Genomic DNA, 57,042 nt, shown 5'->3' on the forward strand with positions numbered 1-57,042 from the left:
TTGCGACGCATCTGGGCCAAAGACCTTGACGCCCAAACCCTTTACGAGCTGCTCAAGCTACGGGTTGAGGTGTTCGTTGTCGAACAGGCGATCCCGTATCCGGAGCTGGACGGGCGTGACCTGCTCGCCGAAACCCGGCACTTCTGGCTGGAAACGCCCGCCGGCGAGGTGATCTCGACGCTGCGGCTGATGGAGGAGCACGCCGGGGGTGAGAAGGTGTTCCGGATCGGGCGGCTGTGCACCAAGCGCAATGCGCGCGGTCAGGGTCACACCACCCGGCTGCTGCGTGCGGCGCTGGCCGAGGTGGGTGACTACCCGTGCCGGATCAATGCGCAGGCCTATCTGGCGGACATGTACGCCCAGCACGGATTCGTCCGCGACGGCGACGATTTCATCGACGACGGCGTCCCGCACGTGCCCATGCTACGGCCCGGCTCGGGCTTGGCGGTGAAGCCGTGAAGCCCTATCCGTTCAGCGCGATCGTCGGCCACGACCGGCTGCGCCTGGCCCTGCTGCTGTGCGCCGTGCGCCCGGAGATCGGTGGCGCGCTCATCCGCGGCGAGAAGGGCACCGCCAAGTCGACAGCCGTGCGTGGCCTTGCGGCGTTGCTGTCCGAGGCTACCGGCAGCGATGCCGGCCTGGTCGAAATGCCGCTCGGGGCAACCGAAGACCGGGTGATCGGCTCGCTGGACCTGCAGCGGGTGCTGCGCGACGGCGAGCACGCCTTCTCGCCGGGCCTGCTCGCTCGCGCGCACGGCGGCGTGCTCTATGTCGATGAGGTCAACCTGCTGCACGATCACCTGGTCGATGTGCTGCTCGATGCCGCGGCTATGGGGCGGGTGCACATCGAACGCGACGGCATCTCGCATTCGCACGAGTCCCGGTTCGTGTTGATCGGCACCATGAATCCCGAAGAGGGCGAACTGCGTCCACAGCTGCTGGACCGGTTCGGGCTCACCGTGGACGTCCACGCGTCGCGTGACGTCGACGTGCGGGTGCAGGTCATCCGGCAGCGGATGGCGTACGAGGCCGACCCGGACGGTTTCGCCGAGCGTTTTGCCCACGCCGATGCCGAGCTGGCCCGGCGGATCGCTACGGCGCGTGCGCTCATCGATGATGTGGTGTTGCCCGACAACGAATTACGGCGCATCGCGGGGCTGTGCGCGGCGTTCGACGTCGACGGCATGCGCGCCGATCTGGTCGTGGCCCGCACCGCCGTCGCGCACGCGGCTTGGCGCGGCGCGCACACCGTTGAGGAAGAGGACATCCGGGTGGCGGCCGAACTGGCGTTGCCGCATCGGCGCCGCCGCGATCCATTCGACGATCCGGGCATCGACCGCGACCAGCTGAACGAGGCCCTGGCGCGAGCCGGTTCCGATTCGGACCCAGATCCCGATCCACCCGGCGGCGGACAGTCCAATCAGTCGGAACAGGATGCACCCCAACGGAACTCGCCGGACAACGCCAAGCCGCAGCGACCGAAGAGCATGCCCAGCGCGCCGCCGTCGAAAACCTTTCGCACCCGCGCGCTACGGGTTCCGGGTGTTGGGGAGGGGGCCCCCGGACGACGGTCGCGGGCCCGAAACGCCAGCGGAAGCGTCATCGCCGCCGCCGATACGGACGACGCGAGTTGCGCGGGGCACGGATTGCATCTGTTCGCCACCCTGCTTTCGGCCGCCGAGCGCGGCGGTGCCGGACCGCTGCGGCCGCAGCCCGACGATGTGCGCCGCGCCATGCGCGAGGGACGCGAAGGCAACTTAGTGATCTTCGTCGTGGACGCGTCGGGTTCGATGGCCGCGCGCGATCGCATGGCGGCGGTCAACGGCGCCACGCTGTCCCTGCTGCGCGACGCGTATCAGCGTCGCGACAAGGTCGCCGTAATCACCTTCCGCGAACAGCAAGCACGGCTGTTGTTGCCGCCGACCTCGTCGGCGCACATCGCCGGGCGGCGACTGGCCCGGTTCGACACCGGCGGCAAGACCCCACTGGCCGAAGGCCTGCTGGCCGCGCGCGAACTGATCGTCCGGGAGAAGGCGCGTGACCGGGCGCGGCGTTCGCTGGTGGTGGTGCTGACCGACGGCCGGGCCACCGCCGGCCCGGATCCGTTGGGCCGCACCCGAACCGCGGCGGCCCGGTTGGTCGCCGAAGGTACCGCCGCGGTGGTCGTCGACTGTGAAACGTCTTTTGTGCGGCTGGCCCTGGCCGAGCAACTGGCCCGCCAACTCGGCGCGCCGGTCATCCGGCTCGAGCAGTTGCACGCGGATTCCTTGACGCGTGCGGTGCGCGACGCGGCCTGAGCGGAAAGGACAAGCGCTGATGCCACAAGGCGCTCCACTGCAAGTTCCCGATGACGGCCTGACCACGCGGGCGCGCCGTCACACGCCCGTGCTGGCCGTGCACACCGGCACGGGCAAGGGAAAGTCCACGGCGGCGTTCGGAATGGCGTTGCGGGCCTGGAATGCCGGGCTGTCCGTGGCGGTGTTCCAGTTCGTCAAGAGCGCCAAGTGGAAGGTGGGCGAGGAGGCCGTCTTCGCCCGGCTGGGCCAGCTGCACGATCAGCACCAGATCGGCGGTCCCGTCGAATGGCACAAGATGGGTGCGGGCTGGTCCTGGACCCGCAAGGCGGGCAGCGACGTCGATCACGCGGCGGCGGCGGCCGACGGCTGGACGGAGATCGCGCGCCGGCTCGCCGATCAGCGTCACGACTTCTACGTCCTGGACGAGTTCACCTATCCGCTCAAGTGGGGTTGGGTGGACGTCGACGAGGTGGTGGAGCTGCTAGCGTCGCGGCCCGGTCATCAGCACGTGGTCATCACCGGACGCGACGCGCCGCGGCGCCTGATCGACGCGGCCGACCTGGTGACCGAGATGGCCAAGGTCAAGCATCCGATGGACGCCGGGCGTAAGGGACAGAAGGGCATCGAGTGGTGAGTGTTCCCGCTGTCGTCATCGCCGCTCCTGCGTCCGGCACCGGAAAGACCACGGTGGCAACGGGTTTGATCGGTGCCCTGCGGCTTGCGGGCCACACCGTGGCGCCGTTCAAGGTCGGCCCGGACTTCATCGATCCCGGCTACCACGGCCTGGCCGCCGGCCGGCCAGGACGCAACCTCGACCCGGTCCTGGTGGGGGAGGATCTGATTGGCCCGCTGTACGCCCACGGCGCAAGTGGCGCGGACATCGCCGTGGTCGAAGGGGTGATGGGGCTGTTCGACGGACGGATCGAGCCCCCCGCCGCGACTCCCGCGTCGGGATCGACGGCCCACGTCGCCGGCCTGCTGGGCGCGCCTGTCGTCCTGGTCGTGGCCGCGCGCGGGCAGAGCCAGAGCATCGCCGCCCTGCTGCACGGCTTTTCGACGTACGACACCGCGACCCGTGTCGCTGGTGTGATCCTGAATCGAGTCGGATCGGCCCGGCATGAGCAGGTGCTGCGGCAGGCCTGCGAGCAGGCCGGTGTCCCGGTGCTTGGCGCCGTCCCGCGGGTGGCCGAATTAGAGTTGCCGACAAGGTATTTGGGTCTGGTCACTGCGGTGGAGTACGGGCAGCGGGCTCGGTTGGCGGTGGATGCGATGACCGCACTGGTCGCTCGCCACGTCGATTTGTCGGCCATCGCCGCGGTCGCCGGAGGCCGGGTCACCAAGCCGCCGTGGGATCCCGCGGCGGCGGTGGGGGAGACGTCCGAGGCGCACGCGAGCGTCGCGGTGGCGGCCGGGAAGGCATTCAGTTTCGGCTACACCGAACACGCGGAGTTGCTGAGGGCCGCCGGCGCCGAGGTCGTCGAATTCGATCCGCTCGTCGATGTGTTGCCCGACGGCACCGACGCGGTGTTGCTCCCCGGCGGTTTTCCCGAACAGTTCACCGCGGAGCTCTCGGCCAATGACGTCGTGCGCCGGCAGATCAACGAACTGGCCGCCGCCGGGGCGCCGATACACGCCGAGTGCGCCGGGCTGATCTATCTGGTCTCCGAGCTCGACGGCCATCCGATGTGCGGTGTGCTGGCGGGGCAGGCGCAATTCACGTCGCGTCTGGCCCTGGCGTATCGCGATGCCGTGGCCGTCGCGGACTCGTCGTTGTACACCGCCGGCCAGCGTGCGGTGGGACATGAATTCCACCGGACCACAGTCACATTCACCGACGACTATCAACCCGCCTGGATGTACCGCGCCCACGACGCCGGCCGGCAGGGCGGTCGGGTGCGCGACGGCGTCGTGCACGCCGGTGTGCACGCGTCATATCTGCACACCCATCCGGCCGCCGCGCCGGAGGCGGTGGCGCGCTTCGTCGCACACGCCAGCGCCCGGCTCCGCCGCGCTCGCGATCGCCACTAGGCTTGCCGGGTGATCGAGAGCGCCTACCTCGTTGGGCTGCGGCTGACCGGCAAAAAGGTCGTCGTAGTCGGCGGCGGCACCGTTGCCCAGCGCCGGCTGCCCTTGCTTATCGCCAGCGGCGCCGACGTTCACGTCATCTCCCGCAGCGCCACCAGGTCCGTCGAGGCGATGACGGGAATCACCCTGGCACTGCGCGAATACCGCGACGGTGACCTCGACGGAGCCTGGTACGCGATCGCGGCCACCGACGACGCGCAAGTGAACGAAGCGGTGGTCGCCGAGGCCGAAAGCCGCCGCATCTTCTGCGTCCGGGCCGACATCGCCGTCGAGGGGACCGCAGTAACCCCAGCGTCTTTCGACTACGCCGGGCTGTCCGTCGGAGTCCTGGCCGGAGGCGACCACCGCCGGTCGGCTGCGATCCGCTCGGCCATCCGCGAGGCGCTGCAGACCGGGCTCATCACGCCCGACAGCCCGGTGAGTTCGGACGTCGTCAAGGGCGGCGTCGCGCTCGTCGGCGGCGGGCCCGGTGACCCCGAACTGATCACCGTGCGCGGCCGGCGTCTGCTGGCCCAGGCCGACGTCGTGGTCGCCGACCGTCTCGCGCCACCGGAACTCCTCGCCGAGCTGCCCCCACACGTCGAAGTCATCGATGCCGCCAAGATCCCGTACGGGCGGGCCATGGCCCAGGACGCCATCAACGACATCATGATCGAACGGGCCCGCGCCGGCAGCTTCGTGGTGCGCCTCAAAGGCGGCGATCCCTTCGTGTTCGCCCGCGGTTACGAAGAAGTGCTGGCGTGCGTCGAGGCCGGAATTCCGGTGACGGTGGTGCCAGGTGTGACAAGTGCCATAGGAGTGCCCGCTTTGGCGGGCGTTCCCGTCACTCATCGGGCGATAAATCACGAGTTTGTGGTGGTCAGCGGCCATCTGCCGCCCGGCCATCCCGAATCGTTAGTGAATTGGGATGCACTGGGCGCGATGTCAGGCACGATCGTTTTGCTGATGGCGGTCGAACGCATCGAACTTTTCGCCGATGCCCTGCTCAGAGGCGGACGACCTGCGGATACTCCGGTGTTGGTGGTTCAGCATGGAACGACCGCCGCTCAACATACTTTGCGGGCTACCCTGGCCGACACGCCCGAGAAGATCCGCGCCGAGGGTATCCGACCTCCCGCGATCATCGTGATCGGTGCTGTCGCGGCCTTCGGGCTTTAAACGATTCTTAAGATTACTGTAAGGTAACCCTTTATGACGGCTCTCAGCGATGCAGAGCGCGCGGTGCAAAAACTGGCCTCGGCGCGCCCCGATCGTCCGGCCCCGGCGAGCGCTGCGCTCCCGGCGGAGACCGCCCCAAAACGGGTCAGCAAGTACTACCCGGCGTGGCTGCCCTCACGACGTTTCATCGCGGCAGTCATCGCCATCGGTGGTATGCAGCTGCTCGCGACCATGGACAGCACCGTCGCCATCGTCGCGCTCCCCAAGATTCAAAACGACCTCAGCTTGTCCGACGCCGGCCGTAGCTGGGTGATCACCGCCTATGTGCTGACCTTCGGTGGCTTGATGCTGCTGGGCGGTCGTCTCGGCGACACCATTGGGCGCAAGCGCACCTTCATCGTCGGTGTCGCGCTGTTCACCATTTCCTCAGTGCTGTGCGCGGTCGCCTGGGACGAGGCGACCATGGTCATCGCGCGGCTCTCGCAGGGGGTAGGTTCCGCCATCGCCTCGCCGACAGGTCTGGCGCTGGTGGCGACCACCTTCCCCAAAGGCCCGGCGCGTAACTTCGCGACGGCGGTGTTCGCCGCGATGACGGCGGTCGGTTCGGTGATGGGCCTGGTGGTCGGCGGGGCGCTCACCGAGGTGTCGTGGCGGCTGGCGTTCCTGGTGAACGTGCCGATCGGCCTGGTGATGATGTACCTGGCCCGCACCGCGTTGCGCGAGACCAACCGCGAGCGCATGAAGCTCGACGCGACCGGGGCCATGCTGGCCACGTTGACATGCACCGCCGCCGTGTTCGCCTTCTCGATGGGGCCGGAAAAGGGCTGGCTGTCGATCACCACCGTCGGCTCGGGCGTGGTGGCCATGGGTGCCGCACTCGCCTTCATCATCGTGGAGCGCACCGCCGAGAATCCCGTCGTCCCGTTCGACCTGTTCCGCGACCGCAACCGATTGGTCACCTTTGCCGCGGTCTTGCTGGCCGGCGGACTCATGTTCAGCCTGACGGTCTGCATCGGTCTGTACGTGCAGGACATCTTGGGCTATAGCGCGCTGCGCGCAGGTGTTGGCTTCATTCCGTTCGTGATCGGGGTGGGCATCGGCTTGGGCGTCTCCTCGCAGTTGGTGTCACGGTTCTCGCCCCGGGTGTTGACGATCGGCGGCGGCTGTCTGCTGCTGGGCGCGATGCTGTACGGCTCGGCATTCATGCACCGCGGCGTGGGCTACTTCCCCAACCTGGTGATGCCGATCGTCATCGGCGGCATCGGCATTGGCATCGTCGGTGTGCCGCTGACTCTGTCGGCGATCGCCGGCGTGGGTTTCGATCAGATTGGTCCGGTGTCGGCGATCGCGCTGATGCTGCAGAGCCTGGGTGGGCCGCTGGTGCTGGCCGTGATCCAGGCGGTGATCACTTCGCGGACCCTGTATCTGGGCGGCACCACCGGCCCGGTGAAATTCATGAACGACGTGCAGTTGTCCGCGCTGGACCACGGCTACACCTACGGCCTGTTGTGGATAGCCGGCGTGGCCGTCATCGTCGGCGGCGCGGCACTGTTCATCGGCTACACCCCCGACCAGGTTGCCCACGCGCAAGAGGTCAAGGAAGCCATCGACGCCGGGGAGCTGTAGCTCACCCCGCACGGGTGCCCTTCGCAGCACGCTGGGTTCGATGGCGGTGGCCTGCCACGCCCAACTTCGTTGCGCTCGCAGTCACCGCTAGGCTGGCCCGCTGTGATTACCCGGATGTCCCAGTTGTTTTTGCGCACCTTGCGCGACGATCCCGCCGACGCCGAAGTCGCCAGCCACAAGCTTTTGATCCGGGCAGGCTACATCCGGCCCGTCGCGCCCGGACTGTACAGCTGGCTGCCGCTGGGATTGCGGGTGCTGCGCCGGATCGAGCGGATCGTCCGCGAGGAGATGAATGCCATTGGCGGGCAAGAGATCTTGTTCCCCGCCCTGCTGCCGCGCGCACCGTATGAGACGACGAACCGGTGGACCGAATACGGCGACTCGGTGTTCCGGCTGCAGGACCGCCGCGGCAATGACTACCTGCTGGGCCCCACCCACGAAGAGCTGTTCACCCTGACCGTCAAGGGCGAATACAGCTCCTACAAAGACTTTCCGGTCCTGCTGTATCAGATCCAGAACAAATATCGTGACGAGGCGCGGCCGCGGGCCGGCATCCTGCGGGTCCGCGAATTCCTGATGAAGGACTCCTATTCGTTCGACATCGACGACGCCGGACTCAAGGCCGCCTACCACGCGCATCGTGAGGCTTATCAGCGCATCTTCTCGCGCCTGGAGGTGCGCTACGTCATCGTCTCCGCCGTGTCGGGCGCCATGGGCGGCAGCGCCTCGGAGGAGTTCTTGGCCGAAAGCGCGGTCGGTGAGGACACCTTCGTGCGGTGCCTGGAGTCCGGGTATGCGGCCAATGTCGAGGCCGTCGTCACCGCCCGCCCGGAGGCGCGGCCCGCGGAAGTAGTGGCCGGGCTACCCGAGGCGGTGGTCCACGACACCGGCGACACCCCGACCATCGCCACCCTGGTGGACTGGGCCAACCAGGCGGACCTGGGCCGCCCCGTCACCGCGGCCGACACGTTGAAGAACGTCATGCTCAAGGTCCGGCAGCCCGGCGGGGAGTGGGAGCTACTGGCTATCGGGGTCCCGGGGGACCGTGAGGTCGACGACAAAAGGCTGGGCGCGGCGCTGGAACCGGCCGAATACGCGCTGCTCGACGACGCCGACTTCGCCAAGTACCCCTTCCTGGTGAAGGGGTATATCGGACCAAAAGCATTGCAAGGCAACGGTGTTCGCTACCTAGTCGATCCGCGGGTAGTGGACGGCACCAGCTGGATCACCGGGGCCGACGAAACCGGGCGGCACGTCGTCGGACTGGTCGCCGGCCGGGACTTCACCGCCGACGGCACCATCGAGGCCGCCGAGGTGCGCGACGGTGATCCCTCGCCGGATGGCGCGGGCCCGCTGGTCTCGGCGCGCGGTATCGAGATCGCCCACATCTTTCAGCTCGGCCGCAAATACACCGACGCCTTCACCGTCGATGTGCTCGGTGAGGACGGCAAGCCAGTGCGCCTGACCATGGGCTCCTATGGCCTCGGGGTGTCGCGGATGGTGGCCGTCATCGCCGAGCAGCACCACGACGAGCTGGGCCTGCGCTGGCCGTCGGCGGTCGCGCCGTTCGACGTCCATCTGGTGATCGCCAACAAAGACGCGGAGGCCCGCACCGGAGCCACCAACCTGGCCGCCGAGCTGGACCGGTTGGGCATCGAGGTGCTGCTCGATGACCGCCCGGCCTCACCCGGCGTGAAGTTCAAAGACGCCGAACTGCTCGGCGTGCCGTGGATCGTCGTGGTGGGGCGGGGCTGGGCCGACGGCGTGGTGGAGCTGCGCGACCGCTTCGGCGGCCACACCCGCGAACTGGCGACGGGGCCGTCGCTGCCCACCGACATCGCGGCGGCCCTCAAGGGCTAGTCGTTGCCGCCGGGGAAGCTCGTCGTGATGGGCCAGGCGCCCAGCACGCGGCTCCACCGGGCTGCCATGACCGCGCTCTGAACCAGGGCCGTCGAGGCGAACGCGCGATCCGCGCCAGTCTCCGCGTGCTCGGCGACCACACGCCACGCGCCCGCGCCGTCGTTCTCCATCCGTGCGGCCAGCCGCGCGGCATCGGCCGGACCGCCGACCACCATCGGCAGCTGGTAGCCGGCCGCGGCGATCGGAGCGGTCACCTTGCGGGCGTTCAGGATCGCGATGACGTCGTCGCGGCGCTGGCGGTGCTGCGCGAGCGCCTCCACCACCATGTCGTTCACACTGGGCGGCGACAGCGCGGACACGATGCCATAGCCGTAGATCGTCGAATGCTCGATGGCCAGCGCGTCGCATAGCGCCGTGTTGTCGGCGTCCTTACCGGAGGTCATATCGACGGCCCCCCCGGCACCAGCGCAACCGTGTACGACGCCGTGCAAGAAGCGGCGATCGAGGCGAGCAGCCCGGCCCGGTAGCCGGGTTCGGTGCCCACCAATCGACTCGCGCTGTCGGCCGAGGCGCGCAACGCGTTGATCACGTCGGACACCGGCGGCGGGGGCGGTGGCGGGCCGGCCGGTTCGGCCTGGCTCGGGCTGGGGCTTTCGCTTGAGGACGACGTGGCGAGCTTGCCGGTCGCGCGCGAGATCTCCGCCGACAGCGCGCGGGCATGCGCGGCGCGCTGGCTGGCCACCACCCCCAGCGCGGCGGCGACCTGCGGCGGGTTCCCGACGGCCGCGGCGGCGGCACCCGCCAGCGCGCTGTCGTGCCGGGCCTGATCGAGCGGCCCGAGCAGTTGCTCGACGGGCGGGGGCTTGGGCGCGGGCTTGCCACAGGCACTCACCACCGCCCCGAGCGCAGCCAAGGCCGCACCACCGACGAGGACATCTCGCCTGTTGACGAACGGAACTGCGCTAGCCACAAGGACATCCTGCCATCGGGGCGATGGCGGGCAAGATGCCAGGACGCGATCACGCCGTCAACCGCGATTCCTGGCGTATCGTGGATAGCTGGTTCTCGCAGAGGGCAGCCACTGACGGCAACGGTCGGCACGGATGTTCCTCCGCCGGGACACCGGAAGCCGCCTTCGAACCCATCGGGGCGCCGACATCCGCCAGATGACCGGACAACTCAAGATGAGGAGCTCGCCGTGACCACCGGGCTACCGTCGCAGACGCAGGTGATCGAGCTACTCGGTGGAGAGTTTGCGCGCGCCGGCTTCGAGATCGAAGACGTGGTCATCGACGCCCGGACCCGCCCACCGCGAATCATGGTGATCGCCGACGGCGACAACGGCCTCGATCTGGACACGGCGGCCACGCTGTCCCGCTCGGCATCGGCGTTGCTCGACGGCCTGGATACCGCTTGCGACCACTACGTGCTCGAGGTCTCCTCGCCCGGCGTGGACCGCCCGCTGACCAGCGCGAAGCACTTCCGTCGGGCCCGCGGCCGCAAGGTCGACGTCGTCCTGTCGGACGGATCGAAGGTGACCGGCCGGGTCGGTGCGACAACCGACGGCGCGGTCGCGCTGGTCGTCCGCGCCGGCCGGGACTGGGCGGTGCGCGAGATCCCATTCGATGGCATTGCGAAAGCTGTTGTCCAGGTGGAGTTTTCGCCTCCTAACCAAGCGGAGCTGGAACTGGCGGGTATGGGTCAGGCCCGGAGGACGGAGACCGGAGCATGAACATCGACATGGGCGCACTGCACGCGATCGAGGTGGATCGGGGCATCTCGGTCAACGAGCTGCTCGAGACGATCAAGTCGGCGCTGCTCACCGCCTACCGGCACACCGAAGGCCACCAGAACGACGCGCGGATCGAAATCGACCGCAAGACGGGAGTCGTCGGGGTGATCGCCCGGGAGACCGACGAAGACGGCAACGTCATCAGTGAATGGGACGACACCCCTGAGGGTTTCGGGCGCATCGCCGCCACCACCGCCCGCCAGGTCATGCTGCAGCGCTTCCGCGACGCGGAAAACGAGCGGACCTACGGCGAATTCTCCACCCGCGAGGGGGAGATCGTCGCGGGCGTCATCCAGCGTGACAGCCGGGCCAACGCGCGCGGCCTGGTCGTGGTCCGGATGGGCACGGAGACGAAGGCCTCCGAGGGCGTGATCCCGGCGGCCGAGCAGGTTCCCGGCGAAAGCTACGAGCACGGCAACCGCGTGCGGTGCTACGTGATCGGGGTGACCCGCGGGGCCCGGGAGCCGCTGATCACCCTGTCGAGAACCCACCCGAACCTGGTCCGCAAGTTGTTCTCGCTGGAAGTCCCCGAGATTGCCGACGAATCGGTGGAGATCGTCGCCGTGGCCCGGGAGGCCGGCCATCGTTCCAAGATCGCGGTGAAGTCCAACCTTCCCGGGCTGAACGCCAAAGGGGCCTGCATCGGTCCGATGGGGCAGCGGGTCCGCAACGTGATGAGCGAGCTCTCCGGCGAGAAAATCGACATCATCGACTACGACGACGACCCCGCGCGCTTCGTCGCCAATGCGCTGTCGCCGGCGAAGGTGGTGTCGGTCTCGATCATCGACCAGGCGGCCCGCGCCGCCCGTGTGGTGGTACCCGACTTTCAGTTGTCGCTGGCCATCGGCAAGGAGGGCCAGAACGCGCGCCTGGCGGCCCGGCTCACCGGGTGGCGCATCGACATCCGCGGGGACTCGCCCGGCGGTCCCGGGGGGCATTCGGAGAGCCAGTCCGAACACGGTGCCACCCACGGAATGGCTCACGACCGCTAGCGGGCCGGCGGGGCCGCACCTGCGCACCCTCGGGTGGTTCTGACCATCGATTCGGTGACGCTAGACTTAGCCGTGATCCAGCGTGAACTTTCGGCTCCCGAAACCAGAAGGTCGCACTGTCATGCGGGTGGACCCGTACGGACATGTGTCGGGTGCCGGAAGCGAGAGCTGGCCGTCAAGCTGCTTCGAGTGGTGGCTGTGCCGAACGGGAACGGCGACTTCGCCGTGATCGTTGACACGGGCAATAGCCTGCCGGGGCGGGGTGCATGGCTGCATCCCGGGCCGCAGTGCGCACAACAGGCAATCCGGCGGCGGGCTTTCACCAAAGCGCTGCGCATCACCGGTTCACCGGATACATCCGCGGTGGTCGAGCACATAGAGTTCCTCTGTGCGCCCGATCGCCCGGCAACAGAACAGGTAGCAAAGAACATGAGCACACCGTGAAGTCCCGATGACTCGCATTCCTATGCGTTACAGCTAATTCCCGAGGCGCGGCCCCACGACTGTCGCCTCATAGACAGGAGATGTAGTGGCAGGTAAGGCCCGCGTACACGAGTTGGCTAAGGAACTCGGTGTAACCAGCAAGGAAGTTCTCGCCCGGCTGAATGATCAGGGCGAATTCGTTAAATCCGCATCGTCGACGGTGGAAGCCCCGGTGGCTCGCCGGCTGCGCGAGTCCTTCGGAGGCGGCAAGGCCGCCGAGAAGGCCCCCGCGAAAGCCGCGGCCAAGGTGCCCGCCGCCAAGGCCCCCGACAAATCGCTCGACAAGGCCCTCGACACCGCCATCGGCAGCGCGGGCGGCAACGGCGAAGCGACGGCGACGCCCGCCAAGGCCGCCGCCCCACCGGCCTCCGCCGCAGCGCCCGCCGAGGCCCCGGCCCGCCCGGGCCCGGCTCCCACACGGCCGTCCGCGCCGTCTCCGGGACAGCCGAAACCGCCAGCGCCCGGGCAGCCACCCGGCCAGGCGCCGCACCCCGGTATGACGCCGGGCCCACGTCCGGGCCCAATGCCCAAGCCCCGCGCCCCGCGCGTGGGCAACAACCCGTTCTCGTCGGCGCAACCCGTCGACCGGCCCATCCCGCGCCCGCAGGCGCCCCGTCCGGGAGCTCCCCGGCCGGGCGCCCCGCGGCCCGGCGGCGCTTCCCCGGGCAACATGCCGCCCCGACCCGCCGGTGCCGGTGGGCCGGGCCGCCCGGCTCGGCCCGGCGCCCCGCGTCCCGGCGGTGGCCGTCCCGGTGGTCCGGGCGGTCGTGACGGAGGCGGCGGCGGCAACTACCGCGGCGGCGGTGGCGGCGGAGTCGGTGCCCCGCCCGGAGGCGGCGGCGGCGGTTTCCGTGGCCGTCCGGGTGGCGGTGGCGGCGGTGGCCGTCCCGGCCAGCGCGGCGGTGCCGCCGGAGCTTTCGGCCGTCCCGGCGGTGCGCCGCGACGGGGCCGCAAGTCGAAGCGGGCGAAACGCGCCGAATACGAGAATATGCAGGCGCCCGTCGTCGGCGGTGTGCGGTTGCCGCACGGTAACGGCGAGACCATCCGGCTGGCTCGCGGCGCGTCGCTGAGCGACTTCGCCGACAAGATCAACGCCAACCCGGCCTCGCTGGTGCAGGCGCTGTTCAACCTCGGCGAGATGGTCACCGCCACGCAATCGGTCGGCGACGAGACGCTCGAGCTGCTGGGCAGCGAGATGAATTACGTTGTCCAGGTCGTCAGCCCCGAGGACGAGGACCGCGAGCTGCTGGAGTCCTTCGACCTGAGCTACGGCGAGGACGAGGGTGGCGAGGAAGACCTGCAGACCCGGCCGCCGGTGGTGACCGTGATGGGTCACGTCGACCACGGTAAAACCCGACTGCTGGACACCATCCGGAATGCCAGCGTTCGCGAGGCGGAGGCGGGTGGCATCACCCAGCACATCGGTGCTTACCAGGTGTCCGTCGACTTCGACGGCACCGAGCGGCCGATCACGTTCATCGACACCCCGGGTCACGAGGCGTTCACGGCGATGCGTGCCCGTGGTGCCAAGGCCACAGACATCGCGATCCTGGTAGTCGCCGCCGACGACGGCGTCATGCCGCAGACGGTGGAGGCGATCAACCACGCGCAGGCGGCCGATGTGCCGATCGTGGTGGCGGTCAACAAGATCGACAAGGAAGGCGCCGACCCGGCCAAGATCCGCGGCCAGCTCACCGAATATGGTTTGGTGGCAGAGGATTTCGGTGGCGACACGATGTTCGTCGACATCTCGGCCAAGCAGGGCACCAACATCGAGGCGCTGGAAGAGGCGGTGCTGTTGACCGCCGACGCCGCCCTGGACCTGCGGGCCAACCCCGATATGGAAGCCCAGGGTGTGGCGATCGAGGCGCACCTGGACCGCGGTCGCGGACCGGTGGCCACCGTGCTGATCCAGCGCGGCACGCTGCGCGTCGGTGACTCGATCGTCGCCGGCGACGCCTACGGCCGGGTTCGCCGCATGGTCGACGAGCACGGCGAGGACGTCCATGAGGCGCTGCCGTCGCGGCCGGTGCAGGTCATCGGCTTCACGTCGGTGCCCGGCGCCGGTGACAACCTGCTGGTGGTCGACGAGGACCGCATCGCGCGCCAGATCGCCGACAAGCGCAGCGCGCGCAAGCGCAACGCGCTGGCGGCGCGTTCGCGTAAGCGGATCAGCTTGGACGATCTGGATGCCGCGTTGAAGGAGACGTCGCAGCTCAACTTGATCCTCAAGGGCGATAACGCCGGTACGGTCGAGGCGCTGGAAGAGGCGCTGATGGGAATCCAGATCGACGACGAGGTGGAGCTGCGCGTCATCGACCGCGGTGTCGGTGGCATCACCGAGACCAACGTCAACCTGGCGTCCGCCTCCGACGCGGTGATCATCGGCTTCAACGTGCGTGCCGAGGGCAAGGCGACGGAGCTGGCCAACCGCGAAGGCGTGGAGATCCGCTACTACTCGGTGATCTACCAGGCCATCGACGAGATCGAGAAGGCCCTGCGCGGCATGCTCAAGCCGATCTACGAGGAGAGCCAGCTGGGTCGCGCCGAGATCCGGGCGATCTTCCGATCCTCCAAGGTCGGCATCATCGCCGGCTGCATGATCAGCAGCGGCATCGTGCGCCGCAACGCCAAGGCGCGGTTGCTGCGGGACAACATCGTGGTCACCGACAACCTCTCGATCACCTCGCTGCGACGGGAGAAGGACGACGTGACCGAGGTCCGCGAGGGCTTCGAGTGCGGTATGACGCTGGGGTACTCCGACCTCAAAGAAGGCGACATCATCGAGTCCTACGAGTTGGTCCAGAAGGAGCGCACCTGATGGCCGACCCGGCCCGGGCGCGCCGTTTGGCCAAGCGGATCAACACGATCGTCGCCTCGGCGATCGAGTTCGAGATCAAGGATCCCGGGCTGGATGGGGTCACCATCGTCGACGCGAAGGTGACCGCCGATCTGCACGATGCGACGGTGTTCTACACGGTGATGGGACGCACGCTGGACGACGAGCCGGATTACGGGGCCGCCGCGGCTGCCCTGGAACGGGCCAAGGGCGCGCTGCGCACGATGGTCGGGGCCGGCACCGGCGTGCGCTTCACGCCCACGCTGACGTTCACCCGCGACACGACATTGGACAACGTGCAGCGGATGGACGAGTTGCTGGCGCGCGCACGCGCTGCGGATGCTGATCTGGCGCGGGTTCGTTCGGGCGCCAAGCCGGCTGGGGAGGCCGATCCATACCGGGATAGCGGATCGGGCGCGGAGCCCGGCTTCGACGGGAGTATCGGTGACGACGACGAACACGAATACTGAGCTGGGCGGCGCCAGGGTGGGGGCGCGCATCGACGCCGCGGGTGCGGTGGAACTGCTGTCGGACGCCGACACCGTCGCGGTGATCGCACACGTGCATCCCGACGCCGACACCATCGGCGCCGGGCTGGCGCTGGGGCTGGTGCTGGACAAGTGCGGCAAACAGGTCGAGGTCAGTTTCGCCGAGCCAGCGGGGCTGCCCGAGTCGTTGGCGTCGCTGCCCGGCTGCCGGCTGCTGGTCAGTCCGGATGCGATGCGCCGCGACGCCGATTTGGTTGTCACCGTTGACGTTCCGAGCGCAAAGCGGCTGGGCGCGTTGAGCGACTTGGCCGTAGCGGCCGACGAGGTGTTGGTCATCGACCACCACGCCTCCAATGATGTGTTCGGCACCGCCAATTTCATTGACGTGTCGGCTGATTCGACCACGATGATGATCGCCGACATTCTCGACGCCTGGGGCAAGTCCATCGATTCCGACGTTGCGCACTGCATCTACGCCGGGTTGACGACCGACACCGGCTCGTTCCGCTGGGCCAGTGGGCGCGCCCTTCGGCTGGCCGCCCGGCTGGTCGACGGCGGCGTCGATAACGCCGCGATCAGCCGCACGCTGATGGACAGTCACCCCTTCGGATGGCTGCCTTTGCTGTCGCGGGTGCTGGCGTCGGCCCAGCTGCTGCCCGACGCCGCGGGCGGCCGGGGACTGGTGTATGCCGTTGTCGATCACCAGGATTGGGTCGGTTCACGCCCAGAGGAAGTCGAGAGCATCGTCGACATCGTGCGGACCACGCAGCAGGCGGAGGTGGCCGCGGTGTTCAAGGAGATCGCGCCGCAGCAGTGGTCGGTGTCGATGCGGGCCAAGGCCGCGGTGGATTTGGCGTCGGTCGCGTCCGGGTTTGGTGGCGGGGGGCACCGGCTGGCGGCCGGCTACTCGACTAGCGGCTCGATCGACGACGCGGTGGCGTCGCTGCGCACCGCCCTCGACTAGAACGGCCTGATTTAGTGGCGATCGCAAGCGCGGCGGAGCGGGGCGCAGCGGGTCGCCACCATCCGATTTAGAACGCCCAGCTTCCCGAGCGCTGCACGACGAATCCGTGGTCGCCGCTGGTGGTGTCCAGGCAGGCGAGGAGGTCGTCGGCTCCAACCGCGCACGTGACGTTGAGGTAGGTCAACTTCTGGCCCGACCCCAGCGCCTTGGCGCCAGCAGGCAGCGGGGGTGGGTTGCCGTCGCATCCGCCGTAGGACATGCGGCTCAACTGGTAGCCGGGTCCCTTGAAGTCCACCGAACCCACGAGGCAGTCGCCGGGTCGCGGACGGCCGCCGGGCACGGGGACATCGTCCATCCCCAGCATGTCGCCCTTGCACTTGATGTCCTGTGACGGTTGCGGCACGGGCGGCGGCCCGCCGTAGAAGTCACAGACCAAGGCGGAGCCGGCGGAGAAACTGACCCGCGGCGAGGTTCCCGGCGCGCCTGTGCCGAGATAGCCGTCGGCCGGCACGGCGGTGAACGTGTCGAGGTTGGGAAATCCCGGCGGCGGCAGCGCGCCCGCCTCCGGCGCGGACACCGCGATCGCCGACGCGGCCGCCAGGGCCAGGCCGCCGAGCGTCCTCACGGTGACACCGACGACCGCATGCATCCGCTGATCGTATTGCGTGCGCCGGAGCGGCGGGGGCGGACCGGCACAAATCGTGAAGTCAGCGCACCTGCGAGCGCCCGCGTTGCAGCACGGCCTCGCGGTTGGCTGCGATGTCGTCGCCGCTGGTCCGGAACTGCCGGGCCGCCGTCGCCTCCTGCCACAGCCCGGCGCTGGTCTGCGCGTCGTCGATGCGATGGTAGGACGCCAGCAGCGCCCGCACCGCGTCCTGATTGTTTCCGACGATCGACGCCGCCACCGCCCGGGCGGCGCGAAGCAGCTGGGCGTGCGGCACCACCTCGGTCACCAGGCCGGCCCGCAGCGCATCGCCGGCGGACAGGTAGTCCCCGGTCATGCTCATCCGCCGGGCCAGCCCGACTCCCACCTTCTGCGGCAACCGCACGCTCAGGCCCCAGGTGGGCAGCAGGCCCACCCGTGCGTGCGTGTCGGCGAACCGCGCGTTTTCCGAGGCGATCAGGATGTCGCAGTACAACGCCAACTCCAGCCCGCCGGTCACCGCGGCGCCGTTGATCGCGCCGATCACCGGCTTGGTCAGCGCCGGCCACCGCGGCGAGATGTCCGGAAGCGCCGACGAGCCACCCAGTTCCTTGAGATCCAGTCCCGCGCAGAACACCGGGTCGGCGCCGGTGACGATGATGACGTCGACGTCGTCGTCGGTTTCGGCGTCGGCCAATGCGCCGAAGAAGCGGTCCCGCAATGCCGAAGACAGCGCGTTGCGCGACTGGGGCCGGTTGAGGGTCAGGGTGCGCACTCGTTCGTCGGTGTCGATCAGCAGGATCTCGTCGGTCATCACATCACCGTAGCCATTCGCCCTGCACGGCCGGGCGGCCGCCTCGCCGCCGGCGGAGCCGCCGGGAAGCGGCGGCGCCGAGCAGCGCTTATCGTGGAAAAGATGTGCCGAAATATCACCGAATTGCGCGGTCTGCAGCCTGCGGCCACCCCCGAGGAAATCGCGGCGGCGGCCCGGCAATATGTGCGCAAGGTCAGCGGCATCACCCACCCCTCGGCCGCTAATATCGATGCGTTCGAGGCGGCGGTTGCCGAGGTCACCGAGACGACGACGCGGTTGCTGGGGCAGCTGCCGCCGCGGCGCCAGCCGCCCAAGACGGTTCCGCCGTTGCGTCGGCCCGAGGTGGTGGCGCGGATGGCGGGTGCGAAATGACGATCGCTACGACAATTCCCGCGCTTAAGGAGTGGAGCGCCGCGGTGCATGCGCTGCTGGACGGCCGCCAGCGGGTGTTGCTGCGCAAGGGCGGCATCGGGGAGAAGCGATTCGAACTGGCCGCCCGCGAATTTCTTCTTTTCCCGACGGTCGCGCACAGCCACGCCGAGCGCGTGCGCGCCGAGCATCAAGACTTGCTGGCACCCGCGGCCGCCGACAGCACCGACGAACAGCTGGTGATCCGGGCCTCCGCGAAAGTTGTTGCGGCGGTGCCGGTTGAGCGCCCGGACGGCCTTTCGGTCATCGAGGACCTGCACATCTGGACCGCCGACTCGGTGCGCGCCGACCGGCTCGACTTTCGTCCCAAGCACAAATTGGCCGTGCTGGTGGTGTCGGTGATCCCGCTCGCCGAGCCGGTGCGCATGATCCGGACTGCGGAATATGGCGGCTGCAAGAGCTGGGTTGAGCTGCCGGTGCAGGCGCCGTTGGCGGCGCCGGTGCACGACCCCGTTCATGGCCAAGCGGCGCTAGCCGCGGTCGCCGACCGGGTCCGCGCCGCCGTCGGCTGACAGCTCCGCCGAGCCGACCGGCAGCAGGAGCTGGGAGAGCCCGGCGTGGGTGACCGGCTGCGGGTGTGAAATCAGAACTTGTAATACGGCGCGAGGTCGTTGGCGCGCTGCAGATTGGTTTGCATGCAATCAACCTCGGGATTGGAGTAGACGGTCGAGTAGTACAGCGCCTGCTGCAGCACCCCGTAGCTGGTCTTGAACACGACCATGCAGGAGTAGAACCAATAGCTGTTGTGGTAGGTCGGCTTGAGCACCCAGTACTGCGCGGCGCGGTGGCCCGCGATCGTCGTCTCGACGGCGTCGGCGGGCAGCGACTGCTCGTAGGTGCGCCAGATGATCGGCTCGACGGCCACCTGATAGTTCCCGGCGTCGAAATGGCAGCGCAGCCCGTCTTCGTGTTCGGGCGGCGTGAAGCCCAGCCCGAGCCGCTGGATGACATCGAACGGAATGTCCTCGCACGCGTCGAACGGACGCGGATCGGTGGTCGCCACGATCGGGCTCTTCATGGTGGTTTCCAGCGGCTGGGCGGTCGACCTCAGCTCGACGGATCGGTCGCCGACGCCCGACCCGGCCGGGGCGGTCAACAAACCCACCGTGCCCCCGATGGCCGCTGTGAGCAGCGCACCCAGCGCCCCCATCAGACGAACATTGGCGAACACCACACCCCCTGAGGCCTCGGCGGTCCTTTGGGGGAGTGTACAAGTCCCGCGCGCGACGTCACAGGCAAACCTGAACTTGTTCTAGCTCGCCCACTCGCCAGCCGAAATGACGCCCGCGACACGGGCTTGCCCCGTTCGGGTCGTTAGGGTGGTTAATCGTGGCTGGGCATACATCAGGGCGGGAATCGACCAACGGTGGGCAACCGACACTGTGGGCGGTGTCCGACCTGCACACCGGTCACCTCGGCAACAAGCCGGTCACCGAATCGCTGCATCCGTCCCATCCGGACGACTGGCTGATCGTCGCCGGCGATGTCGCCGAACGCACCGACGAGATTCGTTGGGCGCTTGACCTGCTGCGACGGCGCTTCGCCAAGGTGATCTGGGTGCCGGGCAACCACGAGCTGTGGACCACCACCCGCGACCCCGTGCAGATCTTCGGCAAGGCGCGCTACGAGTACCTGGTCAACATGTGCGACGAGATGGGTGTGGTCACGCCCGAGCACCCGTTCCCGGTCTGGACCGAGCGCGGTGGCCCGGCCACGATCGTGCCGATGTTCCTGCTCTACGACTACAGCTTCTTGCCCGAAGGGGCGACGAGCAAAGCCGAAGGCCTGACCATCGCGCGCGAGCGGAACGTGGTGGCCACCGACGAGTTCCTGCTCTCCCCGGAGCCGTACGCCACCCGCGAGGCGTGGTGCCGCGAGCGTCTCGAGATCACCCGTGCCCGCCTCGAAGAGCTGGACTGGATGACACCGACCGTCCTGGTGAATCACTTCCCGCTGGTCCGCGACCCCTGCGACGCGCTGTTCTACCCGGAGTTCTCGCTGTGGTGCGGAACCACCAAGACCGCCGACTGGCACACCCGCTACAACGCCGTCTGTTCGGTCTACGGCCACCTGCACATCCCGCGGACCACCTGGTATGACGACGTGCGCTTCGAGGAGGTGTCGGTGGGCTATCCGCGGGAGTGGCGGCGCCGCAAGCCACCCAGCTGGCTGCGTCAGGTACTGCCGGATCCGCAATACGCCCCGGGCGACCTCAACGACTTCGGTGGCCACTTCGAGATCACTCCCGAGATGCGGCAACAGGCCGCGAAGTTCCGGGAACGGTTGCAGCAGCGGCAATCACGATGACGGGAGACATGCTCCTTTCCGCGGTGCTGTCGGTGGCCAACGGCCTGGCCTACTCGGAGGCGTATTCCGACCCGCCCGATCTCGCGCCGCTGCCCGAAGAGGAGCCGCTGATCGCCAGGTCGGTGGCCAAGCGACGCAACGAGTTCGTCACCGTCCGGCACTGCGCCCGGATCGCGCTGGGCGAGCTCGGCCTGCCGCCGGTGCCGATCCTCAAGGGCGAGAAGGGAGAACCCCGCTGGCCCGACGGCGTGGTGGGCAGCCTCACCCACTGCGCGGGCTATCGGGGTGCGGTGGTGGGCCGCACCGAGGCGGTGCGCTCGGTGGGCATCGACGCCGAACCGCACGACGTGCTGCCCGACGGCGTGCTGAACGCGGTCAGCCTGCCGGAGGAGCGACACGAGATGGCGTCGCTACCCGAGGGCCTGCATTGGGATCGAATCCTGTTCTGCGCCAAAGAGGCAACGTACAAGGCCTGGTTCCCGATGACCAAGCGATGGCTGGGTTTCGACGATGCGCATGTCGTGTTCGACCTCGACCCGCCCGACGCGGGAACCACCGGGGTGTTCGTCTCCAAGATCCTGATCGACGGGCAGGCCCTCGACGGGCCGCCGCTGACCGCGCTGCGGGGCCGGTGGTCGGTCGAGCGCGGACTGGTGCTCACCGCCATCGTGCTATGAGCGAAAACCCCAGCGGGCCTGGAATAGTCGTCGTCGATAAGCCGCCCGGGATGACCAGTCATGACGTGGTCGGCCGCTGCCGCTGGATCTTTTCCACCCGCAGGGTGGGGCACGCGGGGACGTTGGACCCCATGGCCACCGGCGTGCTGGTGATCGGCGTCGCGCGCGCCACCAAGATCCTCGGTCTGTTGACCGCGACCGCCAAGGCGTACACCGCCACCATCCGGCTGGGCCAGAGCACATCCACCGACGATGCCGAGGGCGAACTGGTGCACAGCGTCTCGGCGCGGCACCTGACGAGCGAGGCGATCGAATCCGCCGTGGGCGGCCTGCGTGGCGACATCGAACAGGTGCCGTCGACGGTCAGCGCTATCAAGATCGACGGCAAGCGCGCCTACCGGCTGGCCCGCGAGGGTCAGACCGTCGAGCTCAAGGCCCGGCCGGTGCGCATCGACCGGTTCGAGGTGTGCGACATCCGGCCCGGGCCCGAAGGCCGCGACGTCGTCGACTTGGATGTCGAGGTCGACTGCTCGTCGGGAACCTACATCCGTGCCCTGGCCCGCGATGTCGGCGCCGTCCTGGGGGTGGGCGGGCACCTGACGGCGTTGCGGCGCACCCGCGTCGGGCGCTTCGGGCTCGATCAGGCGTACCCACTCGACGACCTGGCGGAGCGCCCGCGGCTCAGCTACAGCCTGGACGAGGCCTGCCTGTTGACCTTCCCGCGCCGCGACCTGTCCCCCGAGGAAGCCGAGGCGACCGGCAACGGCCGGCCCCTGGAGCCGGCCGGGATCGACGGCGTCTACGCGGCCTGCGGCCCCGACGGCCGGGTGATGGCGCTGCTGCGCGACGAGGGCGCGCGCACCAAGTCGGTGGTGGTCATCCGCCCGGCGACGCTCTAACGGCCCCGGCCGAACGGTTGGTTGGGCTACGTTGCACACTGAGGTATCTAGGCGGCCTACGGAAGGGGCTGAAATGTCCACCAAAACGTCCAACAAGGTCTACGTCGTCGGCGTCGGCATGACGAGGTTCGAGAAGCCGGGCCGCCGTGAGGGCTGGGATTACCCCGACATGGCCAGGGAATCGGGAACCAATGCCCTGAAGGACGCCGGCATCGACTACCGCGAGGTCCAGCAGGGCTACGTCGGCTACGTCGCCGGTGATTCGACGTCGGGGCAGCGGGCGCTCTACGAGCTGGGCATGACCGGCATCCCGGTCGTCAACGTCAACAACAACTGCTCCACGGGCTCGACGGCGCTGTTCCTGGCGGCGCAGGCCATTCGCGGCGGCATCGTCGACTGCGCGATCGCGCTCGGTTTCGAGAAGATGCAGCCCGGCTCGCTGGGCGGCGGCGCACAGGACCGCGAATCGCCGATGGCCAAGCACGTCAAGGCGATGGCCGACATCGACGAGTTCGCGATGCCCGTCGCCCCGTGGATGTTCGGCGCCGCCGGGCGCGAGCACATGAAGCAATACGGCAGCACCGCAGAACATTTCGCCAAGATCGGTTACAAGAACCACAAGCACTCGGTCAACAACCCCTTCGCCCAGTTCCAGGAGTCCTACACGCTCGACGACATCCTGGCGGCGCGGATGATCTCCGACCCGTTGACCAAGCTGCAGTGCTCGCCGACCTCGGACGGTTCGGGCGCGGCGATCCTGGCCTCGGAAAGCTTCGTCGAAAGCCACGGGCTGGCCGGCCAAGCGGTGGAGATCGTCGGCCAGGCCATGACCACCGACTTCGCGTCGACGTTCGACGGCAGCGCGAAAAACCTCATCGGTTACGACATGAATGTCCAAGCCGCACAACAGGTTTACGACCAGTCCGGGCTCGGGCCGCAGGACTTCCAGGTGATCGAGCTGCACGACTGCTTCTCGGCCAATGAACTGTTGCTCTACGAGGCCCTCGGCCTGTGCGGTCCCGGGGAGGCGCCCAAGCTGATCGACAACAACGACACCACTTACGGTGGTCGTTGGGTGGTCAACCCGTCCGGCGGCCTGATCTCCAAGGGACACCCGCTGGGGGCGACCGGTCTGGCGCAATGCGCGGAGCTGACCTGGCAGCTGCGCGGGACGGCCGACAAGCGTCAGGTCGACAACGTCAGCGCCGCACTGCAACACAACATCGGGCTGGGCGGTGCCGCCGTCGTCACCGCCTACCAGCGCGCAGAGCGTTAAAGCCGCCATGATCGAGTGGTCCGACACCGACCTGATGGTCCAGAACGCCGTTCGGAAGTTCGTCGACAAAGAGATTCGCCCGCATGTGGACGAATTGGAAACCGGCGAAATGTCGCCGTATCCGATCGTGCGCAAGCTGTTCAGCCAGTTCGGCCTCGACGCCATGGCCGCCGAGTCGGTCAAGAAGATGCTGGACCGCGAGCGCGCCAAGTGCAATGGCGAGCAGCTCGACGAAGGACGCGACGAAAAGCCGGATGACTCAGTCGGTTTCGGTGGCGGTGCGCAGGGGTCGATGATCGCGGTGTTGGTGTCCGAAATCGCCCGGGTCAGCATCGGGTTGCTCAGCACCGCGTCGGTGAGCCTCGGCCTGGGCGCGGCGACCATCATGAGCCGCGGGACGCTGGCGCAGAAGGAACGCTGGCTGCCTGAGCTGATGACGCTGGAAAAGATTGCGGCGTGGGCCATCACGGAGCCGGACTCGGGCTCGGACGCGTTCGGCGGCATGAAAACCTACGTCAAGCGCGACGGCGAGGACTATATCCTCAACGGGCAGAAGACCTTCATCACCAACGGACCCTGCGCGGACGTCCTGGTCGTGTACGCCAAACTCGACGAGGGTGACGCCGGAGTCGACAAGCGCAACCGTCCGGTGCTGGTCTTCGTGCTCGACGCCGGCATGCCGGGCCTCACGCAGGGCAAGCCGTTCAAGAAGATGGGCATGATGTCCTCGCCGACCGGCGAGCTGTTCTTCGACAACGTGCGGCTGAGCGCGGACCGGCTGCTCGGCGAGAACGAACAGCACGCCGACGGCGACGGCCGCGACAGCGCCCGCGCCAACTTCGCAGCCGAGCGGATCGGGATCGCGATGATGGCGTTGGGCATCATCGACGAATGCCACCGACTGTGCGTGGATTACGCCAAGAGCCGGACGTTGTGGGGCAAGAACATTGGGCAATTCCAACTGATCCAGCTCAAGCTGGCAAAGATGGAGATCGCCCGAATGAACGTGCAGAACATGGTCTTTCACACCATCGAGCGCCAACAGGCCGGCAAGCCGCTGACACTGGCGGAGGCCTCGGCGATCAAGCTGTACTCGTCGGAGGTGGCCACCGAGGTGGCGATGGAGGCCGTACAGCTGTTCGGCGGTAACGGATACATGGCCGAGTACCGGGTGGAGCAGCTGGCCCGCGACGCCAAGTCGTTGATGATCTACGCGGGCAGCAACGAGGTTCAGGTCACCCACATCGCCAAGGGTCTGTTGTCCAGCTGAGTTCGTTGGGCCAACCGCGGCGTCGAACGTGCACTGAACGCGAAAATTCGGCTGAAATCTCGCAACGAATGCGCGCCCGGCTGCGCCGCGCTTGCGATCGCCGCTAGGCCGATGGCGGCGACCCGCTGCGCCCGGCTGCGCCGCGCTTGCGATCGCCGCTAGGCCGTCACCCAGATGGCACGAGCGGCGGGGCTGCCCAGGTCGACCGTCGTCTCGGCGCCGTCGCCGGAGTCGATGGCGACCGAGATCATGCCGGCGAATTCGCGCCGGGTCAGGACCCGCAGCCGGGAATCGAGGTTGATGCCGACATCGGTGAAGTAGCGCAGCATCTCGGGGTCGGCATCAGAGATGCGCGCCACCGTGCCGGTGTCACCGTCGTCGCACGCCCACAGCTGGCGGGCCGGCGGGGTGGGCACCTGCCCGTCGGACGCCGGGATCGGGTCACCGTGCGGGTCGCGCTGCGGGAACCCCAGCTTCGCGTCGATGCGGGCCACCAGGCGATCGGACACCGCGTGCTCGAGCACCTCGGCTTCGTCGTGCACCTCGTCCCAGGCGTAGCCGAGTTCGTTGACCAGGAAGGTCTCCAACAACCGGTGCCGGCGCACCATCTCCAACGCCGCCCGGCGGCCCGCCTCTGTGAGCGTCACCGCACCATACTTCTCGTGATCCACGAGGCCCTGCTCGGCGAGCTTGCGGATGGACTCCGAGGCCGTGCTGGCCGACACCCCGATCTTCTCGGCCAGCATCTTGGTGCTGACCTTCTCCAGCGACCACTCCTGGGCATTCCAGATGACCTTGAGGTAGTCCTGGCCGACCGCGGTGATACCGCCACGCTCTTCGTCAGCCCTCACAATCAGAAAGTTTAGGCAACCCACGTCTAATCCGGCGTGTTCCCCGCCACCACGGCGGGGCTTAGCCCCCTCTGGATCTCCCGGCGGACCACGGGGCGCCGTAGGCTTGCGGGCGTGCAGCGGTGGCGCGGCCAAGACGAGATACCCACGGACTGGGGCAGGTGTGTGCTCACCATCGGTGTGTTCGATGGCGTGCATCGCGGCCACGCCGAGCTGATCGCGCATGCGGTGAAGGCGGCGAGCGCCCGCAACGTCCCGACCGTGTTGATGACGTTCGACCCGCATCCGATGGAAGTGGTCTACCCCGGTAGCCATCCCGCGCAATTGACGACGCTGACGCGGCGCGCCGAACTGGCCGAAGAGCTGGGCATCGACGTCTTCCTGGTGATGCCGTTCACGACCGATTTCATGAAGCTCACCCCGGAGCGCTACGTGCACGAGCTGCTGGTGGAGAACCTGCACGTCGTCGAGGTCGTGGTGGGGGAGAACTTCACCTTCGGCAAGAAGGCGGCCGGCAACGTCGAGACCCTGCGGCGCGCCGGCGACCGCTTCGGGTTCGCCGTGGAGTCGATGTCGCTGCTGTCCGAGCATCACAGCAACGAGACCGTGACGTTCTCGTCCACCTACATCCGGTCGTGTGTGGACGCCGGCGACGTGGTGGCGGCCACCGAGGCGCTGGGCCGCCCGCACCGCGTCGAAGGTGTCGTGGTCCGCGGCCACGGACGCGGTGTCGAGTTGGGTTACCCGACCGCCAACGTGGCGCCCCCGATGTACTCCGCCATCCCGGCCGACGGCGTGTACGCCGCGTGGTTCACCGTGCTCGGCCACGGACCGGCCACCGGCACCGTCGTCCCCGGTGAGCGCTACCAGGCGGCGGTGTCCGTCGGCACCAATCCGACCTTCTCCGGGCGTACCCGCACTGTCGAGGCGTTCGTCCTGGACACCACCGCCGATCTCTATGGCCAGCATGTCGCCCTGGATTTCGTCGCCCGCATCCGCGGCCAGCACAAGTTCGACTCCGTGAAGGAACTCGTCGTCGCGATGGGCAAGGACACCGAGAAGGCGCGCCAGCTGCTCACCTAGTACTAGTGGCGATCGCAAGCGCGGTGTAGCCGGGCGTAGCGGGTCGCCACCATCACAACTAGTGGCGATCGCAAGCGCGGCTTAGCCGGGCGTAGCGGGTCGCCACCATCGGGCGAGCGCCCCGCGACGATTCGAGCCCGCCGGCTTCTGGCTGCTAAACTGCCGGACGACATCGGCGCGTGCTGCGGTTCGCGGTGGCCGCGCCTGAACATTCACCTTTCGCGAACCGATTGATGGAGATAGTTCGTGGCGCTGACAGCCGAACAGAAAAAAGAAATCTTGGGCAACTACGGCCTGCATGGCACCGACACCGGTTCCCCCGAGGCGCAGGTCGCGCTGCTGACCAAGCGGATCGCCGACCTGACCGAGCACCTGAAGGTGCACAAGCACGACCACCACTCGCGGCGCGGACTGCTGCTGCTGGTCGGACGCCGGCGCCGGCTGCTCAAGTACGTCGCGCAGATCGATGTCGCGCGGTACCGCTCGCTGGTCGAGCGGCTGGGCCTGCGTCGCTGACGTAAGCCCCACCGGGGCGTTGGCGCCCCGCAAATTCCGAGCAATATGGCGGGCAGTGGTAGCCCGTGTAGAGTGAGGACGTTCTGGGCCGGTTCGGCCCGAGCAAACGGTGCGGTCACGCAGATCCGCGTGTGCCGTTCCAGCGTGTCACAACGCACCCCCGAGGGAGCAGCCCAGTCTGCATCGGGCGGTCTTCGGTAGTGGCTGCCGGGCTCTCCGGATCTGGGGCAGGTCGGCCGCTTCGATCGATGGCCGTAGCCGTATTCAGACTGCTCTTCTCCGAAGCTCTCCAGGGTGATCGCAGGCCCAACGGGCCGGTGAGTAACCCTGCGGGGCCTCTCCAGGTTGCGCGTGACGACGCGAAACAGCCGAATGAGAGAGGCCGTACGGACGTCCATGTCTGTCGCTGAAATTGAAGAGGGCGTGTTCGAGGCGACCGCCACCATCGACAACGGGAGCTTCGGCACCCGCACCATCCGTTTCGAGACCGGCCGGTTGGCCCAGCAGGCAGCTGGCGCCGTGGTCGCGTACCTCGATGAAGAGAACATGCTGTTGTCGGCGACCACCGCCAGCAAGAGCCCCAAGGAGCACTTCGACTTCTTCCCGCTGACCGTCGATGTCGAGGAGCGGATGTATGCCGCCGGTCGCATCCCCGGTTCGTTCTTCCGTCGCGAGGGCCGTCCCTCCACCGACGCGATCCTGACCTGCCGGCTCATCGACCGGCCGCTGCGCCCCTCGTTCGTCTCCGGGCTGCGCAACGAAATCCAGGTCGTGGTCACGGTCATGAGTCTGGATCCCAATGACCTGTACGACGTGCTGGCGATCAACGCGGCGTCGGCGTCGACCCAGCTGAGCGGCCTGCCGTTCTCGGGTCCGATCGGGGGCGTGCGGGTCGCGCTGATCGACGGCACCTGGGTCGCGTTCCCGACCGTCGAGCAGCTCGAGGGCGCGGTGTTCGACATGGTGGTGGCCGGCCGCAAGGTCGACGGCTCCGATGGCCCTGACGTCGCGATCATGATGGTCGAGGCCGAGGCCACCGACAAGGTCATCGAACTCGTCGAGGGCGGAGCCCAGGCGCCGACGGAAACCGTTGTGGCCGAGGGTCTGGAGGCCGCCAAGCCGTTCATCGCGGTGCTGTGCACCGCGCAGGAGGAGCTGGCCGGGGCCGCCGCCAAGCCTGTCGGTGAGTACCCGACGTTCCCGGACTACCAGGAAGATGTCTACTACTCGGTCGCGTCGGTGGCCACCGACGAGCTGGCCAAGGCGCTGACCATCGGCGGCAAGGCCGAGCGCGACGCGCGCACCGACGAGCTCAAGGCGGAGGTGCTGGCACGGCTCGCCGACACCTACGAGGGCCGCGAGAAAGAGGTCAGCGCCGCGTACCGGTCACTGACCAAGAAGCTGGTGCGGCAGCGCATCCTCACCGACCACTTCCGCATCGACGGCCGCGGCATCACCGACATCCGCGCGCTCTCGGCCGAGGTCGCCGTGGTGCCGCGGGCGCACGGCAGCGCGCTGTTCCAGCGCGGTGAGACCCAGATCCTGGGTGTGACCACGCTCGACATGGTCAAGATGGCTCAGCAGATCGACTCGCTGGGGCCGGAGACCAGCAAACGGTATATGCACCACTACAACTTCCCCCCGTACTCCACCGGTGAGACCGGCCGCGTGGGCTCGCCCAAGCGGCGCGAGATCGGGCACGGCGCGCTGGCCGAGCGCGCCCTGATTCCGGTGCTGCCCGGCGTCGAGGAGTTCCCGTACGCCATCCGTCAGGTGTCCGAGGCGTTGAGCTCCAACGGCTCCACGTCGATGGGTTCGGTCTGTGCGTCCACTCTCTCGCTACTGAATGCCGGTGTGCCGCTGAAGGCTCCGGTGGCCGGCATCGCGATGGGTCTGGTCTCCGATGACGTCGAGGTCGACGGCAAAACCGAGCGCCGCTTCGTCACCCTGACCGACATCCTGGGCGCCGAGGACGCGTTCGGCGACATGGACTTCAAGTGCGCCGGCACCAAGGACTTCGTCACCGGGCTGCAGCTGGACACCAAGCTCGACGGCATTCCGTCGCAGGTGCTGGCGGGCGCGCTGGGGCAGGCCAAGGATGCGCGGCTGACCATCTTGGAGGTCATGGCCGAGGCGATCGACGCGCCCGACGAGATGAGCCCGTATGCACCGCGGGTCACCACCATCAAGGTTCCGGTGGACAAGATCGGTGAGGTCATCGGGCCCAAGGGCAAGGTGATCAACGGCATCACCGAGGAGACCGGCGCGCAGATCTCCATCGAGGACGACGGCACCGTGTTCGTCGGCGCCACCGACGGGCCCTCGGCGCAGGCCGCGATCGACCGGATCAACGCCATCGCGAACCCGCAGCTGCCGACGGTCGGCGAACGGTTCCTCGGAACCGTGGTCAAGACAACGGATTTCGGTGCCTTCGTGTCGTTGCTGCCCGGGCGTGACGGCCTGGTGCACATCTCCAAGCTCGGAAAGGGCAAGCGGATCGCCAAGGTCGAGGACGTGGTGAACGTCGGCGACAAGCTGCGCGTCGAAATCGCCGACATCGACAAGCGCGGCAAGATCTCGCTGGTGCTGGTGGAGGAAGACAACGCGGCTCCCGCCGATGCTCCGGCGGCCGCCCCTGCCGATGCCGCAACGACGAGCAGCTGACTCGTCGACCGGGACGCGTCCCGGTCGGGCCGGCGCCCTGCGGCGGGGCAAGGGAGCCGAGGTGGAATCGGCACCCCAAGCCGCGCTGCGGCGCACCATGCTGCCGGGTGGCTTGCGGGTGGTCACCGAGTACCTGCCCGCGGTGCGTTCCGCATCGATCGGGGTCTGGGTCGGCGTCGGCTCGCGCGACGAGGGTGCCACCGTGGCCGGGGCCGCGCATTTCCTCGAGCATCTGCTGTTCAAGTCGACTCCCACCCGCACCGCGGTGGACATCGCGCAGGCGATGGACGCCGTCGGGGGAGAGCTGAACGCGTTCACCGCCAAGGAACACACCTGCTACTACGCGCACGTGCTCGACAGCGATCTGGCGCTGGCCGTCGACCTGGTCGCCGACGTGGTGCTCAACGGGTGCTGTGCGGCCAACGATGTCGAGCTGGAACGCGATGTCGTCCTCGAAGAGATCGCGATGCGCGACGACGACCCCGAGGACGCGCTCGGCGACATGTTCCTGAGCGCGCTCTTCGGTGACCATCCGGTGGGCCGACCCGTCATCGGCACCGCGCGGTCGGTGGCGTCGATGACGCGAAACCAGCTGCACTCGTTTCATGTCCGGCGCTACACGCCGGAGCGGATGGTGGTGGCGGTGGCCGGCAACGTCGACCATGACGAGGTGGTCGCGTTGGTACGCCAGCACTTCGGGCCGCATCTGGTCCGCGGCCGCGAGCCCATCGCGCCCCGCAAGGGCGCCGGACGGGTCACCGGCCGCCCGGCTCTGCTGCTGGGCAACCGGGACGCCGAGCAGGCTCACATGTCGTTGGGCGTCCGCACACCCGGGCGTGGCTGGGAGCATCGCTGGGCGCTGTCGGTGCTCAACACCGCCCTGGGCGGCGGCCTGAGCTCTCGGCTGTTCCAGCAGGTTCGGGAGCTGCGCGGGCTGGCCTACTCGGTGTACTCGACGGTCGATGTCTTCGCCGACAGCGGTGCGCTGTCCGTGTACGCCGCCTGCCAACCCGAACGCTTCGCCGAGGTGATGGCGGTGGCCGGCGACGTGCTCGAATCGGTGGCGCGCGACGGCATCACCGAGTCGGAATGCCGCATCGCCAAGGGATCGCTGCGCGGCGGTCTGGTGCTCGGCCTGGAAGATTCCAGCTCGCGGATGAGCCGGCTGGGTCGCAGCGAACTCAACTACGGCAAACACCGCAGCATCGAGCACACCCTGCGGCAGATCGATCAGGTGACCGTCGAGGAGGTCAACGCGGTGGCCCACCGGCTGCTCGGCCAGCGCTACGGCGCCGCCGTTCTGGGCCCCTATGCCACCAAACGGTCACTGCCCCAACAACTTCGGGCGATGGTAAATTAGCCGAATGGTACTGGGCCAGATGGTGCTGGGCTTTTGGGACATCCCCGTGCCCATCGTGGGCGCACCCATGGCCGGCGGACCCGGGACGCCCGCGTTGGCCGCGGCGGTGTCCAACGCGGGCGGGCTCGGTTTCGTCCCCGGCGGACACCGCAGCGCCGAGCAACTCGCCGACGACATCGCCGCGGCGCGCCAGGGCACCACCGGCCCGCTCGGGGTGAATTTGTTTGTGCCCCAACCCAGCGTCGCCGACTGGGTGGCCCTGCACTACTACGCGGCCGAACTCGAAGAAATCGCCGAGCACTACCAAGTGGAGGTCGGTCACCCGCAGCATGGTGACGACGACGAGTGGGAGCAGAAGCTCGAGGTGGTGGCCGACCTTCGGCCCGAGCTGGTGTCCTTCACCTTCGGCGTGCCGCCGCCCGACGTGATCCGACGGCTGGGCGCGCTGGGCCTGCTGGTGATGGTCACCGTGACGTCGGCCTACGAGGCGGGCATCGCCGTAGCGGCCGGCGCGGACAGCCTGGTGGTCCAGGGGCCCGCCGCCGGCGGGCACCGCGGCACCTTCGCACCGGACATGGAACCCGCCAACGAGTCGCTGCATCAGCTCATCGATCGCATCCGCAACGCGCATGACGTCCCGCTCATTGCGGCGGGCGGACTGGGCACCGCGGACGAAGTGGGGGCCGCGCTGCGCAGGGGAGCAGTGGCGGCTCAGGTCGGCACCGCGCTACTGCTCGCCGACGAGGCCGGCACCAATTCCGCACACCGCGTTGCCCTGAAGAACCCGCTGTTCGCCACGACCGTTGTCACGCGGGCGTTCTCGGGCCGCTACGCGCGCGGTCTGGAAAACGACTTCACCCGCATGCTCGATCACGTCGCGCCGCTGGGCTACCCCGAGGTCAACCAGATGACCTCACCGATTCGGGAAGCGGCCGCCGCCATCGAGGATCCCAACGGGATGCCACTGTGGGCCGGGACGTCGTTCAAGAACGCGTGCGCCGGCCCCGCGGCGGACATCATCGCCAGTCTCGCGGCCACCAGTTAGCCCGCGCGCACCGGTCAGCCCAAAACGGCCGCCGGGTCCGTGAACGGCAGGCCAAGGTCGGTGGCCACCTGTTCGGACAGAAGCCCGCCGTCGTGCGTCGAAAGGCCTTTGGCCAGAGCATGATCCGAGCGGCACGCCGCCTGCCAGCCGCGATCTGCGAGCCCGAGCACGTACGGCATGGTCGCGTTGGTCAGCGCCACCGTCGACGTCTTGGGCACCGCGCTGGGCATGTTCGCCACGCAGTAGAACACGGTGTCGTGCACCGCGAAGGTGGGGTCGTCATGCGTGGTGGGCCGGGAGTCCTCGAAGCAACCGCCCTGATCGATCGAGATGTCGACCAACACCGCACCCGATTTCATCTGCGAAACAACGGAATTCGAGATCAGATTGGGCGCCTTCGCGCCGGGCAGCAGCACGGCGCCGATAACCAGGTCGGCGCGCTTGACGGTGCCCTCCAGGTCGTAGGCCGACGAGTAACGGGTGCGGACTTGGCCGCCGAACTCGGCGTCGAGCAGCCGAAGCTTGTTGATGTTGACGTCGAGCACCGTGACCGACGCCCCCATGCCGCCGGCGACCCGGGCCGCGTTATAGCCGGCCGTCCCCGCGCCCACCACCACGACGTCGGCAGGCTTGACACCCGGCACACCGCCCATCAGCACGCCGCGCCCACCGTGGGTGCGCATCAGGTGATAGGCCCCCACCTGAGCGGACAGCCGGCCGGCGACCTCGCTCATCGGGGCCAGCAGCGGCAGTGTGCCGTCGGCGGTCTGGACCGTCTCGTAGGCGATCGACGTCGTTCCGGATGCCAACAGCGCCTCGGTGCACGCCCGCGACGCCGCCAGGTGCAGAAAGGTGAACAGGATCTGGTTGCGCCGCAACAGGTCATACTCGGCCGGGACCGGTTCTTTGACCTTGAGCAGCAGGTCCGCGTCGGCCCAGACCTGATCGGCCGTATCGGTCAGCTGGGCCCCCGCCGCTTTGAATTCCGAATCGGTGATCGCCGACCCTTCTCCGGCGCCGGCCTGCACAAAGACGTCATGGCCGCGGCGGGTCAGCTCGGCGACGCCGGCGGGGGTGATGGCGACCCGAAACTCATTGGTCTTGGTCTCGGTCGGTACGCCGACTCGCATGATCGCCCCTTGGTTGCCGGTTCATGTTCAAGTGTGAAGAAACTTCGCGGGAGCCGCAAAGGCTGGCTGTTTGCTGGCTATGATCGGCGAATGACCGACCCGTGCGTGCAGGCCACCGTGCAGATCGACGCCCGGCCGGATGTGGTGTACCGGCTCATCACCGACCTGCGCACGCTGGCCGAGCTGGCCGAGGAGGCGGTGGCGATGCAGTGGCGCAAAGGCAACGCGGTGAGCCCCGGCGCGGTGTTCACCGGCCACAACAAGAGCGGCAGCCGCCGCTGGAGCACCAAGTGCACCGTCACCGACGCGGACCCGGGCCGCCGCTTCGCGTTCGACGTGAGCCACACGGTCTTTCCGGTCGCCCGCTGGCAATACGACATCGTCGCGGCCGACGGCGGGTGTGAGGTGACCGAAAGCACCTGGGACCGCAGGCCCGGGTGGTTCCGTAAGGTCGCCGGCCGGGCCACCGGCGTCACCGATCGGGTGGCCGCCAACACCGAGCACATCCGGCTCACGTTGCAGCGCCTCAAGCAGCGCGCCGAGACCGAGTAGCCAAAAAACCCCGGGGAGTACCGATGATGCGACGCGATCCCGCCGTAGCCGTCGTCGGAGCCGGCATGTCGGGGCTGTGTGTCGCAATTGCCTTGCTGCGCAGCGGTATTACCGATGTGACCATCTATGAGAAGGCCGACGAGGTGGGCGGCACCTGGCGGGAAAACACCTACCCGGGTCTGGTCTGCGACATTCCCTCGCGCATCTACCAGTACAGCTTTGCCAGGAATCCCGACTGGTCGCACCTGTTCTCACCCGGCGGCGAAATCCAGGCCTATTTCCGGGACGTCGCCGACCGTTACGGGTTGCGGGAACGCATCCGCTTCGGCACCGAGATCGCCCATGCGCGTTTCGACGACGGCCGCTGGGTACTGCGCACCGGCGCCGGCGAAGAAACGGCGGTCGACTTCTTGATCTCGGCCACCGGCGTGCTGCATCACCCGCGACTGCCCTCGATCCCGGGCTTGGATGACTTCGGCGGCAACGTGTTTCACTCGGCGCGCTGGGATCACGGCGTCGATGTGCGGGGGCGCCGCGTCGCGATCGTCGGCAACGGCTCGACGGGCGTGCAGCTGGTGTGCGGTCTGGCCGGGATGGCCGGCCACGTCGCGCTGTTCCAGCGCACCGCGCAATGGGTGCTGCGCCTGGCGAATCCGCGCTACAGCGGCTTCACCGGGATCACCCGGCGCAAGATGCCGTGGCTGGATATGTTGGCGTACCGCATCTACAGCCTCGGGTACGACTACTTCGCGGTCGGACTGACCAAGCCGGGCCTGCGCCGAAAGATCATGGCGGCGCTGTGCCGCGCCAGCCTCTGGGAAATCCGTGATCCCGAGTTGCGGCGGTCGCTGACGCCCGACTACACGCCGGCCTGCAAGCGCCTGGTGATGTCGAACGGTTTCTACCGGGCCATGCAGCGCGACGACGTCGAACTGGTGACGACGAGCATCGACCATGTGGAACGGCGCGGCATCGTCACCGGCGACGGCGTCCTGCACGAGATGGACACCATCGTGCTCGCCACCGGATTCGACACGCACGCGTTTTTCCGGCCGATGGAGTTGATCGGCCGCGACGGCATCTGCGCCAACGACGTCTGGCGCGACGGGCCCCGGGCCTACCAAACCGTTGCGCTGTCCGGCTTTCCCAACTTCTTCATGATGCTGGGGCCGCACAGCCCGGTGGGAAACCTTGCGCTGACCACCGTGGCCGAATCGCAGGCCGACCACATCGTGGGCTGGATCGAGCGCTGGCGCCGCCGCGAATTCGACACGGTCGAGCCGACGGCCGCGGCGACCGAGCGTTTCAACGCGAAGCTGCGCGCCGCGATGCCGGACACCGTGTGGACCACCGGGTGTAACAGCTGGTACCTCAACAAGGACGGCGTGCCCGAGGTGTGGCCCCTCACACCGGCCGAACACCGCCGGATGCTGGCCAACCCCGACCCCGGGCAGTACGAGCTACGCCGGCACGTCGCCGCCGGCTGAGGACGATCGCGGAAGAACCCAGTACCGGCGGTTTCGCATATCTGCGGCGCGTACTTATACTTGGGACGCGCGACGTCCACCGCAAGACCGTGATCGAGGGCTAAACGCCGAGGTAGGGGGCACGATGCTGACCGTCGACAACCAAGCAGCGGGTCCACACGACGCCTCGCTGGACCACGAGCGCTTGGTTCTCGAGGCCCGCGATGTGGACTTCGACTGGGCGCAGCTGCCGTTCCACTACGTGCCCGGTGAGCCGTTTGCCACCCACGTCCTCAACGTCCTGCACCTGCTGCTGCCCGCCGGGGAAGAGTTCTTCGTCGAGGTGTTCAAGCAGACGCTGCCGCTGATCAAGGACGACCAGCTGCGGCTCGACGTGCAGGGCTTCATCGGCCAGGAGGCCGTGCATTCCCAGGCGCACGCGAACGTGCTCGCGCACTTCGCCGCGCGCGACATCGACCTGACCCCCTACACCGGCCAGATCAAGTGGCTGTTCGACAGGCTGCTGGGGCCCCGACCCAACTGGAGCCAGCGTCGCCAGCAGAGCTGGCTGCTCGAGCAGGTTTCGCTCGTCTCCGCCATCGAGCACTACACCGCCATCCTGGGGGAGTGGATTCTCGACTCGCCGGCCCACGACAAGATCGGCACCGATCCGGTGATGCTGGACATGCTGCGCTGGCACGGCGCCGAGGAGGTCGAGCACAAGGCGGTGGCCTTCGACACCATGAAGCATCTGCAGGCCGGTTACTGGCGGCAGGCGCGTGCCCAGCTCGTCGTGACGCCCGCCATGCTGCTGCTGTGGATCCGCGGCGTGCGGTTCATGTACTCGCTGGATCCCCAGCTGCCGCCTCGCACCAAGCCGCGCTGGCGGGACTACTTCTCCGCGGCACGCCGCGGTTTGGTGCCCGGGCCGATGCGCTTCATCCGGGCGGTAGGCAACTACTACCGGCCCGGTTTCCACCCCTCGCAGCTCGGTGGACTGGGGCTGGCCGTCGACTACCTGGCCATCTCACCGGCCGCGCGCGCCTCGCACTGAACCGATGACCATCACATCAACCATCACCGCCAGCGACGGCGTCATGCTGGCCGTGCACCGGTACACCGACATCGACCCGGCGCGCCCAACCATATTGGCGATTCACGGATTTCCGGACAACCACCATGTCTGGGACGGCGTGGCCCAGGAGCTGACCGGCAAGCCCTACAACGTGGTGGCCTACGACGTGCGGGGGGCCGGTGAATCAACCTGTCCCGCAAAGAGATCCGGATACCTCTTCGCGCAACTGGTCTCCGACATCGGTGCGGTGATCGACAGCCTGGGTGTGGATCGGGTGCACCTGCTGGCCCATGACTGGGGGTCGATTCAGGCATGGGCGGCGGTCACCGACGACTCGGTGATGGGCAAAGTCGCTTCCTTCACCTCGATCTCGGGCCCGCACCTGAACTATGCCGGCGCATTCCTGCGGTCGGCACGCACGCCGCGTGCCATGGCCCGGGTGATCAGACAACTGGTCGCGTCGGGCTACATCGGCTTCTTCTTGTGCCCGGGCGTGCCGGAACTGTCGTTTCGCTCGCACGTCGGCGTGAAAGTGATTGAGGCTCTTGAGCGCATCGGCAGGTCGAGCACGCGCAGCCAGCACCACGACACCCTGCGCTCGGTCACCGACTATGTCCACGGGCTCAACCTGTATCGGCAGAACATGCCGGCGCCGATGCTGGCGCCGGGACCCCAGCTTCCCGAGACCAAGGTCGCCGTCCAGACTTTGGTGCCGCGCCGCGACATGTTCGTCACACCCGCGCTGCAACGATTCACCGGCGCAATTCCGGGCGGCGGCAGGGTGATCGAGATCGAGGGTGGTCACTGGGTGCTGACGTCGCGCCCGGACGTCATCGCCGGGTTGACCGCAGAGTGGGTCGACCGCAACCTCGGCGGCGTGCCCGGCGCCGGGGCGACCGAGGTGCGCGGCGAGCGGCGTGCGGTGCGCGGCAAACTCGCCCTGGTCACCGGTGCCGGAGCCGGAATCGGCAGGGCCACGGCGGTGGAGCTGGCCCGGCACGGCGCCCGAAAGATCGTGCTCGTCGATCGTGATCTGGCCGCCGCCACCGAAACCGCCGATGCCGTGCGCGCCGCGTGCGCCGAGGCCGCGGTCTACCGGGTCGACGTCAGCGACGAGGCCGCCATGAACGAGCTTGCGGTACAAGTGCGCAACGAACACGGGGTGGTCGACATCCTGGTGAACAACGCCGGCATCGGGATGGCCGGCCGATTCCTGGAGACGAGCTCGGCGAACTGGGAGAACATCATGGGCGTCAATGTCTACGGCGTCATCTCGGGCAGCAGGGCGTTCGGGGCGCAGATGGTCGAACGTGGCGAGGGCGGCACGATCATCAACGTGGCGTCCGCGGCGGCTTACCTACCGTCGAAGTCCATGGTCGCCTACAGCACGACCAAGGCGGCGGTGCTGGCGCTGAGCGAGTCGATGCGGGCCGACTTCGCCGACGAGGGGATCAGCGTCACGGCGGTGTGCCCGGGATTCGTCAACACCAACATTGCGAAGAACACGATCTACGCGGGGATGAGCGCGGACCAGCAGGAGCGGGCGCGGGGCAAGGCCGACGCCGCCTACCGGCGCCGCAACTTCACCCCAGAAGCGACCGCCAAGGCAATCGTCAAGTCCGTCAAGACCGCTCCGGCCGTGTTGCCGATCGCCGCGGAGTCGCGGATCGGCTACGCGATGCGGCGCATCAGCCCGGGCGCCATTCGGCTGTTCGCGCGCATGGACATTCGGCAGAAGTAGGGGACGGATTCGGTGCCGGGAAGCATTTGGGCCAGCAGACCCGCCGACCTGTACGGACGGCGCGACCACGACCGCTTCGGATCGTTGTTGTGGGGCGTGCGGGCGGTGTTCGAGGGCTTCGCCACGGCGTCACGGTGGTCGCCGTCGCGGGTGAAGCCGGTGCAGCGCAAGCTGATCGCGGTGGTGACCAAGCGCGAGATCGTCGCGCCGGACGTCGTCGCGTTGACCCTGGCCGACCCTGACGGTGGGTTGCTCCCGTCCTGGACGCCGGGCGGCCATATCGACGTCCTGTTGCCCTCGGGCCGGCGCCGGCAGTACTCGCTGTGCGGTGCGCCCGGGCGGCGCACCGACTACCGCATCGCCGTTCGCCGGATCGCCGACGGCGGAGGCGGATCCATCGAAATGCATGAGACTTTCGACGTGGGCGACACGCTGTCGTTCGAAGGTCCGCGCAATGCGTTCTACCTCGGCACCGCCGAGCACGAGGTGTTGTTCGTCATCGGCGGCATCGGGGTGACACCCATTCTGCCGATGCTCCAGGTGGCCGCGCAGCGCGGTATCGATTGGCGCGCAATCTATACCGGTCGCAGCCGCGAGTACATGCCGCTGCTCGACGAGGTCGTGTCGCTGGGGCCGGGCCGGGTGACGGTGTGGGCCGACGACGAGCACGGCCGCTTCGCCACCGTGGCGGAGCTGCTGGACGGAGCAGGACCCGCGACCGCTGTCTACGTCTGCGGGCCGGGCGCCATGCTGGAGGCCGTCCGCATTGCCCGCAACGAGCATGCCGGTGCACCACTGCATTACGAGCGGTTCAGCCCGGCGCCCGTCGTCGATGGGGTGCCGTTCGAGTTGGAGCTCGCGCGATCACGGCAGGTGCTCGCGGTACCGGCTAATCGGACGGCGCTCGAGGTCATGCTCGACAGGGACCCGACCACCCCCTACTCGTGCCGGCAAGGATTCTGCGGGACGTGCAGGGTCAAAGTGCTTGCCGGACAAGTGGATCACCGTGGCCGCGCCGCCCCGGGCGACGACGGCATGCTGGTGTGTGTCTCGCGGGCCGCCGGCGAGCGGGTCGTCATCGACGCCTGAGCCGGTAACCCAAATGGGGCACCTTCCCGCCGGTCGCCGGCTCCCTCCATGGTGCGCCCGTCGAGGTGAAAGTCGTTCTTCTCGCGGGTGAGGTCTCGGGGATGGACCAGCACGGCCCAGGTCTTCGGCGACGTGGGCGCGTCGAGCACCTGGTCCGGCAGCACCCCGGACCAGGACTGCCGCCACACCGGATAGTGCATCGCGGCCACATCGGCGAACTCGATTGACCTGGCTTCGCGAATCGTGATGTCGGCCATTACGGCCGGGACTGCTCGAGGTAGGCGGCCAGAGCGTTGGTCAGACCCCGGCGCGCCAAGTCGAGGTCGGCATAGGAACCCAGCTGACGCTCCGACACCAGGCCGCGCATCGCGCCGGGAATCAGGGCGGCGACCTCGCGGACCCGATCCGGATCGACGGCCAGACCGGCGAAGGCGTGCTGGCAGGTCTCCAGCCAGCTTTTGCCCCAGGAAAACAGCTCGGCGGCGGTGCGCGGGTAGAGCCGCTCGAGCTCGTCGGGATCACGCGGCAACGCGGCCCGCAGGTTTTCGATCGCACGTGAATCCGGGGATGCCAGGCCGCGGTAGAGGGTATCGATGATGGCGCCGACCCGCTCGCGCAGCGGGGCGTCCGGCGAGATGGGCGTCGACAGCGTGGAGAACGTCGCGGCGCGCCGTTCGGCGGTGCGGTGCAGCACGGCGGCCCAGAACCCATCGGTGTCGCCGAACTGGTACTGCACCGCGCCCCAGGTGGCGCCGATGTCCTTGGCAATGCGGTTGGCCGAGACCGAGCCCGGCTCGCCGGAGGCCAGCGATCGCAACGCGGCCTCGAGCATGCTTTCGCGAGTCGCGTGGCCCCGCCGATTAGGGCGCCGGCCCGCGACGCCGGCCGCGCTGCTCTGACGAGTCATTTGCCGATCTTATCCACTGGCACCGGGCCGGATGAAGAGTTTCATAGAGGGTACTTTGATTTATTCTCGACGCGGCCTATCATTCGTACGCGAGGGAGGGCAGCTCACATGGCAGGGCTCGATGGCTAAGCCACCGTTGTCAATGAAACCGACCGGCTGGTTCCAGGTCGCCTGGTCCGACGAGATCGGCGTCGGCGACGTGCACACGATGAAGTACTTCGGCCAGGAGATGGTCGCCTGGCGCGCGGAATCCGGCGAGCTCACGGTGATGAACGCCTACTGCGAGCACTTGGGCGCGCACCTGGGCTATGGCGGCAATGTCGTCGGCGAGGTGCTGCAGTGCCCGTTCCACGGGTGGCAGTGGAGCCAGGAAGGCCGCAATGTCTGTATCCCGTACCAGGATCGGCCCAACCGTGGCCGCCGCATCCGCACCTACCCGGTAATCGAGCGCAACGCGTCGGTGTACATCTGGCACGACCTGGACCGTCGCGAGCCCTACTTCGACGCGCCGGACGTGTTCGCCGCGTTCGAGGACGGCAGCGGCGCGGACGACTACTACCCGCAGCAGCGGCTGTACCGCGAGACCCTGGAACTGCAACCGCAATACGTGCTGGAAAACGGGGTGGACTTCGCGCACTTCAAGTACGTGCACAACACCCCGATCGTGCCGGTGTTCACCCGCCACGACTTCGCCGAGCCGGCGTCCTACGTCGACTTCACCATCACCTTCGAGGGCGACGACGCCCAGTTGATCGACGGCGTCAACAGCGGCGTGCAGGCCATCAACGGCGGACTGGGCATTGCGGTGACCAAGAGCTGGGGCATGATCGACAACCGCACCATCTCGGCGATCACGCCGATCGACGAGTTCACCTCCGATGTGCGCTTCATGGTCTACATCGGCCGGACGCCGCACAAAGACCCGGGCCGCGCCGCCGCCAAGGCCGACGAATTCGGGCGCGAAGTCATCCGCCAGTTCGAGCAGGACATCGAGATCTGGCGACACCAGCGCTATTCGGATCCGCTGGCACTGGCCACCGACGAGTACGAAGGCTTCACCGCAATCCGCAAGTGGGCCAAGCAGTTCTATCCCGAGGCATTCGCATCGCAGGAAGGCTTGAGGCAATGAGTGCAGCACCGGTTCGCGTCTTTCAGGTCGGGAGCGGCAACGTCGGCTCGGAGATGATCAAGCGGATCGCCGCCCAGCCCGACATCGAACTTGTTGGCGTGCACTGCTATTCGTCGGAGAAGGTGGGTAAGGACACCGGAGAGTTCGCCGGGCTGGCGCCCAACGGGGTGGCGTTCACCGCGACGATCGAGGAGATCATCGCCGCCAAGCCGGACGTGCTGACGTTCCACGGTGTGTTCCCCGACGAGGACCTTTACGTCAAAGTGCTTGAGGCGGGCATCAATATCGTCACCACCGCTGACTGGATCACCGGTTGGCACCGAGACAAGAACCATCCGCACCCGTCGGGCAAGCCGGTCAGCCGACTGTTGGCCGAGGCCGCCGAGAAGGGCGGCGCCACGTTCTACGGCACCGGGATGAACCCAGGGCTGAACCAGATCCTGGGCGTGGTGTGCTCGGCCGATGTCGCCGACATCGAGAACGTCACCACCATCGAATCGGTCGACGTGTCGTGCCACCACTCCAAGGACACCTGGATCGAGGTGGGGTATGGCCAGCCGGTCGACGACCCCGAAATCCCCTGGAAGCTGGAGAAGTACACCCGGGTGTTCGCCGACAGCGTGTACATGATGGCGGACTGCTTCGACCTGCGGCTCGACGAGGTCAAGTTCAGCTACGAGCTGGGCGCGTGCACCAAGGATGTCGACCTGGGCTGGTACACGCTGCCCAAAGGTTCGCTGGGCGGTAACTACATCAAGTACCAGGGCATGGTCGACGGCGTGCCGCGGGTCGAAACGCACCTGGAATGGCAGATGACTCCGCACACCGACCCCAGCTGGAACATCAAGGGCTGCTACATCACTCAGATTCAGGGCGACCCCTGCATCTACAACAAGCACATGATCTTCCCCAAGCCCGGCGTCGACCTGTCCAACCCTGACAACTTCGCCTCGATCGGCATGACCGTCACCGGCATGCCCGCGCTTGCCTCGATCAAATCGGTGGTCGCGGCGCCACCGGGACTCATCACCAGCTCCGACCTGCCGCTGCGCGGGTTCGCGGGGCGGTTCAAGAAGTAGATCGGTCACAGCGCTGCGCCCCCGTCCGAGAGGCGCTCGGGGTGGTGAAAGTCGTTGGTGCGCACGCCGCGGTCTAGCTGAGGCGGCGGTATCCACCCGGTATGGCCGTTATCAGTTCTCCTTGTCCGCCAGCCCTTTTCGGCCAGTTTGTGGTGTGGGACGCAGGCGAAGGTGAGGTTGTCAGCATCGGTTAGGCCGCCGGCCGCCCACTCGTCGAGATGGTGAACTTCGCACCAATAGCCCGGCGCGTCGCAGCCGGGGTGGGTGCAGCCGCGGTCATGCGCGTACAACACGATGCGCTGATCCGGCGTGGCAATGCGCCGCGCCCGGCCGAGGTACAGTGGGCGGCTCGAATGTTCGTCGAACACGGCGAGATAGTGGTAGGCGTGGCGGGCCATCCGGATCGCATCGCGCATCGGTAGCAGTGTGCCGCCACCGGTCACTGCGCGCCCGGCGCCCGACGTCAGTTCCTGCAGCGTGGTCGACACGATCACGGTGACCGGCAACCCGTTGTGCCGACCGAGTTTCGGGTCGCCCAGCTGGCCGCGCACCAGGGCGTTGAGTGCGTCGTGCTGGCGCTGCGCGGGACTGCGCATATCGCTGCGCGCGCGTTCGTCGTCGGGTTCGCCTGCGATGCACGGCGTTTGGTCGTCGGGATTGCACATCCCGGGGGCCGCGAACCGGGAGAGCCAGGCGTCCAGGTTGGCGCGCAGCTCCGGCGAGGCGATCAGCTTCGCGATGCTCATCCCGTCGGGCCGTTGACCGCACCAGGTGAAGCCGCGTTGGCGCGCGCGATCGGCGTCGGAGAACTTTCCGTCGGGGTTGATCCGCAGTGCGCACTGGTGTGCGAGCCTCTGCAACTGATCCGGGCGCAACGTCCGCGCCTGCTCGGCCAGGAATCGCTCGGCGTTTACCACCGTCGCAGCGGGTATGGACTGCGGGAGATCGCGGACGAACGTTTGAATGGCCCGCAGATGCTGACCGTCGAGCAGCCCGTCACGCCACGCCGCGGCTGTGGCCGGCAACTGCGGCGGCAGCTCCTGGCCGGTGAGGGTCAAGCGCGACGACAACTCGGTGGCGTCGCGAAGCCGACGGCACGCCTCGGCACAGCTGATCCGCAGCCAGTCGGCCACCACTTTGTGCACCGGGCCACCGATGTCGGCGGGATCCTCCGCCGCCAGGCCGGCAATGACGTCATGGCTCACCGCGATCTGTCGCCGGCGCGAGGTTTCCATCCGTTCGAGCACGCGCAGCCGGACGGCGGGGCTCAGCGCATCGAAGTTCAGCCCGCGGAGCGCCGCGTCGGCGGCGTCCTGCGCGGCCAGGGCGGCGGATACCTCGGCCGGGAACTCGATCGAATGCATGTTCGAATTTTATGGCCGATCATCTACCCGAGCCACGGCGAAACTCCCCGCCTGTGGATGAAAGCCCAACTGGGGACAAAGCCGATCCAAAGCCCGTCCGACGCCCCGGTCTAGGGTGAAGACCATGCGGGTAGGAGTGCTGGGAGCAAAGGGCAAGGTCGGTGCGGCCATGGTGGCGGGTGTGCAGGCCACTGACGACCTGAGCCTGTCGGCCGAAGTGGACGCCGGTGATCCGATGAGCCAACTGACCGAGGGCAACACCGAGGTCGTCATCGACTTCACCCACCCCGACGTGGTGATGGACAATCTGAAGTTCGTCATAGGCAACGGAATTCACGCCGTCGTGGGGACGACGGGCTTTACCGGCGAGCGGCTGCAGCAGGTGCAGGATTGGCTCACCGACAGCCCCGGCACGTCGGTGTTGATCGCGCCCAACTTCGCGATCGGGGCGGTGCTGTCGATGCACTTCGCCAAGCAGGCCGCGCCCTTCTTCGACTCGGCCGAGGTGATCGAGCTGCATCACCCGCACAAGGCCGACGCCCCGTCGGGCACCGCGACCCGCACCGCGAAGTTGATCGCCGAGTCGCGAAAAGGCTTGCCGCCCAACCCCGATGCCACCAGCACCAGCCTGCCGGGCGCGCGCGGCGCCGACGTCGACGGCATCCCGGTGCACTCAGTGCGGCTGGCCGGGCTGGTCGCCCATCAGGAGATCCTGTTCGGCACCGAGGGGGAGACGCTGACCATCCGCCACGACAGCATCGACCGGACCTCGTTCGTGCCCGGTGTGCTGCTGGCCGTGCGGCGGATCAAGGAACACCCCGGCCTGACGGTGGGTCTAGAGGCCCTGCTCAATCTGCAATGAGCGATACCGCGCGGGTGGTGCGCACCCAACTGCTCGTCGCCTTCATGTGCGTGGCGCTGTTGGTTTACTTCGTGCTGTTGGGGCGCGTGGCCGTCGCGATGATCGGCTCCGGCCGCGCGGCCGCCATCGGCCTCGGGCTGGCGGTGTTGATCCTTCCCGTGATCGGGCTATGGGCGATGATCGCCACCCTGCGCGCCGGATTCGCGCACCAGAAGCTGGCCCGGCTGATCGCGGCCGACGGAATGGAACTGGATACCAGTGCACTGCCGCGCAGGCCGTCGGGCCGCATCCAGCGCGTCGCGGCCGACGAACTGTTCGCCACGGTGCGCACCGAAGTCCAGGACCACCCCGATGATTGGCGCCGCTGGTACCGACTGGCCCGCGCGTATGACTACGCGGGGGATCGCCGCCGCGCCCGCGAGGCCATGAAGACGGCGGTCAGCCTGCAGGGCCGCCGATGAGCAAGACGCTGCTGATCGTGCATCACACGCCGTCGCCGCACACCCACGAGATGTTCGAGGCCGTGGTCTCCGGCGCGACCGACCCCGACATCGAGGGCGTCGAGCTGCTGCGGCGCCCGGCGCTGACGGTCTCGCCGGCCGAGATGCTGGCCGCCGACGGCTACCTGCTGGGCACCCCGGCAAACCTCGGCTACATCTCGGGTGCCCTCAAGCACGCGTTCGACTGCGCGTACTACCAACTGCTCGACTCGACGCGCGGGCGACCGTTCGGGCTGTACCTACACGGCAACGAGGGCACCGAGGGCGCCGAACGTGCCGTCGACACCATCACCACCGGGCTGGGATGGTCCAAAGCCGCAGCGACCATTATTGTTTCGGGCAAGCCCAGCAAGGACGAGCTGCAAGCGTGCTGGGAGCTCGGGGCGACGGTCGCGGCCCAGCTGATGGACTAGCCGAAGGCCGGTTCTCGACGGCCCGATGCCGTGGCGGCGTATCCCAGTGCCCCGACGAGGACCGCGAACTTGATCAGCGCGGCGACCTGTGCGCGCCGCGCATGCACGCCGATACGTGTCCCGCGCAAGACTTTCAGCAGTGAAACTCCCTCCACCGCATCACCCGCGACGGCGACGAGCACTGCGGCGGGCAAACCAGCCGGGTGGCCACGTCGCCGGCGTGCGCGCTCGACGAGTAGCGCCGTCAACACGCCGTAGGTAGCCATGTAGCCGAAGTCGAGCCACAACGACAGGCGCGCAGCCCGCCGACCGTTGGCGCCCCACCGGGTCATGATGTCTTCGGCTCGAGATGCACTGCCGGCCAACTCAAATGCGATGATCCCCGGCCCACCACTGCCCCGCATGCGACGTTCTAGCGCGAGCATCACCGCCGTGTAGCCGAGGAAGGACGCGGCGGCCGGCGCGAGGCGACTGTCCGGTACGTGCTCGCTCACCATGCAAGGCTCCCGTGAAACGGCCCGCGAGTCCAGGGTGCCCCGCCTAGGCGTAGGTCGGCCTGAACGCGTCGGCGGGCTGGGCCACGGCCAGTGCGGAACTCGTACCGATCGGCCCGTGCCGGTCGAACAGCGTCGCGGCGCCGGTGGCGACGCCGGCCGTGCCGTAGTGGCTCTGGGCGGCCAGACCGAGGAACTCGCCGTCGGGCAATCGGCTCGCGGTGACGGTGTAGTCGGCGTTGATGTAGCGCAAGCCACCGGTGCCCCAATGGGTGAGCGAACTGGTGATGTCACCGACGAAGGCCAGGCGGGTGAACGGCGTGAGCGGGTGCCCGTGAACCATCGGACGAAACAGCCGCGCCCAGGCGAACTTCTGGGAGTGGGTCTGTTCCCATTCGCCGGCGGCGATTCCCGGACTGCCTTGCAACGTCGCGCCATACCCCCAGATGAGAAACGGCATCTCCTCTCCGAACCCGTCCGAGGATGCCGGGAGCGGCGGCATCTGCGCCGGCGACGACCACACCTGCCCGTCGGGATGATCACCGCGGCGCAGGAACAGCGCGCTGGCCCGGGCGACGACGGTGCCGTTCTGAAGCAGGCTGCCGTCGACCAGCTTGATGCGGCGGCCCTCGCGCTGCACCGAGGTCTGGATCTGCACTGGCTCCATCAGGGCCGGGCGCAATAAGTCAACCGTGAAGCGGGCGGGCTGCAGGCCCGGATCGATGCCGGATTGCTCTATGCCCCAACCCAACAGGCCCCCGACGATCTGGCCGCCCATCGCCGAGCCCCACGGGCCTTGCGTCATCTGGCCCGGAACATAGGAATCGCCGTCTACAGTGAAGAACGCCTCGGGCATGATGGCGGAGTCCTCGATCGTCACCGCTATCACGATAGGACACCGGATTAGTAAGGACCGGGCATGCCTCCAGTAATCGAAATTCCGCGCGACCGCAACCCGTTCCCGATGACCGGCGCGTCGCGCGGCCGCGACGGCATTCCGCGCTTTGACGAGCTGCCCGCCACCCTGCTGGACATGCTCGCCGAGCAGGTCGACGCCCGGCCGGACGCCGAAGCCCTGGTCGAGCTGGGCGCCGGGCGGCTGACATACCGGCAGCTCTGGGATCGTGCGGCGCGGGTCGCCGGTGGGCTGCGCGCGGGCGGCCTGAAACCTGGCGACCGCGTCGCGGTGCGTTACCCCGCCGGAATCGACTGGGCGCTGGCGTTCTGGGGCGCGGTGATGGCCGGTGGCGTTGTGGTGGCGGTCAACACGCGATCGGCGCAACCCGAGGTCGAGTTCGTCCTGTCCGACTCGGGTGCGCAGGTGGATCTGGCGCCGGACGCCGCGCTGCCCGACGGGCGGCCATACGTCACCGAGCAACTCGGCCGCACCGACACGGCAGCCCTGTTCTACACGTCGGGCACCACCGGCCACCCCAAGGGCGTGCCGACCACGCACGAGGCATTCCTGACCAACACTGAGAACGCGATCCGCTGTCTGCAACAGCCGCGGGATCTCGGTGAAGCGATGCGCACGCTCATCTCGGTGCCGCTGTTCCACGTGACGGGTTGCAACACCCAGCTGCTGGCCGCTGCCCGGCTCGGGGGAGCCTCGGTGATCATGCCCGCGCTCAACCTGGACGCGTTGCTCACCACGCTGACCGCCGAGCGTGTTTCGGTCATGGTCACAGTGCCGGCAATCTACTCGTTGTTGTTGCGGCACAGTGGGTTTTCCGCGCTCGATGTGTCGAACGTGCGGTGGGTGGGCTACGGCGGTGCACCGATCGCCCCGTCGCTGGTGCGGTCGGTGAAGAACGCGTTCGGCCACGCCACGGTGTTCAACGGCTATGGCATGACGGAGACGGCATCACTGATGACGGTGCTGCCAGACAGCGAGGCCGTGGATCACGCCGACTCCGTCGGATATGCGGTCCCATCGGTGGACCTCGGGGTGATCCCGTTCGGGGACGACCCCGGTGTGGGGGAACTGGTGGCGCGGGGCGCAAATGTGACCACCGGCTACTGGAATCGGCCGGAGGCGACCGCCACGACCTTTGTGGACGGCTGGCTGCACACCGGCGACGTGGTGCGCGTCGACGATGCCGGCCGGGTGCACATCGTCGACCGGCTCAAGGACATCATCAACCGCGGTGGTGAGAACGTCTCCAGCGTCGAGGTGGAGGCCGTGCTACTGGCGGCGCCCAACGTGGCCGATGCCTGCGTGCTCGGGGTTTCCGACGACGTCATGGGGGAGAAGGTGGGGGCGGTGTTGTTCGGCGGCGACGACGAAATCGACGTCCCGGCGGTGCTCGACCACTGCCGAAGCCAGCTGGCCGATTTCAAAGTGCCGCAATATGTCACGGTGGTCGCTCACGCGCTGCCGCGCAATGCCGGCGGCAAACTGCTCAAGGCCAGACTCCGCGAGCAGGTCCAGTGGGGAGAGCCGCTGCGATGAGCCCGAGCCTACTGGTCGCCAACCGAGGCGAGATTGCACTTCGAATCATCCGAACCGCAATCGAATTGGGCATGCGCACGATCGCGGTTTATGCCGAGGACGATGCGGAGAGCCCGCATGTGCACGCGGCCGACGAGGCGATCGGCCTGCCCGGCAGCGGCCCTCGTGCCTACCTGGACCAGTCCGCCGTGTTGGCTGCGGCGAAAAGCTCCGGGGCGGATCTGATCCATCCCGGATACGGATTCCTCAGCGAGAACGCCGAATTCGCCGACGCCTGCGCGACGGGCGGCTACACGTTTGTGGGCCCCGACGCCCGGGTGCTCGAGCTGCTCGGCAACAAGACGTCGGCCCGCGGCGCCGCGATCGCCGCCGGGGTACCGGTGTTGCCGGCGACCGAGGGGCCGAACAGCGTCGAGGACATCAAGGCATTCTTCGCCGAGCAGGGTGGCGGCATCATGATCAAGGCCCTCGCCGGTGGCGGAGGGCGCGGAATGCGCAAGGTGCACAACGCCGATCAGATCGATGACGCCTACCAGCGCTGCGCCGCCGAGGCGCAGCTGGGCTTCGGCGATCCCGCGCTGTTCGCCGAGGCGCTGCTCACCGACGCGCGTCACATCGAGGTGCAGATCGTCGCCGCGCCGGCCGGGCACCAGACGCACGCGCACGCGGTCGGCGACCGCGACTGCAGCATCCAGCGGCGCTACCAGAAGCTTATCGAAATCGCTCCCGCTCAAGGGATTTCGGATGACCTGCGCCCAGCCCTGCACCGGGCGGCGGCGCGGTTGTGCGCCCGCGTGGGCCTGCGCGGTGTGGCCACGGTCGAATTTTTGGTCACCGGCGAGGAGTTCGTCTTCCTCGAAGTCAACCCACGAATCCAGGTCGAGCACACCGTCACCGAGGAAACCACCGGGCTCGACCTGGTGGCAGTCCAGCTGGCCATCGCCGGCGGCGCATCCTTCTACCAGCTGGGGCTGGCATCCGGAATCGCCTCCGACGGCCTGGAAGTCATCGGCGAGCCGGCCGCACGACACGGAATCGCCATTCAACTCCGGGTCAACATGGAGGCCTTCGGGCCCGACTTCTCCGTCGTCGGATCGGCGGGCACGCTCACGGTCTTCTCCCCGCCCAGCGGTCCCGGCGTGCGTGTCGACACGTATGGCCGGGCCGGATTGGTGATAAGCCCCCAATACGATTCGCTGCTGGCCAAACTCATCGTCGATGTGCACGGGTCGTCGTGGCGGGCGGCGGTCCGCAAGGCCCGCACCGCCCTGGCCGAGTTCGGCATCGAGGGCGTCCACACCAACATCGGATTCCTGCGCGAGCTGCTGAGCGACGATCGGATCGAGTCCGGTTGGGTGAGCACCGGATTCCTCGATGAGAAGCTCCCCGAATTGGCCCAAGCCGCGCTGTCTCACCAGCGAGAACCGCGGGTGGCCGCGGTCGAGCTCTATCCGGGCGAGGACGCGCTGCGCGCCCAGCTGCCCGGTACCGTGGTCGAGGTGGCGCCCGAGGGAGCCGAATACACCGCGGGCAGCCAGCTGGTTGTCCTGGAAGCGATGAAGATGCAGCACGTGCTGGTCGCGCCGGACGCGCTGCGGGCCGTCCGGATCCTGGTGACGCCCGGCCAGGTGGTTGGCACCGGAGACCCGCTGCTGGTCTTCACCCGCACGGCGGGCGTTGATGACGGCGAGTCCGTCTCGGGCGCAACGGATCTCGACCGGCCGCGTGGCGATCTCGACGAGGTCGTGCACCGGCATTCCCTGACGCTCGATGAGGGTCGCCAGGCCGCGGTTGCCAAGCGGCACAACCAAGGTCGGCGCACCGCACGAGAGAACATCGCCGACCTCGTCGATCCCGACAGCTTCGTCGAATACGGTGCGCTGGCCATCGCGGCGCAGCGCAGCCGTCGCTCGGAAGAGGACCTGATCGTCAACACGCCGGCCGACGGCCTGGTCGCCGGCCTGGCCACCATCGGCGCGGACCGGTTCGGGCCGGCCGCGACGCAGGCCGTCGTGGTGTCCTACGACTACACCGTGCTGGCCGGCACCCAGGGCATGCGCAACCACGCCAAGACCGACCGCGTGTTCGACCTCGCCGGGCGAAAGCGGTTGCCGGTGGTGCTGTTCGCCGAGGGCGGCGGAGGCCGGCCGGGGGACACCGACGTCGGTGGCGCCGCCGGGCTGGACGTCCCGACCTTCCGGATGCTGGCGGGACTGAGCGGGAAAGTGCCGCTGGTATCGGTCGTCTCGGGCCGGTGCTTCGCCGGCAACGCCGCACTGGCCGGGGTGTGCGACGTGATCATCGCAACACCGGACGCCAACATCGGGATGGGCGGGCCGGCGATGATCGAGGGCGGCGGGCTGGGCGTGTATCCGGCCGAGGCGATCGGGCCGATCGGCGTGCAGCGCCACAACGGCGTGGTCAGCCTGGTCGCCCGGGACGAGACGCATGCGGTCGCACTGGCCAAGCAATACCTGTCGTACTTTCAGGGCTCCGTGAGCGACTGGGCGGCGCCCGATCCGCGGCTGGCCCGGCATGTGGTGCCCCAGAACCGGTTACGCGCCTACGATGTGCACCGGGCGATCGAGGCGATCGTCGATGTCGGATCGGTGCTTGAGCTGCGGGGAGACTACGGCGTGGGAATCGTCACCGCGCTGGTGCGCGTCGAAGGAGTGCCGTACGGATTGATCGCCAACAGCACCCATCACCTGGGTGGCGCGATCGACGCCGAGGCCGCCGACAAGACCGGCGACTTCCTGGCTTTATGCGAATCGTTCGGGTTGCCGGTGATCTCGCTGTGCGACACCCCGGGCTTCATGGTCGGGCCCGACGCGGAGATCCAAGCAGCGGTCCGCCGCTTTGGCCGGATGTTCGTCCTGGGCGCGCGGCTGACGGTGCCGCTGGGAATGATCATCTTGCGCAAGGGTTATGGGCTCGGCGCGATGGCGATGGCCGGCGGTTCATTCCGCGCCCCCCACTTCACCGTCGCGTGGCCGACCGGGGAAATTGGCGGCATGGGGCTAGAAGGCGCCGTACGCCTTGGGTTCAGCAAGGAGTTGGCCGCCATCGACGACCCCGCCGAGCGGCAGAGCCTGTTCGATCGCCTGGTGGCCGCGGCCTACGAGCACGGAAAGGCGCTGCGGTCGGCCACCACGTTCGAACTGGATGACGTCATAGACCCAGCAACCTCCCGGGCCTGGATCACCAGGCTCTCGGGAGGCTGAAGGGTCGCGCGATTATGCGATCACGCGTGGCCGGAGCCGCAGCCGACGCCGGGCAGACAGCCGGTGCCGCCGGGAATGCCACCCGGGCCCGCGTTCTGCCCGCCGGAGCCGCAGCCGACGCCCGGGACGCAGCCCTGGCCGCCCGGACCACCGCCGGGGCCGTTGAACTGGCCGCCCGAGCCGCAGTTTCCGTTGGCGTCGCAGCCGCCGCCACCCGGGTCGTCCTTGAACGTCACGTGCGTGGGCGCGGGGGAGTTGGCGGCTGGTCCGGCGACGTAGACGTCAGCAGCGGCCGCGGGCGCGGCGGCGATGGCCGCAGCGACAGCACCGGCGACAACCAGAGGTTTCATGAGTGTCAATTTCGATAACATGTGCCTGGCATACCACCTCAACACATATCCAAAACATCCCGAATAAAATTCGCCAGCAAACAAAGTCCGCGCTGCTGGACGGCGGCTCTCACCGCGACGGAAGGCCCGACACCATGACCTCACAAGATCTGACCGGCCGCACCGCGATCGTCACCGGCGCGTCGCGCGGAATCGGCCTTTCGATAGCCCAGCAGTTGGCGGCCGCGGGAGCCAATGTGGTGCTCACCGCGCGCAAGCAGGAGGCCGCCGACGAGGCCGCCGCCCAGGTGGGAAAGCAGGCCCTGGGGGTGGGCGCCCATGCCGTCGACGAGGACGCGGCGCTGCGCTGCGTCGAGCTCACGCTGGAGCGCTTCGGCAGCGTCGACATCCTGATCAACAATGCCGGAACCAACCCGGCCTACGGTCCGCTGATCGACCAGGATCACGCCCGTTTCACCAAGATCTTCGACGTCAACCTGTGGGCTCCGCTGCTGTGGACCTCACTTGTCGTCAAGTCGTGGATGGGTGAGCACGGCGGAGCGATCGTCAACACGGCCTCCATCGGCGGCATGCATCAATCGCCGGCGATGGGCATGTACAACGCCACCAAGGCCGCGCTGATCCACGTCACCAAGCAACTGGCGCTGGAACTCTCGCCGCGCGTCAGGGTCAACGCCATCTGCCCGGGTGTGGTACGCACCCGCCTGGCCGAGGCGCTGTGGAAGGACCACGAGGACCCGTTGGCGTCGTCGATCGCGCTCGGGCGCATCGGGGAGCCGGTCGACGTGGCCGCGGCCGTCGCCTTCCTGGTTTCCGACGCGGCGAGCTGGATCACCGGCGAGACCATGGTGATCGACGGTGGCCTGCTGCTCGGCGCCGCACAGGGATTCCAGTCCGCACCGGGCGGCGGGCAATGACCACCGTTGATACGGGTGCCCTGGACGCGCGGGTTCAGGCACTGCTCGACGAGCGCGATCCGGTAACCAGCGACCCACGGGATTTCCTTGGCGCGCAATACGATGCGGGCCTGGCCTGGGTGCACCTACCGCACGGTTTCGGCGGGCTGGAGCTGCCGCGCACCGCCCAGGAGCGAGTCGATGCCCGCCTTGCCGCCGCCGGTGCGCCGGTGGGCGGCACCCACAAGAACTACATCGGCATGGGCATGGCGGCGCCGACCATCGCGGCGTTCGGCACCGACGAGCAGAAGCGAAGGTTCCTGCGCCCGTTGTTCACCGGGGAGCAGATCTACTGTCAGCTGTTCAGCGAGCCGGGCGCCGGATCGGACCTCGCGGGGGTGGCCACCCGCGCGGTGCGCGACGGTGACGACTGGATTATCAACGGGCAGAAGGTGTGGACGTCGCAGGCGCAGCACGCGCAGATGGCCATCCTGGTCGCCCGGACCGATCCGGCCGTGCCCAAACACCATGGTCTGACCTATTTTCTCTGCGACATGACGCAACCGGGTGTCGAGATCCGGCCGTTGCGCCAGATCACCGGCGAGGCGGAATTCAACGAGGTGTTCCTCACCGACGTCCGGGTGCCCGATGCGAATCGGCTCGGCCCGGAGGGCGGTGGCTGGCGGGTCGCGACCACCACCCTCAACAACGAACGCGTCGCCATCGGGTCGCGCGCCGGGGTTCCCCGGGAAGGCGGCCATATCGGCAAGGTCACCGCCGCCTGGCGCGACGAGCCGGCGCTGCGCAACCCCGCAATGCACGACCAACTGATGCGGCTGTGGGTTGAGGCGGAGGTCCTTAGGCTGGCCGGCGAACGGTTGCGGCAACAGGCGGCCACCGGTCAGCCCGGCCCCGAAGGTGCCGGCATGAAGGTGGCGTTCGCCAAGCTGGCACAAGCGATTTCGGGCTTCGAGATCGAGCTGCACGGCGAAGCAGCGCTGCTCTACGATGACTGGACCATGCGCAGGCCCGAGACGGTCGACCTGGTCGGTCGCGGGCCCGGCTACCGCTACCTGCGGGCGCGCGGCAATTCGATCGAGGGCGGTACGTCAGAAATCCTGCGCAACACCATTTCCGAGCGGATCCTCGGCCTGCCGGGTGAACATCGTGTCGACAAAGACGCCGCCTGGAAGGACCTCCCGCGATGAGCGCGCACAACGCCGACCTGCTGTACTCCGACACCGAAGAGGCGTTGCGGGCCGGCGTCCGTCAGCTGTTCGCCGAGCGGTGTCCGCCCGAATCGGTGACGCGGCTGTACGACGAGCAACCACAAGACTTTTCGGGCGTGTGGCGCACGCTGGCGACCGAATTGGGCGTGGCCGGCCTGCTGGTTCCGGAATCATTGGGGGGCGCCGGCGCGAGCGCCCGCGAGGCGGCCGTGGTCATGGAGGAGATCGGGCGGGCCGTTGCGCCAGTGCCGTTTTTGTCCAGCGCGGTCCTCGCCACGATCGCGCTGCTGCGGGCCGGTGACACCGCGACCGTATCGGCGCTTGCCCAGGGCGAGTTGACGGCGGCGTTGGTGGTCTCGCTGTCCAGCGCACCGGGCGACCCGGTTACGGCGGTCAGCGCCGGCGCCGACGGACTGAGCGGGTCGGTCACCAGCGTGGCCGGTGCCGACGCCGCCGATGTGCTGGTGGTGCCGGTCGCCGGACGCGACGGGCTCGAGCTACACACCGTCGCCCGCGACGCCGCGGGCGTGCAGATTTCACCGCTGCTCGCGCTGGATATGACCAGACCCCTTGCCGCCGTGTCGTTTTCGGGATCTCCGTCGTCCCGGGTCGGGGCGGGCGACGAGCCGGTCAGCGAGGCCATCCGGACTGGAGCGGCCCTGCTGGCGTCCGAGCAGCTCGGGGTCGCCCAATGGTGCTTCGAAACCACGCTGGAGTACGTCAGGCAACGCAGGCAGTTCGGCCGCACGATCGGCTCCTATCAGGCGATCAAGCACCGGTTGGCGGATCTGTGGTCCGACGTCGGCGCGGCGACCGCCGCGGCGCGCTATGCGGCCGACACCTGCGCCCGGGGCGCGCAAGACGCGGACACGGCGGCGGCGATCGCCCAGGCCTTCTGCGGCGAGGTCGCCGTGCATGCCGCCGAAGAGTGCGTACAGCTGCACGGCGGCATCGGTATGACCTGGGAATATCCCGCGCACCTGTACCTCAAGCGAGCCAAGAGCGACCAGTTGGCATTCGGCACCGCCTACCGTCACCGCGCCCGGCTGGCCGAACTGGTGGACCTACCGGCGTTCTGACGTTCGCGGTGCCCTCGGCCATGCGCATGCGGACGCCAGGCCGAGGGATAGAGTTTGCCGACCACACGTCTTTCGGAGCTGGGCGAATGCAAGTGTTGCTGTCGGCGTACGACTCGCGCGGAGGAGTCGAGCCGCTCGCCGCGCTCGCGGTGCATCTGCGGGCGCTGGGCGCCGGCCGGATCGACAGCGCGTGCCATCGCAGCAACACGGCCGCCTGGCGCTTCTACGAGCGGCAGGGGTTCCGGCCGCTCGACGAGGAGCGCATCGCGCTACTGCTCTAGAATCCGCACGTGCCTGCCGGCGCGCCCGACGCCGAATTCGTTGAGCTGCTGGCCCGTGCCGGCGTGCCGCTGCTGCCCTTCGGCGAATCACTGCGGGCGATGAAGACGGGGGCGGTGCCGTCGGAGAGGGACCTGCGCCGGCACTTGGACGGGCTGATCGCCGTGCAATTCGACACCGTGGCCGCCGCGGCCGAAGGCTGTGATGCGTTGGTGGTCGCCGGCTTCCCGCCGGCCGCGGCCGCCGCGCGGTCGGCGACCGAAAGCCTGGGGATCGATTACGTCTACGTCAGTTACCAGCCCACCATCCTGCCGTCGCCGCACCACCCGCCGCCGGCGTACGCCAACGGGCCGTTTACTCCCGGCATGGTCGACAACCGGGTGCTGTGGCAACTGGATGGCCGGCACATGCAGGAGCTGTTCGGCGCGGCGCTCAACGGTCACCGGGCGGCAATCGGCCTGCCTCCGCTGGACAACCTGCGCGACTACGCGCTGACCGACTGCCCATGGCTGGCGACGGATCCGATCCTGGACCCGTGGCAGCCCGCTGAGCTCGACGTGATCCAAACCGGCGCGTGGCTGCTGCGCGACGAACGCCCGCTGCCTGCCGACCTGCTGGCATTCCTCGACGCGGGCGCACCGCCGGTCTATGTGGGTTTCGGCAGCATGCCGATGCGCGCCTCGCTGGACGCCGCGCGGACGGCCATCGAGGCGGTCCGCGCGCTGGGCCATCGCGCTGTAATTTCCCGCGGCTGGGCCGACCTGGCCCCGATCGACGACCGGGACGACTGCTTGACCGTCGGCGAGGTCAACCACCAGGCACTGTTCGGGCGGGTCGCCGCCGTCGTGCACCATGGCGGGGCGGGCACCACGACGACGGCCGGCCGGGCGGGAGCCCCGCAGGTGGTGGTGCCCCAGGGGGCCGATCAGCCCTACTGGGCGAGCCGGGTGCGCGACCTCGGCATCGGCGCCGCCCATGACGGTCCGGATCCCACCACCGAGTCGCTGTCGACCGCGCTCAAGGCGGTCCTGACCGACCAGACCCGCGCACGGGCGACTTCGGTGGCCGCAACGATCCGCACCGACGGCGCTTCGGTGGCCGCGACGCTGCTGATGACCGCGTTAACGCGGTAGCGCGGAGGCGAACACCTCCTTCATCGCCTCCCAATGCCGCTCGGCAGCGGCGGCGTCGTAGGGCGCGTTGTCCGGAACCGCGAAACCATGGCCGGCCGAATACCACTCGATGGTGTGCTCGACACCGGACGCCGTCAGCGCTTTGTCCAGCTGTTCGGCGTGATCGGCGGTGAACGACGCA

At 68.3% G+C, this 57,042-nt stretch carries 56 protein-coding genes (1 of these 56 only partly in view); 42 read left to right on the top strand and 14 right to left on the bottom strand.

Translation table 11 applies throughout. From position 1 onward, the window contains the following. From VFW69_RS23740 to VFW69_RS23770, 7 genes are all read left to right on the top strand, one after another. Positions 1-459, top strand: a 459-nt coding sequence (locus VFW69_RS23740) for a GNAT family N-acetyltransferase (protein WP_526505241.1), incomplete at its 5' end; no start/stop codon positions are given. Beyond that, on the top strand, positions 456-2,297 hold the full coding sequence (locus VFW69_RS23745; RefSeq protein ID WP_526505243.1) for a magnesium chelatase subunit D family protein: 1,842 nt from the start codon (positions 456-458) through the stop codon (positions 2,295-2,297). The genes VFW69_RS23740 and VFW69_RS23745, both read left to right, overlap by 4 nt. A 19-nt stretch (positions 2,298-2,316) precedes the next feature. After that, the gene (gene cobO, locus VFW69_RS23750) at positions 2,317-2,931 is read left to right on the top strand and encodes a cob(I)yrinic acid a,c-diamide adenosyltransferase (RefSeq protein WP_526505245.1); all 615 of its coding nucleotides are present in this window, start codon (positions 2,317-2,319) and stop codon (positions 2,929-2,931) included. Further along, positions 2,928-4,325 carry a cobyrinic acid a,c-diamide synthase CobB gene (locus tag VFW69_RS23755; protein ID WP_526505247.1) on the top strand — a complete coding sequence of 466 codons (1,398 nt, stop codon included), beginning with the start codon at positions 2,928-2,930 and terminating at the stop codon, positions 4,323-4,325. The genes cobO and VFW69_RS23755 overlap by 4 nt, the downstream gene beginning before the upstream one ends. 9 nt (positions 4,326-4,334) lie before the next feature. Next, entirely contained in the window at positions 4,335-5,540 is a 1,206-nt protein-coding gene (gene cobA / locus VFW69_RS23760) for a uroporphyrinogen-III C-methyltransferase (RefSeq protein WP_526505249.1), read from the top strand. A gap of 33 nt (positions 5,541-5,573) precedes the next feature. Then, on the top strand, positions 5,574-7,166 hold the full coding sequence (locus tag VFW69_RS23765; protein WP_526505251.1) for an MFS transporter: 1,593 nt from the start codon (positions 5,574-5,576) through the stop codon (positions 7,164-7,166). A gap of 102 nt (positions 7,167-7,268) precedes the next feature. Continuing rightward, entirely contained in the window at positions 7,269-9,026 is a 1,758-nt protein-coding gene (locus tag VFW69_RS23770; RefSeq protein ID WP_526505253.1) for a proline--tRNA ligase, read from the top strand. On the opposite strand, the gene VFW69_RS23775 is transcribed toward VFW69_RS23770, so the two are convergent. Together VFW69_RS23775 and VFW69_RS23780 are read right to left on the bottom strand one after the other, a co-directional pair. Continuing rightward, positions 9,023-9,469, bottom strand: coding sequence for a ferritin-like domain-containing protein (locus VFW69_RS23775; RefSeq protein ID WP_526505255.1), 447 nt, complete (start codon positions 9,467-9,469; stop codon positions 9,023-9,025). The two genes, VFW69_RS23770 and VFW69_RS23775, sit on opposite strands and share 4 nt — an antisense overlap. Next, positions 9,466-9,996 (bottom strand): hypothetical protein, encoded by a 531-nt coding sequence (locus VFW69_RS23780; protein WP_526505257.1) that lies wholly within the window; start codon positions 9,994-9,996, stop codon positions 9,466-9,468. Before VFW69_RS23780 ends, VFW69_RS23775 begins: the two co-directional genes overlap by 4 nt. 228 nt (positions 9,997-10,224) lie before the next feature. Between VFW69_RS23780 and rimP the strand changes: the two genes are divergently transcribed. From rimP to VFW69_RS23810, 6 genes are all read left to right on the top strand, one after another. After that, a complete protein-coding gene (gene rimP, locus VFW69_RS23785) occupies positions 10,225-10,758 on the top strand; it encodes a ribosome maturation factor RimP (protein ID WP_526505259.1) in 534 nt (177 codons plus the stop codon). Beyond that, the gene (gene nusA / locus VFW69_RS23790; RefSeq protein WP_526505261.1) at positions 10,755-11,810 is read left to right on the top strand and encodes a transcription termination factor NusA; all 1,056 of its coding nucleotides are present in this window, start codon (positions 10,755-10,757) and stop codon (positions 11,808-11,810) included. The genes rimP and nusA overlap by 4 nt, the downstream gene beginning before the upstream one ends. A 189-nt stretch (positions 11,811-11,999) precedes the next feature. Continuing rightward, positions 12,000-12,254 (top strand): DUF448 domain-containing protein, encoded by a 255-nt coding sequence (locus VFW69_RS23795; protein WP_526505263.1) that lies wholly within the window; start codon positions 12,000-12,002, stop codon positions 12,252-12,254. Positions 12,255-12,339: 85 nt separating this feature from the next. Beyond that, positions 12,340-15,114 (top strand): translation initiation factor IF-2, encoded by a 2,775-nt coding sequence (gene infB, locus VFW69_RS23800; RefSeq protein ID WP_526505265.1) that lies wholly within the window; start codon positions 12,340-12,342, stop codon positions 15,112-15,114. Then, positions 15,114-15,602, top strand: coding sequence for a 30S ribosome-binding factor RbfA (gene rbfA, locus VFW69_RS23805; protein ID WP_526505267.1), 489 nt, complete (start codon positions 15,114-15,116; stop codon positions 15,600-15,602). Before infB ends, rbfA begins: the two co-directional genes overlap by 1 nt. Beyond that, positions 15,577-16,584, top strand: coding sequence for a DHH family phosphoesterase (locus VFW69_RS23810; RefSeq protein ID WP_526505269.1), 1,008 nt, complete (start codon positions 15,577-15,579; stop codon positions 16,582-16,584). The genes rbfA and VFW69_RS23810 overlap by 26 nt, the downstream gene beginning before the upstream one ends. 67 nt (positions 16,585-16,651) lie before the next feature. On the opposite strand, the gene VFW69_RS23815 is transcribed toward VFW69_RS23810, so the two are convergent. Beyond that, positions 16,652-17,233, bottom strand: coding sequence for a hypothetical protein (locus VFW69_RS23815; RefSeq protein WP_526505271.1), 582 nt, complete (start codon positions 17,231-17,233; stop codon positions 16,652-16,654). 58 nt (positions 17,234-17,291) lie between these two features. Further along, the gene (locus tag VFW69_RS23820; RefSeq protein ID WP_526505273.1) at positions 17,292-18,041 is read right to left on the bottom strand and encodes an enoyl-CoA hydratase; all 750 of its coding nucleotides are present in this window, start codon (positions 18,039-18,041) and stop codon (positions 17,292-17,294) included. A gap of 102 nt (positions 18,042-18,143) precedes the next feature. Between VFW69_RS23820 and VFW69_RS23825 the strand changes: the two genes are divergently transcribed. Together VFW69_RS23825 and VFW69_RS23830 are read left to right on the top strand one after the other, a co-directional pair. Next, the gene (locus tag VFW69_RS23825; RefSeq protein WP_526505275.1) at positions 18,144-18,413 is read left to right on the top strand and encodes a DUF2277 domain-containing protein; all 270 of its coding nucleotides are present in this window, start codon (positions 18,144-18,146) and stop codon (positions 18,411-18,413) included. Then, positions 18,410-18,982: a DUF1802 family protein gene (locus tag VFW69_RS23830; protein ID WP_526505277.1), complete on the top strand. Its 573-nt coding sequence runs from the start codon at positions 18,410-18,412 to the stop codon at positions 18,980-18,982. Before VFW69_RS23825 ends, VFW69_RS23830 begins: the two co-directional genes overlap by 4 nt. 71 nt (positions 18,983-19,053) lie before the next feature. Here VFW69_RS23830 and VFW69_RS23835 read toward each other — a convergent pair whose 3' ends face one another. Continuing rightward, complete coding sequence (locus VFW69_RS23835; protein WP_526505371.1) at positions 19,054-19,641, bottom strand: DUF3558 domain-containing protein; 588 nt, start codon at positions 19,639-19,641, stop codon at positions 19,054-19,056. A 158-nt stretch (positions 19,642-19,799) separates the two neighbouring features. Here VFW69_RS23835 and pptH point away from each other — a divergent pair, with 158 nt between their 5' ends. From pptH to VFW69_RS23860, 5 genes are all read left to right on the top strand, one after another. Next, the gene (pptH, locus tag VFW69_RS23840) at positions 19,800-20,777 is read left to right on the top strand and encodes an ACP phosphodiesterase PptH (protein ID WP_526505279.1); all 978 of its coding nucleotides are present in this window, start codon (positions 19,800-19,802) and stop codon (positions 20,775-20,777) included. After that, positions 20,774-21,454 (top strand): 4'-phosphopantetheinyl transferase PptT, encoded by a 681-nt coding sequence (gene pptT, locus VFW69_RS23845; protein WP_526505281.1) that lies wholly within the window; start codon positions 20,774-20,776, stop codon positions 21,452-21,454. The genes pptH and pptT overlap by 4 nt, the downstream gene beginning before the upstream one ends. Continuing rightward, entirely contained in the window at positions 21,451-22,353 is a 903-nt protein-coding gene (truB, locus tag VFW69_RS23850) for a tRNA pseudouridine(55) synthase TruB (RefSeq protein ID WP_526505283.1), read from the top strand. Before pptT ends, truB begins: the two co-directional genes overlap by 4 nt. A 73-nt stretch (positions 22,354-22,426) precedes the next feature. Further along, complete coding sequence (locus VFW69_RS23855) at positions 22,427-23,629, top strand: thiolase family protein (RefSeq protein WP_526505285.1); 1,203 nt, start codon at positions 22,427-22,429, stop codon at positions 23,627-23,629. 7 nt (positions 23,630-23,636) lie between these two features. Beyond that, entirely contained in the window at positions 23,637-24,899 is a 1,263-nt protein-coding gene (locus tag VFW69_RS23860) for an acyl-CoA dehydrogenase family protein (RefSeq protein ID WP_526505287.1), read from the top strand. 158 nt (positions 24,900-25,057) lie between these two features. On the opposite strand, the gene mntR is transcribed toward VFW69_RS23860, so the two are convergent. After that, on the bottom strand, positions 25,058-25,750 hold the full coding sequence (gene mntR / locus VFW69_RS23865; protein ID WP_526505289.1) for a manganese-binding transcriptional regulator MntR: 693 nt from the start codon (positions 25,748-25,750) through the stop codon (positions 25,058-25,060). Between the two features lie 114 nt (positions 25,751-25,864). Between mntR and VFW69_RS23870 the strand changes: the two genes are divergently transcribed. The 5 genes from VFW69_RS23870 to VFW69_RS23890 all read left to right on the top strand — a co-directional run bounded on the left by VFW69_RS23870 (position 25,865) and on the right by VFW69_RS23890 (position 32,418). Further along, positions 25,865-26,833 carry a bifunctional riboflavin kinase/FAD synthetase gene (locus VFW69_RS23870; protein WP_526505291.1) on the top strand — a complete coding sequence of 323 codons (969 nt, stop codon included), beginning with the start codon at positions 25,865-25,867 and terminating at the stop codon, positions 26,831-26,833. 246 nt (positions 26,834-27,079) lie between these two features. After that, positions 27,080-27,349 (top strand): 30S ribosomal protein S15, encoded by a 270-nt coding sequence (gene rpsO / locus VFW69_RS23875; protein WP_064879510.1) that lies wholly within the window; start codon positions 27,080-27,082, stop codon positions 27,347-27,349. A 396-nt stretch (positions 27,350-27,745) separates the two neighbouring features. Further along, a complete protein-coding gene (locus VFW69_RS23880) occupies positions 27,746-30,013 on the top strand; it encodes a polyribonucleotide nucleotidyltransferase (RefSeq protein ID WP_526505294.1) in 2,268 nt (755 codons plus the stop codon). Positions 30,014-30,110: 97 nt separating this feature from the next. Then, a complete protein-coding gene (locus VFW69_RS23885; protein ID WP_526505373.1) occupies positions 30,111-31,373 on the top strand; it encodes a M16 family metallopeptidase in 1,263 nt (420 codons plus the stop codon). 19 nt (positions 31,374-31,392) lie between these two features. Beyond that, positions 31,393-32,418, top strand: a complete 1,026-nt coding sequence (locus VFW69_RS23890; RefSeq protein WP_526505375.1) for a nitronate monooxygenase — start codon at positions 31,393-31,395, stop codon at positions 32,416-32,418. Between the two features lie 14 nt (positions 32,419-32,432). On the opposite strand, the gene ald is transcribed toward VFW69_RS23890, so the two are convergent. After that, positions 32,433-33,548 carry an alanine dehydrogenase gene (gene ald / locus VFW69_RS23895; RefSeq protein ID WP_526505296.1) on the bottom strand — a complete coding sequence of 372 codons (1,116 nt, stop codon included), beginning with the start codon at positions 33,546-33,548 and terminating at the stop codon, positions 32,433-32,435. Between the two features lie 90 nt (positions 33,549-33,638). On the opposite strand from ald, the gene VFW69_RS23900 reads away from it, so the two are divergent. The 5 genes from VFW69_RS23900 to VFW69_RS23920 all read left to right on the top strand — a co-directional run bounded on the left by VFW69_RS23900 (position 33,639) and on the right by VFW69_RS23920 (position 39,471). Continuing rightward, entirely contained in the window at positions 33,639-34,100 is a 462-nt protein-coding gene (locus VFW69_RS23900; RefSeq protein WP_526505298.1) for an SRPBCC family protein, read from the top strand. Positions 34,101-34,123: 23 nt separating this feature from the next. After that, positions 34,124-35,587, top strand: a complete 1,464-nt coding sequence (locus VFW69_RS23905) for a flavin-containing monooxygenase (RefSeq protein ID WP_526505301.1) — start codon at positions 34,124-34,126, stop codon at positions 35,585-35,587. A gap of 124 nt (positions 35,588-35,711) precedes the next feature. After that, a complete protein-coding gene (locus tag VFW69_RS23910) occupies positions 35,712-36,620 on the top strand; it encodes a metal-dependent hydrolase (protein WP_526505303.1) in 909 nt (302 codons plus the stop codon). Positions 36,621-36,624: 4 nt separating this feature from the next. Continuing rightward, positions 36,625-38,382: an SDR family oxidoreductase gene (locus VFW69_RS23915; RefSeq protein ID WP_526505305.1), complete on the top strand. Its 1,758-nt coding sequence runs from the start codon at positions 36,625-36,627 to the stop codon at positions 38,380-38,382. Positions 38,383-38,394: 12 nt separating this feature from the next. Next, a complete protein-coding gene (locus VFW69_RS23920) occupies positions 38,395-39,471 on the top strand; it encodes a PDR/VanB family oxidoreductase (protein ID WP_526505307.1) in 1,077 nt (358 codons plus the stop codon). Here VFW69_RS23920 and VFW69_RS23925 read toward each other — a convergent pair. Both VFW69_RS23925 and VFW69_RS23930 read right to left on the bottom strand, forming a co-directional pair. Then, a complete protein-coding gene (locus VFW69_RS23925) occupies positions 39,384-39,728 on the bottom strand; it encodes a hypothetical protein (protein WP_526505309.1) in 345 nt (114 codons plus the stop codon). The genes VFW69_RS23920 and VFW69_RS23925 overlap by 88 nt on opposite strands. Continuing rightward, on the bottom strand, positions 39,728-40,378 hold the full coding sequence (locus VFW69_RS23930; protein WP_526505311.1) for a TetR/AcrR family transcriptional regulator: 651 nt from the start codon (positions 40,376-40,378) through the stop codon (positions 39,728-39,730). The genes VFW69_RS23925 and VFW69_RS23930 overlap by 1 nt, the downstream gene beginning before the upstream one ends. 121 nt (positions 40,379-40,499) lie before the next feature. Here VFW69_RS23930 and VFW69_RS23935 point away from each other — a divergent pair, with 121 nt between their 5' ends. Then, positions 40,500-41,507, top strand: a complete 1,008-nt coding sequence (locus tag VFW69_RS23935) for a Rieske 2Fe-2S domain-containing protein (protein ID WP_526505313.1) — start codon at positions 40,500-40,502, stop codon at positions 41,505-41,507. Next, positions 41,504-42,586, top strand: a complete 1,083-nt coding sequence (locus tag VFW69_RS23940; protein WP_526505315.1) for an NAD(P)H-dependent amine dehydrogenase family protein — start codon at positions 41,504-41,506, stop codon at positions 42,584-42,586. The genes VFW69_RS23935 and VFW69_RS23940 overlap by 4 nt, the downstream gene beginning before the upstream one ends. A 5-nt stretch (positions 42,587-42,591) precedes the next feature. Here VFW69_RS23940 and VFW69_RS23945 read toward each other — a convergent pair whose 3' ends face one another. After that, entirely contained in the window at positions 42,592-43,950 is a 1,359-nt protein-coding gene (locus tag VFW69_RS23945; protein ID WP_526505317.1) for an HNH endonuclease signature motif containing protein, read from the bottom strand. Between the two features lie 124 nt (positions 43,951-44,074). On the opposite strand from VFW69_RS23945, the gene dapB reads away from it, so the two are divergent. The 3 genes from dapB to VFW69_RS23960 are packed head-to-tail and all read left to right on the top strand — an operon-like array spanning position 44,075 to position 45,725. Next, positions 44,075-44,812, top strand: coding sequence for a 4-hydroxy-tetrahydrodipicolinate reductase (dapB, locus tag VFW69_RS23950; RefSeq protein ID WP_526505319.1), 738 nt, complete (start codon positions 44,075-44,077; stop codon positions 44,810-44,812). Next, positions 44,809-45,273: a tetratricopeptide repeat protein gene (locus VFW69_RS23955; protein ID WP_526505321.1), complete on the top strand. Its 465-nt coding sequence runs from the start codon at positions 44,809-44,811 to the stop codon at positions 45,271-45,273. Before dapB ends, VFW69_RS23955 begins: the two co-directional genes overlap by 4 nt. Then, positions 45,270-45,725, top strand: coding sequence for a flavodoxin family protein (locus VFW69_RS23960; protein ID WP_526505323.1), 456 nt, complete (start codon positions 45,270-45,272; stop codon positions 45,723-45,725). Before VFW69_RS23955 ends, VFW69_RS23960 begins: the two co-directional genes overlap by 4 nt. Here VFW69_RS23960 and VFW69_RS23965 read toward each other — a convergent pair. Together VFW69_RS23965 and VFW69_RS23970 are read right to left on the bottom strand one after the other, a co-directional pair. After that, complete coding sequence (locus VFW69_RS23965; RefSeq protein WP_526505325.1) at positions 45,722-46,222, bottom strand: hypothetical protein; 501 nt, start codon at positions 46,220-46,222, stop codon at positions 45,722-45,724. The genes VFW69_RS23960 and VFW69_RS23965 overlap by 4 nt on opposite strands. A gap of 43 nt (positions 46,223-46,265) precedes the next feature. Then, positions 46,266-47,099, bottom strand: a complete 834-nt coding sequence (locus VFW69_RS23970) for an acyl-CoA thioesterase domain-containing protein (protein ID WP_526505327.1) — start codon at positions 47,097-47,099, stop codon at positions 46,266-46,268. A 39-nt stretch (positions 47,100-47,138) separates the two neighbouring features. Between VFW69_RS23970 and VFW69_RS23975 the strand changes: the two genes are divergently transcribed. Further along, positions 47,139-48,671, top strand: coding sequence for a class I adenylate-forming enzyme family protein (locus VFW69_RS23975; protein WP_526505329.1), 1,533 nt, complete (start codon positions 47,139-47,141; stop codon positions 48,669-48,671). After that, positions 48,668-51,895, top strand: a complete 3,228-nt coding sequence (locus VFW69_RS23980) for a carboxyl transferase domain-containing protein (protein ID WP_526505331.1) — start codon at positions 48,668-48,670, stop codon at positions 51,893-51,895. The genes VFW69_RS23975 and VFW69_RS23980 overlap by 4 nt, the downstream gene beginning before the upstream one ends. A gap of 20 nt (positions 51,896-51,915) precedes the next feature. Here VFW69_RS23980 and VFW69_RS23985 read toward each other — a convergent pair whose 3' ends face one another. Then, positions 51,916-52,245, bottom strand: coding sequence for a hypothetical protein (locus VFW69_RS23985; RefSeq protein ID WP_007775027.1), 330 nt, complete (start codon positions 52,243-52,245; stop codon positions 51,916-51,918). Positions 52,246-52,379: 134 nt separating this feature from the next. Between VFW69_RS23985 and VFW69_RS23990 the strand changes: the two genes are divergently transcribed. The 5 genes from VFW69_RS23990 to VFW69_RS24010 all read left to right on the top strand — a co-directional run bounded on the left by VFW69_RS23990 (position 52,380) and on the right by VFW69_RS24010 (position 56,861). Then, the gene (locus tag VFW69_RS23990) at positions 52,380-53,162 is read left to right on the top strand and encodes an SDR family NAD(P)-dependent oxidoreductase (protein WP_526505333.1); all 783 of its coding nucleotides are present in this window, start codon (positions 52,380-52,382) and stop codon (positions 53,160-53,162) included. After that, complete coding sequence (locus VFW69_RS23995; protein WP_526505335.1) at positions 53,159-54,349, top strand: acyl-CoA dehydrogenase family protein; 1,191 nt, start codon at positions 53,159-53,161, stop codon at positions 54,347-54,349. Before VFW69_RS23990 ends, VFW69_RS23995 begins: the two co-directional genes overlap by 4 nt. Continuing rightward, positions 54,346-55,449: an acyl-CoA dehydrogenase family protein gene (locus tag VFW69_RS24000; RefSeq protein ID WP_526505337.1), complete on the top strand. Its 1,104-nt coding sequence runs from the start codon at positions 54,346-54,348 to the stop codon at positions 55,447-55,449. The genes VFW69_RS23995 and VFW69_RS24000 overlap by 4 nt, the downstream gene beginning before the upstream one ends. 86 nt (positions 55,450-55,535) lie before the next feature. Beyond that, entirely contained in the window at positions 55,536-55,730 is a 195-nt protein-coding gene (locus tag VFW69_RS24005) for a GNAT family N-acetyltransferase (RefSeq protein ID WP_526505339.1), read from the top strand. A gap of 9 nt (positions 55,731-55,739) precedes the next feature. Next, a complete protein-coding gene (locus VFW69_RS24010; RefSeq protein ID WP_526505341.1) occupies positions 55,740-56,861 on the top strand; it encodes a glycosyltransferase in 1,122 nt (373 codons plus the stop codon). Here VFW69_RS24010 and VFW69_RS24015 read toward each other — a convergent pair. After that, positions 56,850-57,042: the end of a dienelactone hydrolase family protein gene (locus tag VFW69_RS24015; RefSeq protein ID WP_526505343.1), read on the bottom strand. Its footprint extends 557 nt past the window's final position; the window shows 193 of its 750 coding nt (coding positions 558-750); its start codon lies off the right edge, out of view; it ends in the stop codon at positions 56,850-56,852. The two genes, VFW69_RS24010 and VFW69_RS24015, sit on opposite strands and share 12 nt — an antisense overlap.

The sequence above is a fragment of the Mycobacterium sp. genome (assembly GCF_036273375.1).
Lineage (GTDB): Bacteria > Actinomycetota > Actinomycetes > Mycobacteriales > Mycobacteriaceae > Mycobacterium.

Coding starts and splice junctions, on each gene's coding strand:
- cobO (WP_526505245.1), top strand. CDS start 2,317: ATGCCACAAGGCGCTCCACTGCAAGTTCCCGATGACGGCCTGACCACG.
- VFW69_RS23765 (WP_526505251.1), top strand. CDS start 5,574: ATGACGGCTCTCAGCGATGCAGAGCGCGCGGTGCAAAAACTGGCCTCG.
- VFW69_RS23775 (WP_526505255.1), bottom strand. CDS start 9,469: ATGACCTCCGGTAAGGACGCCGACAACACGGCGCTATGCGACGCGCTG.
- nusA (WP_526505261.1), top strand. CDS start 10,755: ATGAACATCGACATGGGCGCACTGCACGCGATCGAGGTGGATCGGGGC.
- rbfA (WP_526505267.1), top strand. CDS start 15,114: ATGGCCGACCCGGCCCGGGCGCGCCGTTTGGCCAAGCGGATCAACACG.
- VFW69_RS23815 (WP_526505271.1), bottom strand. CDS start 17,233: ATGCATGCGGTCGTCGGTGTCACCGTGAGGACGCTCGGCGGCCTGGCC.
- VFW69_RS23820 (WP_526505273.1), bottom strand. CDS start 18,041: ATGACCGACGAGATCCTGCTGATCGACACCGACGAACGAGTGCGCACC.
- VFW69_RS23825 (WP_526505275.1), top strand. CDS start 18,144: ATGTGCCGAAATATCACCGAATTGCGCGGTCTGCAGCCTGCGGCCACC.
- VFW69_RS23830 (WP_526505277.1), top strand. CDS start 18,410: ATGACGATCGCTACGACAATTCCCGCGCTTAAGGAGTGGAGCGCCGCG.
- pptT (WP_526505281.1), top strand. CDS start 20,774: ATGACGGGAGACATGCTCCTTTCCGCGGTGCTGTCGGTGGCCAACGGC.
- truB (WP_526505283.1), top strand. CDS start 21,451: ATGAGCGAAAACCCCAGCGGGCCTGGAATAGTCGTCGTCGATAAGCCG.
- VFW69_RS23855 (WP_526505285.1), top strand. CDS start 22,427: ATGTCCACCAAAACGTCCAACAAGGTCTACGTCGTCGGCGTCGGCATG.
- VFW69_RS23860 (WP_526505287.1), top strand. CDS start 23,637: ATGATCGAGTGGTCCGACACCGACCTGATGGTCCAGAACGCCGTTCGG.
- VFW69_RS23880 (WP_526505294.1), top strand. CDS start 27,746: ATGTCTGTCGCTGAAATTGAAGAGGGCGTGTTCGAGGCGACCGCCACC.
- VFW69_RS23885 (WP_526505373.1), top strand. CDS start 30,111: ATGCTGCCGGGTGGCTTGCGGGTGGTCACCGAGTACCTGCCCGCGGTG.
- VFW69_RS23890 (WP_526505375.1), top strand. CDS start 31,393: ATGGTGCTGGGCTTTTGGGACATCCCCGTGCCCATCGTGGGCGCACCC.
- ald (WP_526505296.1), bottom strand. CDS start 33,548: ATGCGAGTCGGCGTACCGACCGAGACCAAGACCAATGAGTTTCGGGTC.
- VFW69_RS23900 (WP_526505298.1), top strand. CDS start 33,639: ATGACCGACCCGTGCGTGCAGGCCACCGTGCAGATCGACGCCCGGCCG.
- VFW69_RS23905 (WP_526505301.1), top strand. CDS start 34,124: ATGATGCGACGCGATCCCGCCGTAGCCGTCGTCGGAGCCGGCATGTCG.
- VFW69_RS23910 (WP_526505303.1), top strand. CDS start 35,712: ATGCTGACCGTCGACAACCAAGCAGCGGGTCCACACGACGCCTCGCTG.
- VFW69_RS23915 (WP_526505305.1), top strand. CDS start 36,625: ATGACCATCACATCAACCATCACCGCCAGCGACGGCGTCATGCTGGCC.
- VFW69_RS23925 (WP_526505309.1), bottom strand. CDS start 39,728: ATGGCCGACATCACGATTCGCGAAGCCAGGTCAATCGAGTTCGCCGAT.
- VFW69_RS23930 (WP_526505311.1), bottom strand. CDS start 40,378: ATGACTCGTCAGAGCAGCGCGGCCGGCGTCGCGGGCCGGCGCCCTAAT.
- VFW69_RS23935 (WP_526505313.1), top strand. CDS start 40,500: ATGGCTAAGCCACCGTTGTCAATGAAACCGACCGGCTGGTTCCAGGTC.
- VFW69_RS23940 (WP_526505315.1), top strand. CDS start 41,504: ATGAGTGCAGCACCGGTTCGCGTCTTTCAGGTCGGGAGCGGCAACGTC.
- VFW69_RS23945 (WP_526505317.1), bottom strand. CDS start 43,950: ATGCATTCGATCGAGTTCCCGGCCGAGGTATCCGCCGCCCTGGCCGCG.
- dapB (WP_526505319.1), top strand. CDS start 44,075: ATGCGGGTAGGAGTGCTGGGAGCAAAGGGCAAGGTCGGTGCGGCCATG.
- VFW69_RS23955 (WP_526505321.1), top strand. CDS start 44,809: ATGAGCGATACCGCGCGGGTGGTGCGCACCCAACTGCTCGTCGCCTTC.
- VFW69_RS23960 (WP_526505323.1), top strand. CDS start 45,270: ATGAGCAAGACGCTGCTGATCGTGCATCACACGCCGTCGCCGCACACC.
- VFW69_RS23965 (WP_526505325.1), bottom strand. CDS start 46,222: ATGGTGAGCGAGCACGTACCGGACAGTCGCCTCGCGCCGGCCGCCGCG.
- VFW69_RS23975 (WP_526505329.1), top strand. CDS start 47,139: ATGCCTCCAGTAATCGAAATTCCGCGCGACCGCAACCCGTTCCCGATG.
- VFW69_RS23980 (WP_526505331.1), top strand. CDS start 48,668: ATGAGCCCGAGCCTACTGGTCGCCAACCGAGGCGAGATTGCACTTCGA.
- VFW69_RS23985 (WP_007775027.1), bottom strand. CDS start 52,245: ATGAAACCTCTGGTTGTCGCCGGTGCTGTCGCTGCGGCCATCGCCGCC.
- VFW69_RS23990 (WP_526505333.1), top strand. CDS start 52,380: ATGACCTCACAAGATCTGACCGGCCGCACCGCGATCGTCACCGGCGCG.
- VFW69_RS23995 (WP_526505335.1), top strand. CDS start 53,159: ATGACCACCGTTGATACGGGTGCCCTGGACGCGCGGGTTCAGGCACTG.
- VFW69_RS24000 (WP_526505337.1), top strand. CDS start 54,346: ATGAGCGCGCACAACGCCGACCTGCTGTACTCCGACACCGAAGAGGCG.
- VFW69_RS24005 (WP_526505339.1), top strand. CDS start 55,536: ATGCAAGTGTTGCTGTCGGCGTACGACTCGCGCGGAGGAGTCGAGCCG.